The sequence below is a fragment of the Micromonospora sp. NPDC127501 genome (genome assembly GCF_040302185.1).
Lineage (GTDB): Bacteria > Actinomycetota > Actinomycetes > Mycobacteriales > Micromonosporaceae > Micromonospora.
In genome coordinates this window covers 453369-510322 of record NZ_JBEORJ010000004.1, presented here as the reverse complement: position 1 = coordinate 510322, position 56954 = coordinate 453369, and the positions used below count along the sequence as shown (strand labels likewise).

The window sequence follows — 56954 nt, the reverse complement described above, 5'->3', positions numbered from 1 at the left end:
GGCGCCGACCAGCGCGTTCTCCATGGCCAGCAGGGACGGGAACGCGGTCGGGTCCAACCCGTTGACGTGCGCGCTCTCCCGGTGGGCGGCGGCGGCCAGCTCGTCCAGCCCGGGCACCGCCGGGTCGTAGACGTACGCGAACAGCCGTCCCCCGTGGGTGGGCGCGTCACTCGCCCGCAGCTCCCGCACCTCCTCCAGAACCCGTTCCGCCGGAACCCCGGTAGCGGAAAGCGCTCCAGCCTCAACCCTGTTCTCGTCGATCATGGAGTTACGGTGCCCTTCTCGTGACGGTCAACGGCTTTCGTCCCCCACCACAACTCCATGATCGACCAGGTCGCTGTGGGCGGTGAGGGTGTACTGGCGGAGCAGGAGGATCGGAGGGGCGATCAGCAGGGCCGGGATCAGGGTGAAGCCGAGGAGCACGCCCAGCCTCGCCGTGTCGGACTGGGCCGCCGCCGAGCCGGTGTCGGAGGACACGTAGCCGGAGAGCTGGAGCACCAGTCCGTAGATGCCCGGGCCGAGCGCCAGGCCGAAGGTCTCCCCGGCGGTCCACAGCCCGGTGAAGACGCCCGCCTGCCGTCGACCGGTGCGCGCCGTCTCGTGCGCGATGCAGTCCGGCAACATCGCCAGCGCGAAGACCTGCTGCCCGGCGTACCCCACGCCGATCAGCGCGACCACGAGGTAGACGGCGACCGGCGGCAGCACCGGCGCGGCGAGCAGGGCGAACGCACCGACGGCGAGGATCAGCGAGGCGACCACCAGCGCGGTCCGCTTGCCCAGCCGGGCACCGATCCGGGTCCAGATCGGCATCACCAGCAGCGCCGGCCCGACGAAGCAGACGAAGAGCAGGGTCGGCCCGCTCTCCTCGTCGCGGAGGATCTGCCCGGCGAAGTAGTTGACCCCGGCCAGGATCGTCGCCACCCCGGCGGACTGCACCACGAAGCAGATCAGCAGTGCCCGGAACGGGCGGTTGGCACCGGCCACGGCGAGCTGGGCGCGCAGCGTCGGCTCGCTCTCGCCCACCGTGCCGGTCGGCGCGGACCGGGTGCCCAGGAACGCGCCGAGGGCGCCGAGGGCGATCAGCACCGCCACGAACAGGCCCATCCAGCGGTGCCCGGCCACGCCGTCACCACCGGCGCTCACCACCAGCGGGGCGACCGCGCCGGAGACCAGGATGGCCAGCGCCAGCACAGCGATCCGCCAGGTCATCAACCGGGTGCGCTCGGCGTAGTCGTCGGTCAGCTCCGCCGGCATCGCCACGTACGGCACCTGGAAGAAGGCGAACGCGGTGGCGGTGGCGAGGAACGCGAACGCCACGTACGCCGCGGCGCCCGGACCGTTACCGAAGGGCGCGGCGAAGATCGACGCGAACAGCACGGCGAGCGCGAGCCCGGCGACGATCAGGTACGGCCGGCGGGCGCCCCACCGCGAACGGGTCCGGTCGGAGATCCGCCCGGCGACCGGGTTGACCAGCACGTCCCAGGCCTTGGGCAGCAGCACCAGCAGGGCGGCCAGCCCGGCGGCCACGCCCAGGGTGTCGGTCAGGTACGGCAGCAGCAGCAGACCGGGCACGGTGCCGAACGCTCCGGTCGCCAGGGAACCGAGCGCGTAGCCGGCGTGCACCGATCGGGGCAGCGAGCCGGTGGCTGACGAGCCGGCGCCCGGCGGCGTTTTCATGGGCCCGAATGTTACTCACGTTTAGACGTCGGTCACATCCCCTCATCAGGCGACCAGCCCGCCGCCGTGATGTCCACTCCCTCGCCGCGCAGCGGCACTCCCTCGGCCCGCAGTCGGGCCCGGGCCTCCCGCTCGTGCCCCGGCGGCAGTCGCCCACTCGCGGTCACCACTCGATGCCAGGGCACCGAGCCGCCGTGCCGGGCCATGATGTTGCCGACCAACCGGGCCGAGGCACGCCCCGAGCGCTCGGACAGCGCGTCGGCCACCCCGCCGTACGACATGACCCGGCCCTCCGGGATCCGCTCGACCAGGTCGAGCACCGCCTCGACGTACTCGTCTGGAGTCACAATCCGCCACCATATGGGAACGCCGCCGGGCGGTGCGGCCGTGACCACGCAGAATGGTCGGGTGCGCGACGCAGTCACGACGGCCCGGCGGGTCGTCGTCAAGATCGGATCCTCCTCGTTGACCACCGCCACCGGCGGGTTGGCCGACGAGCGCGTCGACACGCTGGTCGACACCCTCGGTCGACTCACCGCCGAAGGGCGCGAGGTGGTGCTGGTCTCCTCCGGCGCCATCGCCGCCGGGCTCGCCCCGCTCGGGCTGTCCCGACGCCCGCGCGACCTGGCCACCCAGCAGGCCGCCGCCAGCGTCGGGCAGGGGCTGCTGATCGGCCGGTACGCGGCCAGCTTCGCCCGGCACGGCCGCACCGTCGGGCAGGTGCTGCTCACCGTCGACGACGTGACCCGGCGGGCGCACTACCGCAACGCGTACCGGACGCTGCGCAAGCTGCTCGACCTGGGGGCGGTGCCGATCGTCAACGAGAACGACACGGTGGCCACCCAGGAGATCCGGTTCGGCGACAACGATCGGCTGGCCGCCCTGGTGGCCGCGCTGGTGCACGCCGACCTGCTGGTGCTCCTCTCCGACGTGGACGCGCTCTGGACCGGTGACCCCACCAACCCGCGCTCGACCCGGATCGCCGAGGTGCGCGACGAGACGGACCTCGCCGGCATCACCATCGGCGGGGCCGGCCGGTCCGGCGTCGGCACCGGCGGCATGGTGACCAAGGTCGAGGCCGCCCGGATCGCCACCGGCTTCGGCATCCCGGTGGTGCTCACCGCCGCCGACCTGGCCACGCCGGCGCTGGCCGGCGAACCGGTCGGCACGCTCTTCCACCCGCAGCGGCGACGCCCGACGGCCCGGCTGTTCTGGCTGGCCCACGCCACCTCACCCCGGGGGCGGCTGCACCTCGACCCGGGCGCGGTGGCCGCCGTCGTCGGGCGGCGCAAGTCGCTGCTCCCGGCCGGCATCACCGCCGTGGACGGCACGTTCACGGCCGGCGACCCGGTGGACCTGGTGGACACCGCCGGCGCATCGGTCGCCCGCGGGCTGGTCAACTACGACGCGGTGGAGCTACCCGGGCTGCTCGGCCGCTCCACGTCCGAACTCGCCGCGGCGCTCGGCCCGGCGTACGAACGAGAGGTCGTCCACCGCGACGACCTGGTGCTGCTCTAAGGAGTCGACAATGAGTGAGCGTCAGCGAGCGAATCATCGAATCAGTGCGGTGGTGCCTCAGGGCGGCACGCAGCGTGGCGGAGTGCCGGCATGAGCGTGACCGAGCAGGCGCGACGGGCGAGGGACGCCGCCGCGGAGTTGGCCGTGGCCACGCGTACGGTCAAGGACGCCGCGCTGGTGGCGATGGCCGACGCGCTGGTGGCCCGTACCCCGGAGATCCTGACCGCGAACGAGACGGACCTGGCGGCCGGCCGTGAGGCCGGGCTGAGCGCGGCCGTGCTGGACCGGCTCGCGCTTGACGCTGGTCGGGTGGCCGGCATCGCCGACGCGCTGCGTGAGATGGCCGCGTTGCCCGACCCGGTCGGCGAGGTGGTCCGCGGGTCCACCCTGCCCAACGGCCTGGAGCTGCGCCAGATCCGGGTGCCGTTCGGGGTGGTCGGCATCATCTACGAGGCGCGACCCAACGTGACGGTGGACGCCGCCGGGATCTGCCTCAAGTCCGGCAACGCGGCGCTGCTGCGCGGGTCGTCGTCGGCCGCGCACTCGAACGCCGCGCTGGTAGCTGTGCTGCGCGACGCGGTCGCCGGGGCCGGTCTGCCCGCCGACGCGGTGCAGTTGCTCGACGCCAGCTCCCGTGACTCGGTCAAGGAGCTGATGCGCGCCCGCGGTCTGGTCGACGTGCTCATTCCGCGTGGTGGCGCGTCGCTGATCCGCACCGTGGTCGAGGAGTCGACAGTGCCGGTGATCGAGACCGGGGTGGGCAACTGCCACGTCTACGTCGACGCCGCCGCCGACCTGGCGAAGGCCGTCGCGGTGACCCTGAACGCCAAGACGCAACGCCTGTCCACCTGCAACACCGCCGAGTCGCTGCTGGTGCACGCGGGCATCGCCGACGCGTTCCTGCCGCCGGTGCTGGCCGCGTTCGCCGAGGCCGGGGTGACAGTGCACGGCTCACCCGAGGTGGCCGCCCACTCCGCCGCCGTGGTCCCGGCGACCGAGGAGGACTACGCCACCGAGTACCTGTCCGCCGACATCTCGGTGGCGGTGGTCGACTCGCTGGACGCGGCGGTCGCGCACATCCGCCGCTTCGGCACCGGGCACACCGAGGCGATCGTCACCGACTCGGCGAGCGCGGCCCGCGACTTCGTCGCGAGGGTGGACGCGGCGGCGGTCATGGTGAACGCGTCGACCCGGTTCACCGACGGGGGCGAGTTCGGCTTCGGTGCGGAGATCGGCATCTCCACCCAGAAGCTGCACGCCCGCGGCCCGATGGGCCTGCCCGAGCTGACCAGCACCAAGTACGTGGTCACCGGCGACGGGCACGTGCGCTAGCGACGGGGGCCGCTCAGCCGGGCGGGGTGGGGCGGGCGGCGCGGATCGCGGCCAGCGTGGCGTGCACGTCGAACTGGTGGCCGTCGTCGCTCTCCCAGCCGCCGTCGCTGCGCTGGGTCTCGGTCAGCCGGCGCAGCGCCCGCACCATGATCCAGTCCTGTGGGTCGACGCCGGCGCGGCGCAACGTGGCCGCCAGCCACGCCACGTCCCCGGGGGACATCTTCGGCATCCGCTCGGCGAGCACCACCTGGATCCGGGCGGACTCCTGGAACATCTCCTGCCGGTGCAGCACGGCCGCGCTCAGCCAGCCGGCGGCGAGGTACGACGGCCAGCTACCGTCCGGGCGCAGCCGCGCGGCGAGCGAGTGGGCCGCCGCCTGCACCACCCCGGCGTACGCCCCACCGACCCGATGGTCGAGCGGACCCGAGGCCCGGGCGTCCAGGCCCGCGACGGTGAGCCAGAAGCCGGCGTTGGCCGACACGAGGAACCCGGCCTCCGGGTCGCCGGGACGGGCCCACTCCGGTGCCGAGTCGGTCAGCGACGCGTCCTCTTCCCAACCGCCGTCGGCCTGCTGCCGGGATGCCAGCCAGTCCAGGGCACGGCGGGCGGCGGGACGGCCGAGCGCTCCCAGGTCGTCCAGCTCGACGAGCCGGAAGCAGGTGGCGTCGATCGAGGCGACCTCGCCGCCCCAGGTGGCCGGCCAACCGCCGTCCGGTGACTGGCCGACCTCGGCCGTCTCCAGCAACTCGGCGGGCACGGCGGTGCCGTTGCGGAGCCAGGAGAGGCGGGCGCGTTCCACCGCATCGCCGTGCGCCACGACGAACCCGATCGCAGCTTCCAAGTCGACCACGGCGGAGACGCTACCTGCGCAGACGCGATGCCGCCTCGGAGAATCGGCCAGCCCGGAATGGCTGCGTCGCTCCGGCCGGACGGCCGCTCGGCGTCATCTGCGTCGATTCGCCGGGGCGGCCGCGTGGGCCACCCCGGCTCGATCGGTCAGTACGCGGGCAGCGACGGGTCGATCTGCTTGATCCAGGAGAGCACGCCGCCCTGCACGTGCACGGCATCCTTGAACCCGGCCGCCTTGAGCGCGGCGAGCGCCTCCGCCGAGCGGACGCCGGACTTGCAGTGCAGCACGATCTGCCGGTCCTGCGGCAGCTTCGCGAGGGCCTCACCGGAGATGATGTCGCCCTTGGGGATGAGGGTGGCGCCGGGGATCTGGACGATCTCGTACTCGGCCGGCTCGCGTACGTCGACGAGGAAGATGTCCTTGCCGGCGTCCTGCCACTCCTTGAGCTCCAGGGCGGTGATGGTCGAGTCGAGCGTCGCCTCCTGGGCCTCCTCGGAGACCGCGCCGCAGAAGTCCTCGTAGTCTTCCAGCAGGTCGGTGACCGTCGGGTTGTCGCCGCAGAGCGCGCAGTTCGGGTCCTTGCGAACCTTGATCTTGCGGTATTCCATCTCCAGGGCGTCGTAGACCATCAGGCGGCCGACCAGCGGCTCACCGATGCCGGTGAGCAGCTTGATCGCCTCGTTCACCTGGATCGAACCGATCGACGCGCAGAGCACCCCGAGCACGCCACCCTCGGCGCAGGAGGGGACCATGCCGGGCGGCGGCGGCTCCGGGTAGAGGCAGCGGTAGCAGGGGCCGTGCTCGGCCCAGAACACCGACGCCTGGCCGTCGAAGCGGTAGATCGAGCCCCAGACGTACGGCTTACCCAGCAGCACCGCCGCGTCGTTCACCATGTAGCGGGTGGCGAAGTTGTCGGTGCCGTCGACGATCAGGTCGTACTGGGCGAAGATCTCGCGGACGTTCTCGCGGTCCAGCGCGGTGTTGTGGATCTCCACGTTGACCAGGGGGTTGATCTCGCGGATCGACGCGGCGGCGGACTCGGCCTTGGACCGGCCGATGTCGGAGACGCCGTGGATGACCTGGCGCTGGAGGTTCGACTCGTCGACGGTGTCGAAGTCGATGATCCCGAGCGTGCCGACCCCGGCCGCGGCGAGGTACAACAGGGCGGGCGACCCGAGGCCACCGGCGCCGACACAGAGCACCCGGGCGTTCTTCAGCCGCTTCTGGCCGGTCACCCCGACGTCCGGGATGATCAAGTGACGTGAGTAGCGGCGGATCTCGTCTACGGTCAGCTCGGCGGCGGGCTCGACGAGCGGGGGCAACGACACGGTGGACTCCCCGGGATCGGCGGTGTGAACCGCGCCATTGTTGCTCGCGGGAGCCCCCCTCGGCCATGAGGGACGACACGTGGTCCGGTATGCGGGAGCGGGAATAACCGACGAGCCGGCAGATCAGGGGACGATGTCCCCCGCGTAGCGACGACCGTCGAGGTACGGCCAGGCGTTGGCGACGCAGCCCTGCAGCCCGTACGTCTGCTGCTGCATCACCGGGGCGGGCTCCCCCGGGCCGGGGCACGCCTCGTGCTCCTCGCCGAACTCGTGGCCCACCTCGTGGTTGATGACATAGGTCCGGTAGGTGTCCAGCGAAGCGCCGTAGTCGGGGACCGCCTCCATCCAGCGGGCCAGGTTGATGATCACCTGACCGGGCAGGCGACAGGAGGTGTAGCCCTCGGTGGTCAACCCGCCCTCGGCGCACATCCGCTCCGACGTGACCGGGGTGGCCAGGTAGATGGTGAAGTCGGCCTCCCCGGCGTCGGCCACCCGTTGCACCCGCAGCTCATCGGACGCGATCCAACTGCGCGGGTCGGCCAGCACCTCGTCCACCCTGGCGGCGAACACGTCGGCGTCCTGGCCGGCACCGCGTTCGACGACGACCCGGTATCGGTGCAGCGGCCCGTCCGTGCCGTGCACGGCTGTCTCGCCGTCGGCTGCCGTGAAGCGTCCCGCTCCCACCGACGGATACCCGGTGGGCGCCGGGTGCGCGGCGACCCCGCCTCCGTGGCCCATTCCGCCCTGCGCGGTGGCCGGAGGATCGGCCGACGGCTCGCCGCTCCGACTCACCGTCACCCCGATGGCGGTCGCGAGCACCAGCAGGCCGAGCAGCATGCTGCGACGACGACGCCGATGCATTCGGACGAACGCGGGACGCACACCCCGCAACGCCGAACAGGGCTCGGGCGGCCGGGGCGGGCCGTAAGGGGACGACGGCGTCATACGATCAAGGCTGCCAGATTATTCGGGCATTTCTCCGTTTTTATCGCTATTGCCGCAAGACGCCTGATGGAGGGGTCACTGATCGGCGTGTCGGGCAGATCACCTCACAGGGCGGGACCGGTGTGTCGACGCCCGTTCAGGTACGGCCACGGGTTGACCCGGCAGCCGTTGAGGAACAGCGTCTGCTGCATCATCACCGGCGCCGGCCGGCCCGCACCGGGGCAGCGCTCGTGCCGATGCCCGAGCTGGTGACCCACCTCGTGGTTGACCACGTACGTCCGGTAGACCGCCAACGGCACGCCGGCCGAGACGAAGTGCGGCACTGACAACCGCCACCGATCCAGATTGATGATCACCTGGCCGGGTGCCCGACAGGACGTGTACGGGCGACCGCCGATCCGGATGTCCACCCCACCCTTCGCGCACATCCGACCCGCCGTCCGGGCGGTGGCCAGGTAGACGGTGAAGTCCCGAGGCGCAGCTCCCGGCACCTGCTGTAGCCGCAACCTGCCGCTGTCGACCCAACTGCCCGGCCCGGCGAGCGCCACCTCAACAGCCTGGGCGAACTCGGTGACGTCCTCGGCGCTGCCCGACTCCACAGCGACCCGGTAACGCCGCAGCTCACCCGCCCGACCCAGCACCGGGCCGGAACGGGCGTCGTAGCCGAACCCGCCAGTGCCGGCGCTCGGAACCGCGCCGGGCACCCGCAACACCGGTGGCGGGCTGGACGGAACCGCGGCAGAGGGCGAGGGGTCGGGCGGCAACGGCCCGGCCACCAGCGGCGGCGGCAGCGGCGCGCCGATCTCCTCGGCGGCCAACCGATCAGCGCCGGGATGCCCACCCGGCCCCTCGGCGATCACGGTCACCGCCGCACCGACGGCCACCACCACCGCCACCAGTTGGGCGAACAGCGCGAAACGTCGCCGACGGCGAGCAGGATGGCGGGCTGAGCTGGGCATCCAGGTCAGCCTGCCAGATCAGACCGCCCCGCGGCGTCCTCCGTTTCGGCGAGCAGGCCGACCACCGCGCGGGCAACCAGCCGGGGAACCTCCAACTGCGCCACATGGCCGACGCCCTTGAGCATCATCAATCGGCTGTCCGGAATGACGCGGGCGGTCTGCGGCGCGACCCGCACGTCGACCAGACGGTCCTGCAGACCGCCCACCACCAGGGTCGGTGCGCGTACCGCCTCGGCGAGGCGCCACAGCGACCCCGGCCCCGGCAGGTACGCCCGCAGGAAGCTGGAGACCAGCCCACGGAACGTCCGGACGTACGCGGCGGCGTAGTGCTCGGCCTCGTACCGCACCCGGATCTCCTCCAGCGCCTCGGCCCGACGCTGATCGCAGATCCGGCTGAGGTCGGCGACGCACGCCTCCAGTACCTGCTGGGCCATCACCTCGGGAGCAAGCTGGGTCAGGTGCCGGGCGACCAGCCGCTCACCTCGGGGAATGGCGAGCACCGGCAGCATCCGCCCCTGCAACGAGCGCCGGAAATCCAGGAACGGCAGCGCCGGGGAGATCAGGGTGAGGGTGCGGACCAGATCCGGCCGGAGCCCGGCGACCTGGACCGCGACCGCGCCACCCAGCGAGTTGCCGAACAGGTGCACCGGCCCTCGACCGGATTGCTCGATCCAGCGGACGACCAGATCCGCGAAGGCCGGAATCGTGTAGCTCGGGCCCGGCTCGCTACGGCCGAAGCCGGGCAGGTCGATGGCCTGACCGTCCAGCCGGTCGGCGAGCAGCCCGGCCAGGTCGGTCCAGTTCTGCGACGACCCGCCCAACCCGTGCACGTACAGCGCCGGCTCCGCCCCGGCGGCCGTGGCCGGGGTGTCCCGGACGTACGTGACCCGGCCGCCGAGGCGGACTTCCCGGCCCGGCCACGGCGGTGGAACGCGGTCGTCGGGGAGCAGGTGGTCCGGCCAGAGGGTGGCGCGTCTCATTGCTCCAGTCTGCCTCGAACCACTCAGGACAGCAGCGCCTCCAGCCGACGGTTGACCGCCGCCAGCGTCGCCCGGACCACCGCCTGACGCGGATCACCCGCGACCAGGGCCGACCCGGCGAGCTGCTCGACCCAGCCCTCGCAGACCAGCAGCGCCACCACGGTGGCCACCTCGCAATTGCCGAACGGCACCACGGCCGCGTGTTCGACGAAACAGCGCCCACGCTCGGCGTTCTCGGCACCGCGCAGCAACTCGTCCACAGCGGCCGCCGCCGCCACCGCGCAGAGCCGCAACACGTAGCCGTCCACCGCCGGCCCGGTGGCGTACCCGGAGGCGCTGTCGCCCCCGGCCAGCAGCCGGACCTCCACGTTCGCGTCCAGGCCGAAGGTGCTGACCTGCACGTGGTCGATCACCACTCGGGGCCCCGGCGTGCCGCCGGTCTCCAGCGGCCGGGACGGCGCCGACTCCGTCGTGGTCACCTGACCACCGGAGTACGACGTGCCCAGCGTCGCCGGGCTACCGGTCGCGGCGCCGGTCGGCGCGGACGAGACCGACCCGGGCTCCTCCACCGTGGCGCGCCCCCGGTGCGGAGCGTTCGATCGGCGGCGGCGCGTCGGGTCCGTGCCGGTCCGCTGCTCCGGGCCGGCCGGCGGGGGTTCGACCCGGCCGCCGGACGGGCGGGCGACCGTCGGCGACTCGGCCGACCGAACCTCGCCGGGATCGCGCGAAGCCGCGTTCCGGGTCTCCGGGGTACGCCGCTCGGCGGGCTCGGCCGCGCGACGGCGAACCGGTGGTGGTGGCGTGCTGGGCAGGCCGGGCACGTTCTGCGGGGCCGCGGCCAACCCCATCCGCTCCTGGAGCAGTCGGGCCACCTGCCGGCTCACCTCGGCCGGGTCGGCGCCGTCGGCAAGGTCCAGTCGCAGGCTGTGCGCTCCCGCCGGCGTACGGCGCAGGGCCGCGTCGCGGACCCCGGCCACCTCCCGGACGGCGTCCAGGATGGCGTTGACATCGAACCCCTCGGGGCGCTCGCGCAGGGGCGCTGGCTCGTCGTCCCGGCGCAGGTGAGTGGCGATGCGGGCGAGTTCCGGGGTTTCGGCGGGTGGCTCCACGGCTGGCGGCTCCGGCACGACGGGCACGTCCGGTTCCGCGGGGACGCGCTGCGGCAGCACCACCGCGCTCGCAGCCGACGGCCGACCATCGTCGGCCGGCGACGTCGGGTCGGGTGCGGATCGGCGCGCCGCGTAGGCGGAGGCGGACGCCGGTGCGGGCTGATCGCGGCGGCCGGAACCCTTGGTGGCGGTGGGCGGGACCGCTGCGGTGGAGGACGGGGTGGCGTCAGTCGATGGCAGGCCGTTGACCGGCGCGGCCGGTGGGGGCGGCTCGACGGGTGACGGGCCGGGCTCGGGTGTCGCCGGCCGGAGCCGGAAGGGTGCGGTCGGTCGGACGTCGGGCCGGGACCGGCCGGGCGTCTCGCCTCCATCGCCCCCGCCAGCGCTGGCCGACCGGCTGGCCGGCCACGACGGGCGCTCGACCGGGGTGGCCGGGAGCCGGCCCTCGGACCAGTCCGGCCGCTCGGCCCGGGAACTGCTCGCCGTCGGCGAACCGCCGGTCCACGACGAGCGTTCGGCGACCAGCGAGGGGCCTGCCGGAGCCGGAGGCGTGTCGGTCAGCGTGGGAGGTGGCCCGGCCGGAGCCGGAGGTGGGCCGGCGGGTGCCGGAGGTATCGCCTCGGCCGGTGCGGGGTCGGCCGGTGCCGGGCTGGAGGCCCAGGAGGGCCGCGTCGGCGCGGAGCTGGCCGGTGCCGGATCGGCACCGGCGGCCCAGGACGGTCGCGTCGACGCCGCGCTGGTCGCGGGCGGTTCGGACCCACCGGCCCAGGACGGTCGTACCGGGGGCACGCTGGTCGCCGCCTCGGACCCGCCGGCCCAGGACGGCCGTACCGGCGGCACGCTGGTCGGCGTCGGATCGGACCCCCCGGCCCAGGAGGGCCGTGCGGGCGACGCGCTGGTGGGGTCGGGATCGGCCCCGCCAGCCCAGGACGGACGGTCGGGCCGGGATCCGCCGGTCGTCCCGGACCCCGCCCAGGACGGACGGTCGGCCGGCGGACCACTGGTCGGCGCCGCGCCACCCGCCCACGACGGACGGTCGGCCGGCGGGCCACTGGTCGGCGCCGCGCCACCCGCCCACGACGGACGGTCAGCGGGCGGGCCACTGGTCGGCGTCGCGCCACCTGCCCACGACGGACGGTCAGCGGGTGGTGCACTGGTCGGTTTGGCGGGGCGTTCCGGGGTGGACTCGGATTCGCCCCGGCCGGGTTCGTACGCCCGGGGCGGATCGGCGCGCACCGGCTCGTACGGGCGGGGCACCTCGGCGCGCACCGGCTCGTACGGCTGGTGGGGTTCGCCGACCCAGTCCGGCGCCGACTCGTCCCGTGCTGTCGGGCCAGCCGGCTCGTCGTCCTGGCGGGACCAGGGCGGGGCCCACCCGCCACCCCAGCTCGGGCGGTTCCAGCTCGGCCCCGACCAGTCGGGCTCGATGGCCGACGACTCCCCGGCCCGGTGCGTTTCGCCGGGACGGTGCACGTCCCCGGTGCGATGCGCCTCTCCGGTGCGATGCGTCTCTGCCGGCCGGGAACCCTCGGAAGCGCGACCGGGCTCGCCCTCGCCGGCGGACGCGACCGGGCCCGGGGTGCGTCCCGAGGTCGCGGGCTCGGGTGCGAGCGGGTCCCTCCAGTCGCGTGGCGCGGTCGGACTCTCGTCGGCGGCCAGCCGCTCGCCGGTCGGCGCGTGGAAACCGGGCGGCACCTCGAAACCCGACGCCGCGGTGCCGACGGGCGGCACCTGGACGGCCGGCGGGGCCGAGGTGGGCAACCCGGGCTCGGCCCAACGGGCACGGTGCGCGGCAGCCGGATCGACCGTGGAGTGTGGGGCGGGGCCCGGGTCGGGCTCGACGGCACCCTGCTCCGCTGGCGGTGCGGGACGTTGGGCGGGCACCACGAGCCGGTCGCTGGCCGCCCCGGGGCGACCCTCGGCGGGCAGCCCGGGCGGGGCGCTCACCGGCGTGGCGCGTGCCGCGGGCGGTTCGAGACCGGGGTGGTGGACGCCGTTGACGTCGTCCGGGTGGTGCGCGCCGTTGACGTGGTGGCCGTTGGTGCGGGCCGGCGGCTCGGGGTCGCCCGACCGCCCGACCAGCGGCGATGGCAGATCGCCGTGCCGTGTCGAGGAGGTCCGCCAGCCCGACGCGGGGTCGGGCTGCCAGCGCGGCGCCTCATCCCGGGCGTCCTCGCGGTCGGCGGCTCGGGGCCACCCACCCGCCGGAGGTGCCCACCCACTGACGGAACGGTTCGGGTCGTCGTGCTGACCCGCTCCGTCACCGTGCTCTCCCGGGGTGGCGGCTCCGGGTTGCCCTGTTTCACTCACCGCGCGCTCCTTGGTCGCCCCCGCTGAGGCTACCGTGTGCCGAGAGTGGCGATAAGTTACAGCGGCGGGCCATTTCCACGACCGAGGTCACGGGCCTCGCCCGGTCTGGGGGGAAAATGCCGGCTCGTACGGAGAACTCGGAGGATCCCATGACCGCTGCGGGGAACGGTGCACAGACCGCTGGCCGGCCCACCCGCCTGCCCCGCTCCGCGCGTCGTAAGCAGCTTCTCGCTGCGGCGCAGGAGGTGTTCGTCGCGCAGGGCTACCACGCCGCCGCGATGGACGACATCGCCGAGCGGGCCGGGGTCTCGAAGCCCGTGCTCTACCAACACTTTCCCGGAAAGATGGATCTCTACCTGGCGCTGCTCGACACGCACTGTGACGCCATCGTCGCTCAGGTGCAGGACGCGATGCGCGGTACCAGCGACAACAAGGAACGGGTCAGCGCGTCGGTACGGGCGTACTTCGACTTCGTCGACCACGAGAGCGAAGCGTTCCGGCTCGTCTTCGAGTCGGATCTGCGCAACGACCCGGCCGTGCGGCAACGGGTGGAGCGGGTCGAGCAGGGCTGCATCGCGGCGATCACCGACACCATCATCTCCGACACCGGCGTGAGCCGGGCGCACGCCGAGCTGCTCGCCTCCGGGCTGGTCGGCGCGGCGGAGACTGCCGCGCAGTTCTGGCTCGCCGGCGGCCGGCAGGTGCCGAAGGCCGAGGCCGAGGCGTTGGTGGCCGCGCTGTCGTGGCGGGGCATCGCGAGCTTCCCGCTGCAAGGTGAGTCAGCCTGACCGCCGACCCCGTGATCGGATAGCCTTCGCAGGGCGGTTCTTTCGCCCCAGTTGAGGAGGCACAGTGGAGGTCAAGATCGGCGTGCAGTACGCGCCGCGCGAGCTGGTACTGGACAGCGCGCAGTCGCCGGCCGAGATCGAGCAGATCGTGACCGACGCCTTCGCCGGCAACGGCGGCACGCTCTCCCTGACCGACGAGAAGGGCCGGCGGGTCATCGTTCCGATCGAGAAGGTCGCCTACGTCGAGATCGCCGAGGCGTCGTCCCGGGCGGTCGGGTTCACCGTCCGCTGACCGGTCCGGCCATCGCGGCAGGTCGGCACTCGGCCCACCTGCCGCAGGCCGGCACCGGCCGACCCACCCGGGTGGTCAGTTGTTCAGCCCGGCGGCGGCCATCCGCGCGGTGTGCGCGGTGGTGAGCCTGCCGAACAGCCCCGGCACGTCGACCCGGCCGTCGCGTGCGATCAGCGCGGTGAGGGTGGCCCGCTCGGCGGCGACGCGGCCAGCCTGGGACAACGCCTCGCCGACCAGCCGCCGGGCCCACATCGAGAGCCGACCGGCCACCCGGGGGTCGTCGGCGACGGCCACCCGGATCTCCGCCGCGGCGAAGTCCGCGTACCGGGAGTCGTGCAGGACGTCCAGCACCAGCGCCCGGTCCGGTTCCTCCAGCGCATCGGCGATCTCGCGAACGAAGTCGTCGGTGATCGCGTCGCCCACGTACGCCTTAGTGACCACTTCCGCCCAGTCCCGTGGCTCGGTCGAATCGTGGTACGCCTGCAACGGCTCGACATAGGGCGCCATCGCATCCTCCGGCGGTACGCCCAGCGCGGTGAGCCGGTCGGCGAGGCGCCGGTAGTTGGCGATCTCGGCCGCGGCCATCTCGTTCAGTGCGGCTCGGCGGCGCAGGTCAGGAGCGAGCCGGGCATCGCCCGCCATCCGCTCGAAGGCGAGCAGCTCACCGAAGGCGACCAGACCCAGCAGGTCGGCGTACGCGGAACCGGAGGCGGACACGAGCGGCAGGCTATCGCGTACCGGCCCTCGCGCGTGTCCCGCGCACTTCGCACCCCAGCCCAACTCCACGGTCAAGGTCGACGGGGTGAACGGCGCAATAGTGTGGCGTAGGTCACATTTACTTGCCCCGCGTGGCGAGTGGCCGACCGGGAATCGGGACGGGGGCATGCCTGTTCAGGTAACATGGAGCAGTTGCCGTGGGCGCCGATCTGATCGAAGCTCAGCCCGCGGCGCGCGTGCGGCCCGGTCCGGCTCGGCAATCTGCCGCCGACCGTGTGGCCCGCGTCATACCGAACGCGCCCTGAGGACATGACGGGCGCACCCACGAGAGGGCACCCCCACATCCACATGAGCGACCTGACTCAAGATTTGCTGGACGGCCAGGAACTGGCCCCCACCGCCCCGGTTCGACCGGAGGCCCCCACGTTCGCCGCACTCGGCGCCCGCGCCGAGACCGTCGAGGCCCTGGCCTCGGCCGGCATCACCCGCGCCTTCGCCATCCAGGAGTACGCGATCCCGATCGCGCTGCGCGGCGTCGACCTGATCGGCCAGGCGCCCACCGGCACCGGCAAGACCCTCGGCTTCGGCGTACCGCTGCTCGACCGGGTCTTCGCCCCGGGCGAGGGCAGCGACGGCGTCCCCCAGGCGCTGGTCGTCGTCCCCACCCGTGAGCTGGGCATCCAGGTCGCCAAGGATCTGGCCGCCGCAGGCCGGACGCGTGGCGTCCGGGTGCTGCCGATCTACGGCGGCGTGGCGTACGAGCCGCAGATCGACGCGCTGCGCAAGGGCGTCGAGATCCTGGTGGGCACGCCCGGCCGACTGATGGACCTGCAGAAGCAGAAGCACCTCCGGCTCGACCGGGTGCACGCACTCGTCCTCGACGAGGCCGACCGGATGCTCGACCTGGGCTTCCTCGACGACGTCGAGAAGATCCTGGCGATGCTTCCGGAAGACCGGCAGACGATGCTCTTCTCGGCCACCATGCCGGACCCGATCGTCACCCTGTCGCGACGCTTCCTGCGCCAGCCGATGACGATCCACGCCGGGCACACCGCCGACACCGGCCCGTCGCCGCAGACGCAGCAGTTGGTCTACCGCACCCACTCGATGAACAAGGTCGAGGTGGTGGCGCGCATCCTCCAGGCGGAGGGGCGTGGGCTGACCATGATCTTCACGCGTACCAAGCGGGCCGCCGACCGGGTCGCCGAGGATCTCGACTTCCGCGGGTTCGCGGTCGCCGCGGTGCACGGTGACCTCGGCCAGGGCGCCCGTGAGCGGGCGCTGCGGGCCTTCCGGGCCGGCAAGATCGACATTCTGGTCGCCACCGACGTGGCGGCCCGTGGGCTGGACGTCACCGGCGTCACCCACGTCATCAACTACGACTGTCCGGAAGACCAGGACACCTACACCCACCGGATCGGTCGTACCGGCCGGGCCGGCGCGACGGGTGTCGCGGTGACCTTCGTCGACTGGGACGACATGCCGCGCTGGCGGATCATCGACAAGACCCTCGGTCTGGAGATGCCGGAGCCGCCGGAGACGTACCACACGTCGCCGCACCTCTACACTGACCTGCACATCTCCACCGAGGTCAGCGGCACGCTGCCCACGGCCGAGCGCACCCGGGCCGGGCTGTCCGCCGAGATCGAAGAGGATCTGGGTGGGACGACCCGCTCCCGCCGGGGCGACAGCGGTGGTCGGGGCCCCCGACGCGGCGAGAGCCGTGGGGAGGGTCGCGGCGAGCGCCGTGGTCGGGGCGATGGCCGCCGCGACCGCTCCGACGCCGGCACGCCGGCCGTCGCCGAGGCACCCGGGGCCGACGCCGCGGACGAAGGCACCCGTACCCCCCGCCGCCGGCGTCGTCGCCGGGCCGGCGAGGCGGTCGCGGCCGAGGCGACCGCGGTGATCTCCGCCGACGCCGGCCCCTCCGAGCCGGCCACCGCGTCCGAGGGTGAGGCGTCCAAGCCGCGCCGCCGACGCCGTCGCCGTGGTGGCGGTTCCGGTGCGGACACGCCGGCCGAGGCGACCGCGGACTGACCACCAGCCACACCTGACATCCCCCGCACCGCCTCGCGCGGCGCGGGGGATGTTCCCTTCTCCCACCCCACCTGCCGAAGATGGAACGATGCCGCAACCACTGGACGCCGCCCTGACCGAGGTTCGGGCGCTGCTGCTCGACCCCGCGCTGACCCGGGCGGTCGCCGCCGGACGTCGACGCGGTCGCCGCCCCACCGTTGAGCGGGCCGAGCTGCGGCCGGTGCGGCTCAAGGCCGGGCCCCGGATGCAGATCACCACGTCCGACGGTGCGCGCCCCTACACCCGCAATCTCGCCTCCGGTCCGGAGGCCGCTGCGGCGATCGACGAACTGCTCGCCGAGCCGTTCGGCAACTGGCACGTCGAGACGGCCGACGCGACCCTCCAACTGCGGGTGACCAAGTCCGGCGAGGCGCAGGTGCACCGGGCCGCGACGTCCCGTCCGGCGGCGACGCCCACCGGCAACGACCGGACGAAGGAATACCTGCTCGACCCCGGCGACCCGATCTTCGCCGAGATCGGCGGTTCGGCGGCCAAGCGCCGCCAGGTGGACGCGTTCCTGCGGGCCCTGGCCGCGACCCTGCCCGACGACCTGACCGGTCCGCTACGGGTGGTCGACCTGGGCTGCGGCAACGCCTACCTGACGTTCGCCGCGTACCGCTACCTGACGAGTCGGGGGCTCGACGTCCAGCTGGTCGGCGTGGACGTCCGGGAGGACCAGCGGCGACGCAACACCGAGCTGGCGCAGCGGCTGGGCTGGGCCGACCAGGTCAGCTTCGTGGCCGGGACGATCGCCGACGCCGTCGTCGACCCCGCCCCCGACCTGGTGCTGGCGCTGCACGCCTGCGACACCGCCACCGACGAGGCGCTGGCCCGGGCGGTGCGCTGGGAGGCCCGCTGGGTGCTGGCCGCGCCGTGCTGCCACCACGATCTGGCGAAGCAGCTCCGCGCCCATCCCGCCCCGGCCCCGTACGAGCTGCTGACCCGGCAGGGCATCCTGCGCGAGCGCTTCGCCGACGTGCTCACCGACGCGCTGCGCGCCGGGCTGCTGCGGGTGCACGGGTACCGGACCGAGGTGGTGGAGTTCGTGGATTCGCAGCACACCCCGCGCAACCTGCTGATCCGCGCCCGTCGTACCGGTGCCGAGGCGACCGAGCCACAGCGCGCGGAGTACCGCGAGCTGGTGGACCAGTGGCAGGTCACTCCCCGGCTGGAGACCCTGCTGGCCGTCGGAGAGACGCCCGTCTCCTAGCTCCTGGGCGGCTGGCGTCGGCGGTCCCGGCCACCGTTGCGCTCGCTGGCACCACGATCGACGACCGACACCCGGTCGGCGGCGGGCCGCTGGGCGGCCCACTCACCGTCGCCCGGTGCGGTCGGGAATGGTACGACCTTGCCCCCGGTCTCGGCGTTGCCGGCCGCCGCGAAGGCGTTCCAGGAGATGTCGACCAGCAGCTTCTTCACCTCGGCGTGCCGGATGGCGGCGTTGTGTTGCAACGCCATCCGGGCGCCGAGCAGGACCGCGACGAGCGTGGTGGTGATGGTGCCGGTGGCGGCCAGCACCTGGAGACCGGTCGCGGAGTCGGTGCGGAGCACCAGGACCAGTAACCAGATCCAGAACGCGGCGGCGAAGACGCCGGCCTTGGCGACGAAGAAGAGGCTCACCGCACCGGGCTGGTACGGCTGGGGGCGGCTCGATTCGGCCATGGTGCTCCTCGGCGATGGTCCGGTCGGAGGCGGCAGGCGACAGACCCGATGTCGGGACGGGCACCGAGCTTAGTGGAAGAATGATGAAGATCGCTCGATGCAATTTTCGTTCTGCACACACGCTTCCGGAGAAAGTCTCGTCCACGGGACAGTTTGTGCGGTCAGTCAATTGTTTCCGGCCCCTGGCGTACTACCCTCGGAAGGCGCATCGTCCCGGTGCTCCGGTGGGAGGGGAAGACACACAGGGATGGGATCCGCCGACGTATCACCGCAGATGGCCTTCGCCCGCTTCGTCAGGCGCGCCATCGATGACGCCCGCGACGAACGTGGCTGGACCGTGACTGATCTTGCCTCGCACACGGGCGTGGGTCGCTCCACCGTCTTCCGCTGGCTGGCCGGTGACTGGCAGGACTATCCCGAGTTGGCCAAGGTGCGCGGCTTCTGCGCCGCACTGGATCTGCCGGTCGCCGCCGCGTTCCGCGCGCTCGGGCTGCCCGACGCCGGCCCCGCGCCCCGCCGACGCCACGACGACGGCCCGGTCGAGGCCGACGTCCGGGCCATCCTGGACCGACTGGCCGACCCCACGGTCCCCGCCGAGGAGAAGCACCACATCCGCGACCTGCTCCGCTACCTGGCTCGCCGCCCCATCCGCCGAGCCGGCTAGGGCGTGTCCTGCCGATCTGGTAGCGGTTGACCGTTGACGAAAGGCGCCGGGAGCGTCATTCGCCCGATGCGCCGGTCACGCCGTACCGGGCGGCGATGGTCCTGACGGCCTCGTCCACCACCTGCGCGATGCGCACGGCGCTCACCCCCCAGCCGGGCACGAGGAGTTTCGGCCAGAAGACGTAGTTGGAGATCATGCCCAGGAACTGGGTGGCGGCGACGTCCACGTCCTCAATCCGCACCGTGCCCGCCTCGTGCTCCGCCAGGAGGTAGCCGCGTACGGATTCGAAGTAGGGCATCTTCCCGTGCGAGAACTGCGCGTGGGCGAGTTCGGGGAACCGTGGCAGCTCGGCGATGACGATCCGGAACAGGTCGGTCATCTGGGGTCGGCTCAACAGCTCGGCGTAACGGCGACCGATGGTGCCGAGCCCGTCAACGATGTTGCCGGCCGGCGGAGTCTCCCCCTCGTCAGCGGTTGACCAGGACTCGGTGACGATGGCGTCGAACAGGGCAGCCTTGCTCGGAAACTGCTTGAAGAGGGTGGCCCGCGAAACGCCCGAGCGCTCCGCTATCAGCGCCAGCGACGTCCGGTCGTAGCCCGACTCGAGGAACAGTGCGGTCGCGGCCGCCACGATCAGCGCACGCTTCTCCTGGGCGACGCGCTGGTGGTACGTCGTCACGACCCTGCTCATGGACCGAGCATACGAGGTGAGTGGCTTGACTCACCACTGCCGCCGGCGTAGCGTCGAGGCAATGGTGAGTCGCTCGGCTCACCATCGGCCGGCATTCATCGCCGATGATCCCGGTCGGACACCCCCCCGTGCCGAAGGAACATCTGATGAACCGCTTCGACAACCAGACCGTGCTCGTGACCGGTGGGACCGGCGGCCAGGGCTCGAGCCACGTACGGGCCTTTCACGCAGAGGGAGCGAACGTGGTGATCGGCGGCATCGACGCCGAACGCGGCGCCGCTCTCGCCGACGAACTCGGGCCCCGTGCTCGCTTCACCCGCCTCGACGTCACCGACGAGACCTCGTGGTCCGCCGCTGTGCTGGCCGCCGAAAGCGCCTTCGGCGCCCTGAACGTGCTTGTCAACAATGCGGGTGTCCAGAACCCGCCGGCGCCGATCGAGAACACGGAGCAGGCCACGTGGTCACGCATCCTCGACATCAACCTCACGGGGACCTTCCTCGGCATCAAGGTCGCCACCCCGGCTCTGCGCCGCGCCGCAGGGGGAGCCATCGTCAACATCGCCTCGACCATGGGCCTGGGCGGCACGGCTCACTACGCGCCCTACGTCGCCAGCAAGTGGGCCGTACGAGGACTCACCCGAACGGCAGCGCTCGAACTCGGCCGCGACCACATCCGTGTGAACACCATCCACCCCGGCGTGATCGCGACGTCCTTCATCCTTGAACCAGCGGCTGGCGCCACCACGGCAATCGCCGACTTCTACTCACCCGAGCCGTTCGCCATCCCCCGCCTCGGCGAGCCGACCGACGTCACCCGTCTTCTCCTCTTCCTCACGTCATCGGACGCGTCGTTCATCACCGGTTCGGAGTACGTCATCGACGGTGGGCTCCTCCTCGGCCCCGCTCTCCAGAACGAGACCGCATGAGCACCCCAGACGTCATGCCGTGCTGGCGGAAATCGTCGCGGATCTCAATCAGCCCCACGACCCCGGGACCATCCGGCCGACACGGCTCGAAGATTGGGCCGAAAGCCGGCTGATGCGCATCAGCTTCCGCCAGCGGCCGTAATCGCGGGGTCCCTCGACAGATGGACGACGCTCATCCCGGCGTTGACGCCTCCCGAGAGGCAACAACTTCATGATCACCGTGTCAGGGTCAGGGTGAGGGCCGCGGCCTAGGGGACGGTCAGGGTGAACTCGGCGGTTCGGACTTCGGCGTTCACCTGGAAGTCGAGGTAGAGGCGGTAGCGGCCCGGGCCGGGGGTGGTCAACCAGAACTTGATCTGACCGTCCACCAGCTCGGTCTCCGGGTGCACGTGCAGATAGCCGAGGTCGCCCTCACGCAACGCCACCAGGTGCCCGTACGCCCCGAGGTACCGCTCCAGCGGGGCTGCGCCGCCAGCACCGTCGACCCGGAAGGTCAGCGGCACTGTCGCCCCGGCCTGCGGAGTGCCCTGGTAGCCGACGGTGAAGCCGTCCACGGTCGTCGAGGTGGCCGGCGCCGGCAGTGGACGGGGCCGGTAGTCGCCGGGCGCCACCAGGTCCGTGCCGAGGGTCACCGCGGTCTGCGCGCCGTTGTCGGCGACCACTGTGAAATCGGCGTACGCGCGCCAGAGGCCGGGCTGCCCGAGGGTCAACGGCACCGACCAGGTGCCGTCCGCCGCCATGGTCGGGTGCAGATGCTGGTAACCGGTCAGGTCCCGCCGGACGACGATGAGGTGCATCGGCTTGTCGTGCACGATGGCGAACCGGGCCACCGGCCGACGTTGCGCGTCGCGCACCTGGAAGCGGAGCTGACCGGGGCGACCCGCCGCGAACTCGGTGGCCAGGGGCGCCAGGGTGAACCCGGCCGAGCTGACCGCCAGACCGCCCGGCTCGGTGGCCGCGCCCTGATCGGTGGCCGTGGCACTGCCGTGGTTGTGCGGCGCGACGCCCGGTGGGTCGGTGTGCTCGGCGGCCAACGACGGGCTGCCGGTGGCGGCGCCTGTGGTGTTCAGCCGGCCGAGGCCGAAGCCGAGCAGCACCGCCAGCACCAGCCCACCGACGACCAGCGCCAGCCGGAGAGTGCTCCGGTCCGGCTCGGCGGGGCCCTGGTCAGCCACGGCCGACGCCCCGCGCCCGGCCGGCCCCGCCGCCAGCGGTCCTGCCCGCAACGGTGCGCGCACGGGTGACGGGCTGCTGGTCGGTCATGCCGCCCACGGTACCGCCGCGCCCGGCCGGGCCAGGCCGACGCCCGGACAGCGTGGCGACTGTCGCACTCGGCACCGCCCGGGAACTTTCCCACCCGACCGGCGTAGACCGCGCCGCAGCGCCCGACAACGCGCCCGACCCCGGCACGGACCGCGCCGCAGCGCCCGACCCCGCCACGGACGCCGACGCAGACCGCGCCACAGCGCCCGATCCCGGCACGGACGGCGGCACGGACCCGAGCAGCGCCGAGGATCAGCGTGAGGGCAGCGGGTCAGCCGGCCACGGCGAGGGCGAGCGGGAGCACGTCGGTCGCGCCGGCCCGGCGTAGGGCCCGGGCTACCAGCGTCATCGTCCAGCCCGAGTCGATCAGGTCGTCGACGAGCAGCACCGGGCCGTCCAGCCCGGCCAGGGCGTCGGCCAGGTCGGTCGGCACGGTGAAGGTGTCGTGCAGCGCGCGTACCCGTTGGGCGCTGTTGCCGCGCGGCCCGGTCGGGCCGTCGGGGCCGGCCGTGGTGACCTCGCCGAGCAGCGGCAGCCGGCCCACGGTGGCGATCCGCTCGGCCAGGGAGCCGAGCAGCCGGGGCCGCCGTCGGGAACCGACCGCGACCACCGCCACCGGCCGACGGGGCCACGGGGAGTCGCCGTGCGCCCACGCCTTCAGCACCTCCACGACCGCGCCGGCGACGTCGTCGGGCACCGGCGCGTCCAGCGCTTCCGGGCCGACGAGAGCGCGCAGCCGGCCACCCCAGCCCAGGTCGGAGAGGCGCCCGACGGCCCGGCCCGGCAGCGCCTGCTCCGCGGGGGCGATCCGGCCCTTGAGGGGTACGCCCACCGCGTCGAGCCCGGTCGGCCAGAGCTTCTTCGGCGCGATCTCCACGCCGGGTCGCCCCAGGAAGGTCTGCGCGGCGGCGAGCGCGGCCGTCGACACGTCCGCGGCGAAGAGTGGGTCGGCGCACCTGTCGCATCGGCCGCAGTCGACCGCCTCGGTGTCGTCCAGGCGTTCCCGTAGATACCGCATCCGGCAGTCGGACGTCGTCGCGTACTCCCGCATGGCCTGTTGCTCGACGGTGCGCGCCTCGGCGACGCGGCGCAACCGGGCCTCGTCGTAGACCCACGGCTCGCCGGTGGCGAGCCAACCACCGCGCACCCGGCGGACCGCGCCGTCCACGTCGAGGACCTTGAGCATCAGCTCCAACCGGGCCCGGCGCAGGTCGACGAGGGGTTCGAGCGCCTGGGTGGAGAGCGGGCGGTCGGTGTGCAGGGCGGCCAGCACGGCCCGGACCTGCTGCTCCGGTGGGAACGCGAGCGAGGCGAAGTAACGCCAGATCGCGGCGTCCTCGACGCCGGGCAGCAGCAGCACCTCGGCGTGCTCGACGGCGCGGCCCGCGCGGCCGACCTGCTGGTAGTACGCGATCGGCGAGGGTGGCGCGCCGAGGTGGACGACGAAGCCCAGGTCGGGCTTGTCGAAGCCCATGCCGAGGGCGCTGGTGGCGACCAACGCCTTGATCTTGTTGTCGAGCAGGTCCTGTTCGGCGGCCCGCCGGTCGGCGTCGTCGGACTGCCCGCTGTACGAGGCGACCGGGTAGCCCCGGGAGCGCAGGAACTCGGCCGTCTCCCCCGCTGCCGCCACGGTCAGCGTGTAGACGATGCCCGAGCCAGGCAGCTGGTCCAGGTGGTCGGCGAGCCAGGCCAGCCGGTGCGCCGGGCTGGGCAAATCGAGCACCCCGAGGCGCAGCGACTCGCGGTCCAGGGTGCCGCGCAGGATGAGGGCGTCGCCCAGTTGCTCGGCGACGTCCTGGGTGACCCGGGCGTTGGCGGTGGCGGTGGTCGCCAGCACGGGGGTGCGCTCGGGCAGCTCGGCGAGGAACGTCCGCAGCCGCCGGTAGTCCGGTCGGAAGTCGTGCCCCCAGTCGGAGACGCAGTGCGCCTCGTCGACCACCAGCAGGCCGGTGGTCGCGGCCAACTTCGGCAGGACGCCGTCGCGGAAGTCCGGGTTGTTGAGGCGTTCCGGGCTGATCAGCAGCACGTCCACCGCGCCGGTCTGGATCTCGGCGGTGATCTCGTCCCACTCGTCGAGGTTCGCCGAGTTGATCGTGCGGGCCCGGATGCCGGCCCGCGCGGCGGCCTCGACCTGGTTGCGCATCAACGCCAGCAGCGGCGAGACGATGACGGTCGGCCCGGCCTGGTGGCCCTGCTCGCGGTCCCGGAGCAGGGCGGTGGCCACGAAGTAGACGGCCGACTTGCCCCAACCGGTGCGCTGGACGCAGAGCACCCGCCGCCGGTCGACGACCAGCGCCTCGATGGCGCGCCACTGATCCTCGCGCAGCCGGGCGTGGTCACCGGCCAGCCGGCGCAGCACCGCCTCGGCCCGTTCCCGTACCGCTGCCCGCTCTGCTGTCTCCACCCGGCATTTCTACCAGCGCCGGACGCTCACGCCCCGGTCCGCGCGAGAGGTTCCGGTCACGATCCGACCGGTGGCGGCGAAACGGGCACCGACGTCGGGGGCAGGAAGACCAGCAGCTCACGGAGAGGTTCGGTGGTGTTCGGGGGCAGCAGACAACGGCCCGCGAACTCTTCCATCGAGGCGTACGGGCCGCGCATCCAACGGTCCACCACGATCTGCCGGCACTGGTGCTCGGTCAGGCCGGGCAGCGTGGCGAGGACCTGCTCCGGAACGGCGTTGACATCGATCAGGCCGCCGTCGTCGAAGCTCCGGGCCAGGTCGGGTCGGCCGATGCTCAGCTCACCGCGCGCCGCCGGGTAGTGGTACAGCAGGTAGCGGGCGTGCTCCCGACGGACGCGCCGCTCGACGTCGACCCGATCGTCAGCGTTCACCCGCTGGCTGCCGGTGATCGCCGCCCAGAGGCCTCGACTGAGCAGGATCACGTGCACCGCCCCGACGACCCAGGTGATCAGCGCCAGGCCGAAGAACGAGAACGCGGTGACGCCCGGAACCTCGGCCTCCGGGTCCTCGACGTTGAGCAGGTTCACCTCGACGGTGATCAGGGCCAGGTAGCCGACGCCGGCGATGGCGAGGCGCCAGCTACGCCGCCAGACCGCATACGCGAGGATCACGACCCAGGTGAGGCAGCCGCCGGAGAGCAGGACGAGTGCCGTACCGACGATCGTGGCAGCCCGGCTCGCCCAGCGCGGCGGCGACGTCCTCGCGCGCTTTGCCCCGTCCAGGGGCGGCGGCGCGGTCACCAGGGTCGACAGGTCCGGCGGGGGGCCGTACACCGGGGACGGCTCCGGGGCGTGAGTCGACAGCGGCGGCGAGCTGACGGGTGGGGGGCCGGCCTGCGGCGGCACGGCCGCAGCTTCGGGCGGCGGCAGCCCCTTGGTCGACGGATCATCCGGTCGCGCTGGCGCTGTGGCCGGCGACCCGGAGGGTGGCCCGGCGGCGGGCGGTGTGGCGGGGGCCGGTGGCTCGGAGCTGGGCCTGGTTGCGTCGACGGCCGTCGACGGCAGTGACACGGCAGTGGGCGGCAGTAGCGCCGGATCGGCCCGTAGGACGCGGCGGTGCAGGTCCTGAAGAGCATCGCCAGGCTCGATGCCGTACTCGTCGGACAACAGGCCACGAAAGTCCCGGTACTCGGCCAGCGCCTCGGCCTGCCGCCCGCTGCGATGCAGCGCCAGCATCAACTGGTAACGCAGCCGCTCGCGCAGCGGGAACTCGGCGGTCAACTCGCGCAGCTCACCGACCATCTCCCCGTGCCCACCCAGGCGTAGCTCCAGGTCAGCCCAGCTCTCCAGCGCGGTGGCCCGCAGCTCCAGCCAACGCTGCCGGGCGGAGTCGAAGAACGGCCCGGCGAAGCCGCTGAACGGCTCGCCCTTCCACAACTCCAATGTGGCCTTCAGCTCGGTCACCGCCTCGGCCATCCGACCTTCGGCGCGGAGCCGCTCGGCCCGGCGGATCCCCCGCTCGAATCTGAGGGCGTCGACCGCGTCCGGCCCGAGCCGGAGCTGATAACCGGCGTCGGTGAGCGTCAGCACCTGACCGGGGCTACGCGGAGTGCGCTCGGGCTCCAGCACCCGACGCAGCCCAGCGACATATTTCTGCACCACGTTCGCACCGTTGGCCGGCGGCTCCTCGGGCCACACGGCGTCCACGATCTGCGTGGTGGTGACCGGACGGCCGCCGGAGAGCAGGAGCACGGCCAGGACGGCCCGTTGCTTGCCGGCCCCCAGGTCGAGATCCCGGTCGCCGTGCCAGGCCCGCTGGGGCCCGAGAATCTCGAAGCGCAGCTCACCTGACATGCGAGTTCCCGCTCCTGACGCCCCACTGCCGGCGCCCCGTCAGTGCACCGCCGTCGGACCGCAGCATATCGGCAGTGGTTCCGCCGTACCGCCCGGCAGCATCTGTCCCGGCAGAAGCCACGCACCGTCAAGGAAAGAGATTCGTGATGACGAACGGAACCGGCCCCACCGGCACCACCCGGCGGAAGTTCAGCACCCTGGTTGGCGTCATCGCCGCGACCACTCTGCTGGCCGGCTGCGGCCCGGATGCGTCCGGTCCCGCCGCTGGCGGCAGCCCGAGCCCGACCCCCACGCCGAAGGAGGCGCTGCTCGCCGCGGTGCCGGACGGCACCGAGGGCGCATTCCGGTTCACCGGGAAAGACTCCAGCTCGGACATCTCGGGTGTGGTGGACCCGGCCGCGAAGGGCATGGACCTCACCGCCGCGTACAAGGACCCGGAGCACGGCTTCACCACCCGGATGTCGTTCCTCCTGGTGAAGGAGCAGCTCTGGCTGAAGGTCAAGTTCACCGGCACCGAGGGGTTGACCGGGCTGCCGAAGCTGCCGAACCGCTGGATGGAACTGGACCGCGCCAAGCTGACCGATGGGGAAACCGCGCCGACGTACGAGGGCGCTGACGTCGGCAACGCCGGCCCGATCATCGAGGCCGCCACCTCGGTCGAGGCGAAGGGCGACCGGACGTACACCGGAGTCGTCGACCTGACCAAGGGCCAGGCCGGCGAGGCCGTCGGCGAGGAGGAGGTGGCGGCCCTGGGTGCGGCGGCCGGGCAGGTCCCGTTCACGGCCGTCGTCGGCCCCGACGGCAACCTCGCCTCGCTCACCCTGGCCATCCCCGCCGCCGGCAAGGCGAAGGCCTGGAATTACCTGGTGAAGTACACCGACTACGGCTCGGCGCCACAGCTCGCCGCGCCGACCGGGAGCGCGGCGCAGGAGGCGCCGAAGGCGGCCTACGAACTGCTCAACGGCTGACCACCAGGGGGTCGCGGCCACACGGGGAGCCGCGCCCCCCAACACCGTCGATCATGAAGTTGTCGCCGACCGGCACGACGTGTCGTGGCAACAACTACATGATCGACGGTGTGGTGGGTGGGGTCAGCGGCGTGGCGGGCGGAGGGCGCGGGTCAGGTGCGACAGCCGAGGGGCCAGGCTGGTCAGGCCTCCGGGGAAGAAGTAGACGGCCAGGATGAAGACCGTGCCCAGGACGAACAGCGGCTGGCTCAGCGGACGGCTGAGGACGGCCGGTAGGTTGTCCACCGCGTCGCTCGTGCCGAAGGCGGTGAGCCGGTGATCCAGGTACATGTAGAGGACGCCGCCGAGCACCGGCCCCCACCGGGTGCCCGGCCCGCCGAGCACCACCATGACCAGCAGCGACAGGGTCAGCTCGGAGGACGTGATGTGCGGCGACGCGCCGCCGACGATGAGGACGTAGACCACCCCGCCGGCCGACGCCAACCCGCCGGCCAGGGTGAACGCCACCAGCTTGTAGCGGTACGGGTCCAGCCCGAGCACGCCGATCCGCCGCTCGTCGTCACGCAGCCCGGCGAGCACCCGACCGGTCGGTGAGCCGCTCACCCGGTGCACCACGAAGACCACCAGGGTCAGGTACGCCAGCGCCAGCCAGTACAGGTTGACCGTGTTGGTCACCCCCACCAGCCCCGCGGGCAGCCCCGACACGTCCAGCGGCAGGCCCTCCTCGCCACCGGTGAGCCCGCCGAAGTCCCGGGCCACCAGGATCGCGCCCACCTGGGCGAAGGCCAACGTGACCATGGCGAACGCGATGCCCACCGTCCGCAACGCCACCGCGCCGAGCAGCGCGGCGAGGATGGTGCCGCCGGTGATGGTCAGCAGCGCCGCCTGCCACAGCGGCAGACCGGCCCGGGTGACCAGGATGTCGGTGCCGTAGACACCGGCGGCGAAGTACAGCGCGTGCCCGAAGGAGAGCATCCCGGTCCGGCCGAAGAGCAGGTCGTACCCGGCCGCCAGCCCACCGAAGATCAGGCAGATGGCGAGCAGTTGCAGGGTGCCGGGTGAGTTGACCGGCCCCTCGAAGATCCCCGGCAGGGAGATCGTCGAGTACGGCAGGATCGCCAGCACGACCAGTGCGACCAGCGGCAGGAACGGGCGGACCCGGTGCCACCGCCCTCGTTGCGGACTCAGTTCGTCGGGCACCTGTGCGCGAGGCGCGTCGATCACCGTCATGCCGTTGCCACCTTTCCGGCGATGCCCTGCGGGCGCAGCAGCAGCACCACGGCCAGCAGCCCGACCACGCAGATGTCGCCCAGCCCGGACGTGCCGTAGTAGTTGACGAACTGCTGCACCAGCCCGACCACGACCGCCGCGTACGCGGAGCCGACCACCGAGCCCATCCCGCCGATCACCACCACGATGAACGCGAAGATCAGCAGCGAGCCGCCCTGCCCGGGCGAGACGGTGCCGAAGTAGACCCCGCCGAGCGCGCCGGCGAGCGCGGCGGCCGCCCCACCGATCGCGAAGACCAGCGTGAACGCCTTGCGCACGTCGATGCCGAGCGCCGTCACCATCTCCCGGTTCTCCACCCCGGCCCGGATCACCAGGCCGTACCGGGTCCACCGCAGGAACGCCAGGATCGCGCCGAGCACCAGCACCGCCGCGATGATCAGCAGCAGGCCACCGTTGGGCACCTGGGCGCCGAAGATCCCGGTCACCTGCCGGGTCCAGTCCGGACGCGGGAACGGCCGGGCGTCCGCACCCCAGGTGGCCTGGAGCAACGCCACCCCGGCCAGCGACAGGCCGACGGTGACCAGCACCTGCTCGATGGTGCGGGAGTACAGCGGGCGGATCAGCACCAGCTCGACCAGGATCGCGACCAGCGTGCCGGCGGCCACCCCGAAGGCGACCGCGAGCACGAAGCCGAACCCGTCCGGGCCGGCGCCCGGCAGGTTGCCCGCCGCCCACCAGGTGCCGTACGCGCCGACACCGAGGAACAGCCCGTGCGCGAAGTTGAGCACGTCGGCCAGGCCGAAGACCAGGGACAGGCCGGAGGCGACCAGGAAGTACAGCGCCGCCAGACCGAGCCCGGTCAACGCCAACAGGATCACGGTGCCCATCAGTGAGACACCTCCGCCGAGCCGACACCGAGCAGCGACTTCGTCAACGCGGTCTCCAACAGCAACTCGTGGGCGTCGCCGGTCCAGGCCACCTTGCCGGCGGCCAGCACGACCGCGTCGCGGGCCAGTCGGCGTACGACGGCCAGGTTCTGCTCGACCAGCAGCACCGGCACCGACTCGGCGACCCGTTCCAACACCTCGGCCACCTCGGTCACCACCTTCGGCGCCAACCCCTTGGTCGGCTCGTCGACGAGCAGCAGCCGGTTGTCGTTGAGCAGCACCCGACCGATGGCGAGCATCTGCTGCTGCCCGCCGGAGAGCGAACCGGCCCGTTGCCGTCCGCGCCGGTCCAGCTCCGGAAAGAGCGCGAAGACCTTGTCGTACGCCGGGGTGGTGCCGCGCCGCTCGGCGAGCCGCAGGTTCTCCGCGACGGTGAGCCCGGCGAACACGCAGCGGTCCTCGGGCACGTAGCCGAGCCCACCGCGGACCAGCCGGTGCGTCGGCCGAGCCAGCAGGCTCTGCGCGCCCATCCGGATGGTGCCGCGAACCTCCCCGGCGGGCGGCGTGAGGCCGACGATCGCGCGCAGCGTGGTGGTCTTGCCGACGCCGTTGCGACCGAGCAGGACGGTCACGCCGGTCGGGGCGACCGTGAAGGACACCCCCTGGAGGATGTGCAGCCCGGAGATCCGGACCGACAACTCCTCCACACTGAGGACCGGTTCCATCAGAGCCGCCTCCGTTCGCGACTGCGGGGCTCGCGAACCCGGCTCATTCCTCGCGCTCACAGCGACTCCCCCAGGTATGCCTCTTGCACTGTGGGGTTGGCCATCACCGTCTCCGGGGTGTCGCAGGCCAGCAGCGCGCCGTGGTGCATGACGGCGATGCGGTCGGCGAGTTCCAGGATGACGTCCATGTGGTGTTCGACCATCAGCACCGCCCGGCCACTGTCGCCGGTCAACGACTTGATGACGGCGACCAGCTCCGGTACGTCCTCGGCGCTGACCCCGGCCATCGGCTCGTCCAGCAGCATCACCCGCGGTTCACCGGCGAGCAGCAGGGCGATCTCCAGCTTGCGCTTCTCGCCGTGGGCCAGGGTGCCGGCGAGGGCCGTACCCCGGTGGGCGAGGCCGACCCGGTCGAGCGCCGCGTCGGCGGCGGCGGCGACCTCCCGGTCGGCCGCCGCCCGCCGCCACAGCGCCATCGAGCCCCCGCGGTGCGCCTGTACGGCGAGCCGGACGTTCTCCCGCACGCTCAGCGATCCAAAGACCGAGGACGCCTGGAAGGTACGGCCCAGACCGAGGCGGGCCCGCCGATGCGGCGGAAGTGCCCCGATGTCCTGCCCGTCCAGAACGATCCGGCCCTCGGTGGCCCGGCGCAGACCGGTGATCAGGTTGAACAGTGAGGTCTTACCGGCGCCGTTCGGCCCGATGACGCCCAGGAACTCCCCGGGCGCCAGGTCGAGGTAGACGCTGTCGACGATGGCGACCTCACCGATCCGCCAGGTCAGACCGCGGGTGGCGAGCATGGTCAGCCCTTCATGGCCACGGCCGGCGGCGCGGTCTCGTCACCGGTGAGGCTCTTCTGCGCGGTAGCGGTGAACGCGGTGCCGCTGCCGGTCAGCTTGGCCTGGAACATCGGCTGGAGCAGCGCGTGGTCGGCGGCCCGGATGGTCATCTTGCCCTTGACCCCGTCGAAGCTCCAGCCCTCCAGGGCGGTGACCATCTTGTCGACGTCGTCCCCACCCTCCTGGGCGGCCCGGACCACCATCTGCGCGGCGGCGAAGCCGTCCGGGTGGAACAGGTCGATGGTGTTGACAGTGGCCTTCAGCGCCTTGCTGGCCTCGGTGTCGCTGGCACCGTCGAAGTAGTGCGACAGGAAGGAGATCTTCGCTCCGGCAGCACCGAAGGTCGGCCACGAGGCGCGGATGTCCAGGCCGGTGACGACAGTGGTGGACGAGAGGACGCCCTGCTGGTCGAGGGTCTGCCACATGGCCGGGGCGGTCGTGCCCGCCCACGCCACGAAGAGCAGGTCCGGCTTGGCGGCCTTGATCTGGCTGGCGAACGGGGTGAACTCGGTGGCACTGGCCGGGGCCCGGACGCTGCTCACGGTCGCCCCCGCACTGCCGATGACGGCCTTGACGGCAGCCTCGTTGGCGTCACCGAACGCGCCGTCCTGGGCGAAGACCACGACCTTCTTGCCGGTGGGGTCCCCGATGAACGACTTCGCGGTCACCACATCCTGGTAGGACTGCCGACCGGAACGGAAGGTGTACTTGTTCGCGCCGGTCACCGCGTCCGTGGCGGCCGGGCCGGAGATGAACAGCACCTTGTTCTGCGCCGCGATCGGGGCCACCTGGAGCGCCACACCTGAGGCGGTGGAGCCAGCGATGATCTTCGTGCCCTTGCCGATCAGGTCCTTCGCCGCGGAGACCGCCTTGGCCGGGTCGCCCGCGTCGTCGACCTCGGTCAGCTCGATCTTCCGGTCACCGACCTTGCCGGTGCCCTTGGTGGCGAAGTCCAGCCCCGCCTTGAACCCCTCGACGTACTGCTTTCCATAGCTGGCCAGGGCTCCCGACTGGGAGTACACCAGGCCGACCTTGACCGGCGCGGCACTGTCGCCGCCGCCGGTGGCGGTGTCCTGCGGGCTGCCACAGGCCGTGGCGGCCAGCGCCGCGGCCATCATCGTGGCGGCGGAGAGGAACGCCCGCCGCGTCGTCCGGACCGTCATTGCGACTCCACATGAGGACTCAGAGGGAGAGAACTTCTTCGTGACGGCTCACGCTAGAAGTGACGTCACCCACGAGCTATGTGGCAGAAACACACAAGTAACAGGAATGAGGTGGCCGGAGGTTACAACGGGCCGCACTACCAGCCGGAAGCCCACGCCCTCGATGGCCCGAACCCCCACGGACCGCCCGAGCCGTGTGTCGCCCCGCACCATTCGCCCGGTTCGGTCGGGGCCACCCCTTCAAGATCGTGCTCGATCCTGGTTGTAGTGGCCTCGAACGGCCACGACACCACTACTTCCTGGATCGAGTGCGATCTTGCGGGGGACCCGCCCGGACGTACCACTGGCCCGTCGTCCGGGTGGCGGACGACGGGCCAGCGTGTGGGCCGGGCGTGGTCGGCCCGGTGGCCGGCTCGGAGCGGATCAGCTCCGGGCCGAGATTTGGTCAGCGGCCGGCGAGGGCGGCGACGGCAGTGTCCGGGTGGTCGCTGAAGACACCGTCGAGGCCCAGGCCGAGGAAGAGTTCGTACTCGGCGGTGATGTCGCCGCGCGCGTTCGGGTCGGCGCCGATCCGGAAGTCCGCCGGAAGGAACTGGTTCTCGGCGCGGAACGTCCAGGAGTGCACGAGCAGGTGCTCCCGGTGCGCGTCGCGTACCACGTTGGTCGGGGCGAGCAGGGCGCCGGCGGCGTTCCGGGGGACGATCAGGTTCTTGTTCGCGCCGATGCCGTCGGCGTACCCGGCGATCCACTTCAGGCCGGCCGGCGTGACCAGATCCTGGTAGGTGCGGGCGTCACCGGCGACGGTGAAGTCGTACGGGCGGCCGGTCGCGTCGAGCAGTTGGACCAGCTTCACGTCGGTGAGCCGGCTCAGACGGCGCAGGTTGGCCGTCTCGAACGACTGGATGAAGACCGGCGAGTTCTTCCGGTCCAGCTTGTTCTGCCGCAGCACCCGCAGCAGCGGCTCCTCCAACGGCAGGTTGATCGAGGCGAAGTAGCTCGGATGCTTGGTCTCCGGGTAGATACCGATGGTGCGGCCCCGTGCCCGCCCCTCGGTCCGGGCCAGGTCGATGACCTCCTGGAGCGTGGGCACCTCGAAGCGGCCGTCGAAGGCGGTGTTCGCCACGCGTACCAGCGGCAGCCGCTCCTTGGCCCGCAGCGTCTTCAGCTCGGCGAGGGTGAAGTCCTCGGTGAACCACCCGGTCACCGCGACACCGTCGATGGTCTTCGTCGCCTTGCGGGCCGCGAACTCCGGGCGGGCCGCCACGTCGGTGGTGCCCGAGATCTCGTTCTCGTGCCGGGCGACCAGCACCCCGTCGGAGGTGGAGACCAGGTCCGGCTCGATGTAGTCGGCACCCATCCGGATCGCCAACCGGTACGCCTCCAGCGTGTGCTCCGGCCGGTAGCCGCTGGCGCCACGGTGACCGATCACGATTGGTCGGTCGTTGGCCCGGGAGCGGTCCGCGTTCGTGGCCGGTTCGGCGGCCGCGATGGTCGGCAGGGCCACGGCGGCAGCGAGCAGAACGCCGGCCACGCCGAGGGTCGAGAGGGTACGTCGCAACGCCGTCTCCTGTCATCGATGGTCCGGGTAAGCAGACCGCCCGTGATTTGCCAGGAGTTGGTCGATGGCTGGCCGGCAGATGAATCTCCGGAATGCCCGTTCCCACTCCAGGGCCGCGGGCGGACAGGAAGATTGTCTGGTGCGCCGGTTTTTCCGCAATCCCGTGCGGCTGGTGCCGTTCGCGTTCCTGGTGCCGATCCTGCTCGGTACCGGGTTGCTCATGACGCGCTGGGCGACCATCGAACACGTACGCCCACCCGTGGTCACCGCGCTCTTCACCTCCACCTCGGCCGTGTCGGTCACCGGCATGGCGATCACCGACACGCCGAACTACTGGTCCGGCTGGGGACTGCTGGTGATCACCCTGCTCACCCAGCTCGGCGGCCTCGGCATCCTGACCGTCGCGGCGTTGGTCATCCTGGTGGTCTCCAGCCAGCTCGGGTTGCGCAACCGGTTGCTGGTGCAGGCCGAGACGGGCGAGTTCGGCATCGGCGACGTGGGCCGGCTGCTCCGCCGGATCGCGCTGACCGTCTTCGCCTGCGAGGCGGTGATGACCGTGCTGGTCGCCGGTCGGCTCTGGCTGGCCTACGACTATCCCTTCGGGCAGGCCCTCTGGTCGGGCGTCTTCCACGCCGTGCAGGCGTTCAACAACGGTGGCTTCGCGCTCTACACCGAGGGCCTGCTGGCCTTCAGCCGTGACCCGTGGGTGTCGCTGCCCCTGGCGATCGGCGCGATCATCGGCGGCCTCGGGTTTCCCGCGCTCTTCGAGGCGGTCCGAGAGTGGCGGCAGCCCACCCGCTGGGCGGTGGCGACGAAGTTGACCATCTGGGGCAGCGCGGTGCTGCTGCTGGTCGGCTTCGCCGGCCTGCTCGCCGCCGAGTGGACCAACGCCAACACGATCGGCCAGTACGACGTACCCGGCAAGGTCCTCGCGTCGTTCACCCAGATCGCGCTGAGCCGCACCGGCGGATTCAGTGTCCTGAACATCGCCGACCTCCAGGAGGAGAGCTATCCCCTGCTGATCGTGCTGATGTTCATCGGCGGCGGCAGCGCCAGCACGGCCGGTGGCATCAAGGTCTCCACGTTCTTCCTGCTGGCGTTCACCATCTGGGCGGAGTTGCGGGGCGAGCCCGACGTGACGATCGGGCACCGGCGGGTAGCCACCGCGAGCCAGCGACAGGCCCTCACCGTGGCGCTGCTCAGCGTCGCATTGGTGACGGCCGGGACCATGCTGTTGCTGCTGCTCACCGAGGGCGTCCGCTTCGTCGCGGCCCTGTTCGAGATCACCTCGGCGTTCAGCACCACCGGTCTGACCATCGGTCTGGCCGCCGAACTGCCTGCCGGCGGCCAACTGGTGCTGACCGTGCTGATGTTCATCGGTCGGGTCGGGACGCTCACCCTGGGGTCGGCGATCGCCCTGAACACCCGACGCCGGCTCTACCGCTATCCCCAGGAGCAACCCATTGTCGGCTAGGGCGTGTTTCGGAAGTGTCGGCCGACCCGCACGTCGGAGACACGCCAGTGGAAGCAGGGAGGGCCGAGGTGTCGGCTAGACGCGCGGACAGCGGCGGCATCGTGGTGATCGGGCTGGGTCGATTCGGTTGCCACCTGGCCGGGTCGCTGACCCGGATGGGCCGGGAGGTGTTGGCCATCGACCGCAGCCCGGCGAAGGTGCAGCGCTGGTCGGCGCAGCTCGACCGGGTGGTTCAGGCCGACGCGACCGAGGAGGGGGCACTGCGGCAGCTCGGCATCACCAGTTTCGGGCGGGCGGTGGTGGCCATCGGGGCCTCGGTGGAGGCGAGTGTGCTCACCGTGTTGGCGCTGGTCGAGCTGGGTGTGCCCCAGATCTGGGCGCGGGCCACCTCGCAGAAGCACGCCAAGATCCTGGCGTCGGTGGGCGCGCACCACGTGATCTTTCCGGAGGCGGAGACCGGGGACCGGGTCGCGCACCTGATCGTCAGCCGGTTGCTCGACTTCATCGAGTTCGACGACGACTTCGCCATCGCCGCCGTCCGGGTGCCGGAGTCCCTGGTCGGGCGGACCCTGCTCGACCTGAAACCGGAGGAGCGCTTCGGGGTACGCGTGGTCGGCGCGAAGCTGCCGGGCGAACGCTTCCGGTACACCTCCGACGACACGGCGCTCCCCCAGGGCGGGGTGCTCATCGTCGAGGGTGGGATCGACCAGGTGCAGCAATTCGCGGGGATGCGCTGACCTGCTCCGCAGGGCGAGACCAATCGTGGCCGTCGGACCAACTGGTTCAACGGCCCCGAAGTGTGGCGACACGGTGTGGCCTGCTCACTTCCGGTGACCACGCGGCCCCTTGGTCACCTTCCCGCTTTTCCCGGACCACCACCGGCGGCCTTCGCGGGCTTCGGTGGGGCCTTCGCGGGCTTCGGCGGCTTGGCCTTCGACGCGCCGCCGCCCGAACCGGAACCGCTGGGCACCTTCGCTGCCTTCGGCGGAGCCTTCGTCGTGGCGGCCTTGCTCGGCGGGGCCGTGGACGGCGCACTGCCGGCGACGCCGGACACCCGAACCCCGCAGGTCGCCTCGCCGAGCCGGAACTCCACCGGCAACGGGTTCGCCCCGCTGTACTTACCCGTGAGGGTCACCTTCTCGGCCGCACCGGGGGCCAGCGTGGTGCGCTGGGCCGCCGGTCGGATCAGCACCGTGCTCCCCTGCTGGTGAACCGGCGCGGGCTCCGCCTTCGTCACCTTCTGCTGCCCCGGGAAGGTGAAGCTCATCGCCCAGTCCCGCAGCTCACGGCCACCGGTGTTGGTCAGGGTCAGTTCGGCGGCGAACTCGGTCCCGGAGTCGGTGCGCAAGGCGTACGCCACCTCGCAGGGCGCCGCCGCCGGCAGACCCATCCGAGCCTCGGTCGTCGGCCGGTCCCCGCCACTGGCCGGGCTGCGCGAGGTGAACCCCCACATGGCCCCGGTGACCGCGATCAGCCCGACGGCGGCCACTCCGGCCTCCACCCGCCGGCGCCGGGTCACCCGCTGCTGCGTCCGACGGTTGCGGGTCCGCGACAGCGGCAACGCGTCGGTCGCCGCCGACCAGGGCAGGATCGTGGTACGCGCACTGCCGAGCATGGCCGCGTCCAGCGGCCCGGCGGCCGGGGAGACCGGCACCGCCGCGAGCATGCCGGCCGCCTCGGCGAGCGTCCGGGTCAGCTCGGCGGTGGCGGGCCGGTCGGCGGGCCGCTTGGCCAGGCAGCGTCCGACCAGGTCGGCCACCCCGTCGGGCAGCCCCGGGACGGTGGGCATCGGCTCCGGGTCGTTGTACATGTGGGCGCGCAGCATCTGGGTGGTCGTGCTGGCCAGCCACGGAAGTCGGCCGGTGAGCATCCGGTAGAGCAGCAGCCCTACGGCGTACACGTCGGTGGCCGGGGAGACCTGGCCGTTGTCCAGCCGCTCCGGGGCAAGGTACGCGGGAGTGCCCAACAGCGCGCCGTCCGGGCCCTTCTCGCTCTCCCCGACGAGCGCGGAGATGCCGAAGTCGACCACCTTGACCCCGGTCGAGGTGAGCATGACGTTGCCCGGGGTGACGTCGCGGTGCACCACCCCGCGAGCGTGCGCGGTGGCCAGCGCTGAGCTGACCTCGGCACCGATGGTCACCGCCTCCCGCCACGGCAGTTGGCTCTCCCGACCCAACCGGCTGGCCAGCGAAGCGCCGTCGACCAGCTCCATCACCACGTACGGCACGGTCAGACCGACCTGCTCGGACTCGCCGTAGTCGTACACGTTGGTGATGTTGGGGTGGCAGAGCCGCGCGGCGGCCTGCGCCTCGATCCGGATGCGGTGACGGAAGGCCCGGTCGCTGGCCAGCCGGGAGGCCAGCACCTTCACCGCGACCTGGCGGCCGAGCACCTCGTCGTAGCCACGCCAGACCACCGACATGCCGCCCGCGCCGAGTTGCTCGATGAGCCGGTACCGCTCATCGAGCAGTTGCGCGCCGTTTCGGTCCCCACCACCCATGGTGAGCGATGTTGCCCAGGATCGGCCGGCCTACACCTGGGGTATCGGAATCGGTCAGAATTGTCACCCGATCAGGCAGTGGCCAGCAGTTGGTCCACCGGGGCGTAGTCGTCGGTCAACACCATCGCCTGACCGACGAAATCCGTCAGCGCCGCACCGGACAGCAGGCTGACCTTCGGGTCCACCTGGGCCAGCCGGGCCCGGACGGCTTCCAGCGGCAACGGCGCGTCGGAGCCGACGATGAGGAAGTTGGAGCCCTGCTCCTCGGCGAGCGCTTCCGGCGGCGCGATCAACGCGACGTGCCCGAACTCGGCGGCCACCGTGGCCAACTCGGCGCGGATGAACCGCAGCGGCGGGTAGTCGATGACGTTCTGCACGTACACGCCGCCGGGGCGGGTCACCCGCCGGACGTCGGCGGCCATCTCCCGGGTGGCCAGGTGCCAGGGCACCACCAGGTGCCCGAACGCGTCGCCGACCACCAGGTCACGGCTGTCGGTCGGCTCGCCGGCAACCAGCATCCGGGCGTCCCCCACCACCGCCCGCAGCTCCGGCCCCGTCCGTACGCCCAGCTCCTGCTCACCCAGCTCGACCAGCCCGCCGTCGATCTCGAACACCAGGTTGTCGGTGCCCGGCCGGGTCGCGGTCAGGTAGCGCGGCACGGTGAAGCCACCGCCGCCCAGGTGCAGCGCGTCCAGGCGCTGACCGGCCGGCGCGGCGACGTCGGCGACCGCGCCGATCCACTTCGTGTACGCGTACTCCAGGTGTTTCGGGTCGGTGAGGTCCACGTACGAGTGCTGGGCGGAGTTGAGCAGCAGCGTCCGTCCGCTGGGCCGGGCGGGGTCCGCGGTGACCCGGGCGCAGTGGTACGCCGTCTCGATGTCGCACGGGTTGGGCGCCACGGTGGTCAGTCCCGCCCCGGCCAGGCCGAGCACGGCCAGCGCGGCCCGGGCCCGGGCCGGACCGGGCAGCTCGGTGGGCTCCTGCCGGCGCAGGTACCAGCCGAGGCCGATGCCGACCAGCCCGAGCGCGAGCGCCAGGGCCAGCAGGATGACGGTGCTGCGCAGCGCGGCGACCAGCACGAACCCGGTGAGCAGGGTTGCGGTGATGCCGCCCAGGGTGCCGATCCCGGAGAGTCGACCGACCACCTGGCCGGTGCGGCGCAGGTCGGCGAGCTGGAGTTTCACGACCAACGGGGTGACCGCGGCCAGCAGCGCGGCCGGCACGAACACCGCCAACGCGACCAGCAGCAGGATGCCGCTGGCCGCACCACCGCGCAGCACCTCACCGGCGTACCGGACGACGGGCAGGGTGATCGCGGTGGCGATGCCGGCCAGCACCAACGCCGGTGCCAGCAGACCCCGCGGGTTGCGCCGGTCGGCCAGCCAACCACCGGACCACGCCCCGTACGCGATCGCGGCCAGCGCGATGCCGATCACCGAGCTGGTCACCTGAAGGGTCACCCCGACGTACGGGCCGACCAGGCGCAGGGCGACGGTCTCCAGCACCAGCACGGCGCCGCTGGAGAAGAAGACCAGGAAGGCGGCCAGGCCGTTGGGCAGCGCCCGGCCGGTGACCGGCACGGGCGGGGCCGGGGGTGCCGGCACGGCCGCTACGTCGGACGGTGGGGAGCTCATCGTCGCGATGGTACGCAGCGAAGCTGGTGCTTCGGGTCAGTACATCGAGAGATGAACATGGTTCGTGTGGGACGCCGCCGGAGAGCCGCTTCCACTGTACGAGCGCCAACCGGTGCCGGGATGCCAGATCTGCCGGTACCAGATCACGTAGAGCACGCCCAGCCGGTCGGCGTTGCGCACGTGCCAGGCGGCCAGGCTGTCCCCGTACGCCTTGTCGCCGCCGGTCGCGTTCTTGTCCTCGAAGCCGTTCGTGGCGGCCGAGAAGTCGCAGGCCCGGCCCTTCGGATGCTCGCCGCTGCCACCGCTGCGCTTGCAGGAGACGTGCCGCTTGTAGCCAGCGGCCTGGGTCTGCTTGAGCGCGTTGAGGGTGCGCGGAGTGATGCACCCGGAGGTGGTCGGGTCCTTCACCGAGCAGGATTCCGACGGCCACGACCCGTCGGAGTTACGCGGCGCCGGCTTCGCCGAGCTGGAGCTGCCACCGCTGAAACCGTTGCTGCCGCCGGAGCTGACCTCGGCCAACGCCTCCTCGGCTTCCTTCTTCTTCTTCGCCATCACGGCGAGTTGCTTCTGCTGCTCGCGGACCTCGGCGTCGATGGCGACCTTGGCCTGCTGCGCCTGCTGCCGGGCTTCGGTGAGGTCACGCAGCCGCTTGCTGTCCCGCTGGGCCATCAGGTCGAGGTCGCCCGCGCGTTGCAGGAACGCCTCCGGCGTGGCGGTGTTGAGCAGCATCGAGACGGCGCTCAGCCGACCCACCCGGTACGACTGGGCGGCCACCTCGCCCACCTGGCTGCTGAGCCCGACCAGCCGACCCTCCAGCGTCGTCAGCTCGCCGGTCAGCGCCGTCTGGCGACGCTTGGAGTTGTCCAGCTTGGCCTTGGCCTCGATGTGGCCCTTGGCGGTCAACTCCAGCGCGTCCTGCAACTTCTTGCTGCCGCCCTCGCCAGGCTCCGCGTACGCGGGCACGCCGGCACCGCCGAGCACCAGCGCGACGGCGGCGAGCACTGCGAACAGAGCGCGGCGACCGAGCCGCGGGCTGAGCCTGGTCCTGGGCACGAAAGCGTCCTTCCGTCGACCGCCGGCCCCCGATGAACACTGCACGGCGGCGCCGGTCGGCGGCCTGCTGGCGGAGACCGCCGGTCACGATACCGGATCGTGGGCCGGTGACCAGCCCGCTGACCCTCGGGCCGCCTGGATGTCGACGGAGCGTCCCAACGTGGTCGCGCAGCGCGCGGATCAGGTGCTCAGGAGCGCGTCGCGCACCTCGGCCCAGACCTGCTCGTTGGCCGCGACGAGCAGACCGCGGCCGTCGTCGGCGGGGTGGTAGTCGACGCCGTCGAACCGGCGGGCGACACCCCCGGCGGCGCGGACCAGCACGGTGCCCGGGGCGTGGTCCCAGGGCAGGGTGCGCCAGAAGAGGACGAACTGCTGCTCGCCGGTGAGGATGTCCAGGTACTCCCGACCGGCGCAGTGCTGGCCGGGCAGCAGCTCACCGAGTTGCCGACCGCCGGCGCGGACCCGGTCGCGGGTCTCCGGCGGCAGGAACTTGGTCATCGCCGCGCCGCGCAGCTCGCCGAGCGGCGGCACCGAACCCGAGCCGTCCACCGGCCGACCGTCGAGCAGGGTGCCCTCGTCCGCCGAGCCAACGGCGAGAGTGCCGGCGAGCGGGTCCAGGATCCAGCCGGCGGTCGGCCGCCCGTCGGTCAGCAGCGACACCATCAGGGCGAACGGCCGGCGGCCGGCAGCGAAGTTGGCCGTCCCGTCGACCGGGTCGACCAGCCAGACGTCCCCGCCGTCGCGGAGGTGCCGCAGCAACCCCGGATCGTCGGCGACACCCTCCTCGCCGACCACCATCGAGCCCGGCCGCAGCCGGCGCAGCCCCGCCGAGAGCAGCTCCTCGGCCCGGCGGTCAGCGACCGTGACCACCTCGCCGGGCGCCTTCTCCGACACGTCATCGTCGTCGAGCTTGCGGAACAGTGGCAGCACGACCTGGTCGGCGGCCTCCCAGAGCAGGCCACCGACGTCGTCCAGCAGGGTGTCAGCCACGCGGCGGCAGCTTGACCACGCTGACGAAGAACTCGTCGATCTGACGGACCACCGAGATGAAGCGCTCGAAGTCCACCGGCTTGGTCACGTAGGCGTTGGCGTGCAGCTGGTAGCTGCGCAGGATGTCCTCGTCGGCCTGCGAGGTGGTGAGCACCACCACCGGGATCCGGCGCAGGTCCTGGTCCTTCTTGATCTCTTCCAGCACCTCCCGGCCGTCGCGCCGGGGCAGGTTGAGGTCGAGGAGGATCAGATCGGGCGCCACCGCGTCGGCGTACTGGCCTTCCCGGCGCAGGTAGGCGAGCGCCTCGGCCCCGTCGGAGACGACGGTCAGCCGGTTACGCAGCTTGTGCTCCTCGAACGCCTCCTGGGTCATCAGCACGTCACCCGGGTCGTCCTCGACGAGCAGGACCTCGATCGGGCTCTTGCCATCCGCCGGCGCGGTCATCCCACCGTCTCCCTCATGTCACCCGTTCTACCGCTTTCCAGCGTCCCGTCGGCCCGGTCCGGCTGGTCCGGTCCGTCGCCCTGCTCCGTCTGCGCTGCCGGAGCCTCGGTCGAGGGCGTCGCGTCGCCCACGCTCGGACCGTCCGGCTCCCCTGCGGAATCGGCGGCGGCAGCCGCCGCGACGTCCTCGGGAAGTGCCGGCAGCGTGAACCGGATCGCGGTGCCCTCCGGCACGTCGGTGTCCACCCAGACGCGGCCGCCGTGGTACTCGACGATCTTCTTGACGATCGCCAACCCGATGCCGGTGCCCGGGTACGCGTCCTTCGAGTGCAGCCGCTGGAAGATCACAAAGATCTTGTCGGCGAACTCCGGCTCGATCCCGATGCCGTTGTCCTGGCAGGTGATCTCCCACTCGGCGCCCACCAACCGGGCCGAGACGTGCACCTTCGACGGCACATCCGGACGACGGAACTTGATCGAGTTGCTGACCAGGTTGGCCAGCAGATTGGTGAGCAGCGGTTCCTCACCCGAGATCACCGGCAGCTCGTCCCAGGTCAACTCGGCGTCCGCGTACTGCCTGGCGGCCTCGGTCTGGCCGGCCACGTCGCCCATCACCTTGTTGAGGTCGACCTCGACGAAGCCGGTGGTGAGCCGCCCGATCCGGGAGAACGCGAGCAGGTCGTTGATCAGGCGCTGCATCCGTTGCGCGCCGTCCACCGCGAACGCGATGTACTGGTCGGCCCGCTCGTCGAGCTGCCCGGCGTAACGGCGCTGGAGCAGCTGGCAGAAGCTGGCGACCTTACGCAGCGGCTCCTGCAGGTCGTGCGAGGCCACGTACGCGAACTGCTCCAGGTCGCGGTTGGACCGGGTCAGCTCCTCGGCCTGCTTCTGAAGCTGGCTGTTGACCCACTCGATGCGCTCGCGGGCGGCCCGGACCTCGGCCAGGTCGGCCGCGATCTTCTGCCGCATCGCGTCCACGTCCTCGCCGAGCTGGATGAACTCCGGCGGGCCGACGGTGGCGATGCGGTGCTGGTAGTCGCCCTCGGCGACCTCGCGGACCTGGGTGGCGAGGCCGGTCAGCGGCCGGACCACCATCCGGTCCAGCGACAGCAGCAGCACCGCACCGGCCACGACCACCACCAGGGCGGCGACGATCAGCAGGACGACCAGCACGTTGCTGCTGGTACGCACGTTGGTGGCGGTCTGCTCCCGGGCGGCCAGGACCTCCGCCTGGAGGTCGTTCACCGCCGAGCGCACCTCGTCGAACTGTTGCCGGGCCGCTTCGGTGACCAACGCCTGGCCGGCGGTGGTGCCGCTCTGCTCGGTGGTGGCGATCACCGGCTCCGCGACCGACCGTCGCCACTGCGTGACACGCTCCTCGACAGTCCGCAGCTCCTGGCTGATCTCTGGATAGTCGTCGAGCAGCGTCCGCATCGAGGCGATGACGCTCTGCTCCTGGGCGAGCCCTTCCCGGTAGGGGTTCAGGTCGTCCTGATCACCGCTGACCGCGTACCCGCGGATCGCCGTCTCCTGGTCGAGCAGCGCGTTGAGCAGTTCCTGGGACTGCACCCGCAACGGGCCGGTCTCGTTCAGGACCGCGTCGATCTGGGTGCGGTTGCGGGCCGCCATCGCCGCTTCCGCACTGGCCAGCCCGATCAACAGGAAGCCCACGACGGTGAGCAGGGTGATCACCCGGCGGCGGAGACTCCAGCCGCCGACCATCGGCCTCACCGGCCACCGCCCCGGCTGACCAGCAGCATGGCCACGTCGTCGGAGAGCGGGCCACCGTTGAGCCGCTCGGCCCGCCCGACCAGCCAGGCCGGCAGCTCCGGCAGCGACACCGAACGGTTGTCCGGCTCGTCCAGCAACCCGCTGAGGCCCGGCACGTCGAGCCGTTCGTCGCCGGCACCCACCCGCCCCTCGATCAGGCCGTCGGTGTACATCAGCAGGGACCAGTCATCAGTGTCGAACTCCAGGTCGTAGGCGATCGGCCGGCGAGGTCGTACGCCCAGCAGCCGGCCGCCGGGCGCGGGCACCGGGGAGACCCGGCCGCCGGAGAGCAGCAACGGTGGTGGATGCCCGGCCAGTCGGACGGTGGCCCGGTTGGCGTCCAGGTCCAGTCTGACGGTGGCCACCGTCGCGAAGATTTCCTGGAGGCGGCGCTCACTCATCAGCACCTGCTCCAGCGCGGGCAGCACCTCGTCGTCCGGCACTCCGGCGAGCACCAGGGCGCGCCAGGCCACCCGCAGCTCGACCCCCAGCGCGGCTTCGTCCACCCCGTGCCCGCAGACGTCGCCGACGATCAGGTTGAGGCAGTCCGGATCGGTCTGCACCACGTCGAAGAAGTCTCCGCCGATCAACGCGGCGTGCCGGCCCGGCCGGTAGAAGGTGTGCACCGCGACCTGGTCGGTCGTCATCAGCGGTTGGGGCAGCAGACCGCGTTCCAGTCGAGCCGACTCGGCCTGGCGCAGCTCGACCTCGCGCAACCGGCGGGCGTTCTCGTCGGCGCGCTTACGCTCCACGGCGTAGCGCAGCGCCCGGGTCAGCAGCACCCCGTCGACCTGGCCCTTGACCAGGTAGTCCTGGGCACCCTCGGCGACCGCCACGACGCCCAGGTGCTCGTCCGTGCGGCCGGTCAGCACACAGACCGCGGCGCCGCTGGACATCTCCAACACCTGGCGCAGCCCGTCCAGCCCCTGCGCGTCGGGCAGGCCCAGGTCGAGAAGGACGCAGTCGACGTCGCTGATCCGCTGTCGCGCCTCGCGGAGGCTGGTGGCGACCAGCAGGTCGATCATCGAGTTCGTCTCGGCAAGCAGCTCACCGACCAGGAAGGCGTCGCCCTCGTCGTCCTCCACCAGCAGCACCCGCAGCCGCTCACCCGGCGGCAGGTTGGCGTGCCGCGCCAGGCCACCGTGCGGGTACGGCACAACTGGGGAACCGGCCGAGCCGGCCCCCCGGTGCGGCCGGGTCACCGCCGCGAGACGCGGGAGTTCGCTGGTGATGTCGGGCTCCTTCCGAGTGCCCTGCTGATCCTGTATTAGACAACGGTCGCACACAACACGATGCCTCCGGCGCGGGCGGGGATGGGGCGCATCACTGCTCGGCCGTGGACAAACCGGGCGGCTGATGGACGCGGGACGTACCGGCCATCCCATCCGCAGCCCCCGACGGGCAGGATGATCCCACCCCAGGCCCCACCACCCCCCGAGGAGTTCCCGTGGGCGCACCCACCACCCCGGCCACGATGGGCACGCCGCCCCGTCCGACTCCGGGCGTACACCCTGCCAGCCGCGCGCTGGCCCGGCCGCGTCGGCGGCTCGTGGCCGCCGCCGCGGCACTGGTCGCGCTGGCCGCGGTCGGCGCCGGCAGTCTGCTCGACCTGCGCACCCCGGCCCCGAAGTCGACCGACGCGCCAGCCGGCGCGTTCAGCGCCGGCCGCGCGTACGAGGACGTCCAGGTGATCGCCGCCCGGTCGCACGTCGCCGGCAGCCCGGCCAACGATCAGGTCCGCGCGCACCTGGAGCAGCAGTTGCGGGGGCTGGGCCTGGAGACCGAGGTGCAGGACACGGTGGCACCGGAGGCCGGTCAGCTCAGCGGGGCGGCGGGCGGCGCGACACTGGCCCGGGTCCGCAACGTGGTGGCCCGGCTGCCCGGCACCGACTCGACGGGTCGGGTCTTCCTGGTCTCCCACTACGACTCGGTACAGACCGGGCCGGGCGGCAACGACGACGCGGCCGGCACGTCGACCATCCTGGAGGTGGCCCGCGCGCTGACCACCGGCCCCCGGCCGCGCAACGACATCGTCTTCGTGCTGACCGACGCGGAGGAGGCGTGCCTCTGCGGCGCGGCCGCGTTCGCCGCCAGCCATCCGCTGGCCGCCGACGGCGGTGTGGTGCTCAACCTGGAGGCGCGGGGCTCCACCGGGCCGGTGATCATGTTCGAGACGTCCCGGAACAACGCGAAGCTGGTGGACATCTTCGGCCGGGCCGCCCCACACCCGGTCGGCACCTCGTTCGCGGTGGAGATCTACCGCGCGCTGCCCAACGACACCGATTTCACCGCCTTCCTCGATCAGAAGTTCGTCGGGCTGAACTCGGCGTACATCGACGGGGGCGCGATCTACCACACGCCGTTGGACACGCCGGCCGCCATGGACCGGGGCAGCCTCCAGCAACACGGGGACAACGCGTTGGGCCTGGCCCGGGAGTTCGGTGCCACCGACCTGACCGACCTGCGCTCCGGACACGACGCCACCTACTTCCCCGTCCCCGGCGGGCTGGTCCGCTACCCGGGCTGGCTCACACTGCCGCTGGCAGCGCTCGCGGTGGCCCTGGTCGCCGCCCTGGGCTGGTTGACCCGCCGGAGCGGCCGGGCCAGCACCGGCCGGCTGGTCGCCGGCTTCGCGCTGGCCCTGGTGCCCATCGTCGCCGCGCCGGTCGCCGCCCAACTGCTCTGGCTGGCCATCACCACGATCCGACCGGGGTACGCGGAACTGCTCGACCCGTACCGGCCGATCTGGTACCGGCTGGCCGTCCTGGCGCTCGCCGCCGCCATCCTGTTCACCTGGTACGCGCTGACCCGCCGCCGGATCGGCCCGGCCGCGCTCGCCGTCGGCGGGCTGGCCTGGCTGGCAGTGCTCGGGGTGCTGCTCGCCGTGGCGGTGCCGGGTGGGGCGTACCTCACCACAGTGCCGGCGCTGGCCGGCGCCCTCGGCGGGCTGGTCGCGCTGCGTACCCGGCAGACCGGACCGTGGCCGGTGGTGGCCGTGACGGCCGCCGCGGCCGTGGGTGTGGTCATCCTGCTGCCCACCGTGGTTCTGCTCTTCCCCGCGCTGGGAATGGCCATGGGCGGGGTGGCCGCGCTGGTCGCGGTGCTGCTCGGCCTGGTCGCCCTGCCGGTGGTCGACCTGCTGCACCCGCAGGCCGGCGGCCAGCGTGGCCTGCTCGCGCTGCGGGCCCGACGACTCGCGGTGCTGCCGGCCGGCGCCGCCGCCGTGGCGGCGGTCGTGCTCGCCGGGGTCGGCCTGGGTGTCGACCGCTTCGACGCCGCCCACCCCGCTCCCACCCACCTGATGTACGCCATGGACGCCGGCACCGGCCAGGCCCGTTGGCTCAGCCACGAGACGGACCCACAGCCGTGGACGGACGGCTACGTGGACGGGGTCACCGACGTGGGCGACGACTTCCCCGGCCTCGGCGACGGTGAGCTGCGGGCCGGCCCGGCGCAGCCGGCGAACCTGCCGGCACCGAAGCTGGAGGTGCTGGCCGACGCCACTGCGGGCGGCGAGCGCACGCTGCGGCTGCGGCTCACCCCGCAGCGGGCCGCCCGCCTCGCCACCCTGCACGTCGACACGTCGACCGCCACCGTGCTGCGCGCCGAGGTGGCGGGACGGTCGGTGCCGGTGGAGCCCCGCGCCGGGAAGTGGGGCTTCGGGCTGGTGTTCCACGCCCCGCCAGCGGAGGGCGTCGAGGTCACGTTGACTCTGCGCCCGGTCGCCGGGCAGGTGGCGCTGCGGGCCATGGACGCCAGTGACGGGCTGGACGCGCTGCCGGGCTTCCGCCCCCGGCCGCCGGCTGTCGGCATCGTCGGGTCGCACAGCTCGGAGATGTTGGCGGTCGCCCGCACCTATCCCCTCTGACGGACGTTTGGGTGGTCCGGCGGAGCGACTCATCCGCCGGGCCACCGCCTTTCCTCTCGGACCGGCTTTCCTCTCGGACCGGAAAATGCCACCTGGCGTCGATTCGGTCAGCTCACCGGTTCGGGTTGGCCGGCACCGACCCGGTGCCAGCGGTTACCGTCGTGGTCGGTGAACGTGAGGTCCACCAGAACGGTGTCGGCCGGGCGGAGACGATGCTCCGCCGCGACGGTGACGAAGAGGTCGTGCACGTCACGGCCGGGGATCCGACGGACCTGTTTCGCCGAGGCCAGCCCGACGGGCGGGGCGTCCGGATCGTCGGGCGGGACGAGTCGAGCCAGCACCACCACGTCCAGCACCGGGGCGTCGCTCTCGTTGGCCACTGCGACCCGCAGCACCGAGGTGCCACGAATCTCGGCCACCGCCGAGACCAGCCGAGCCTGGGTGGCCCGGACCCGCAGATCGTCGGTGCGACGGGCACGGATCTCCCGCCGCAGGCCGAGGTAGACGAAGAGCACGCTGGCGATGGAGCCGACCGCGCCGAACCAGTCCGGCACGGAACCCCAGTCGACGACGTCCTGGATCGGTGACCAGTTCATAAAGTCCATCGTGGATGCCCGTGTCGAGTACCGCGCACGGCGGATCGGCCGGAATCAGCAGCGAATTGGGAATTCCGGCGCTGATTTTGGTCAGCCGGGCGGCCTAAACGGAGAGTGTGCAACCCAGTACGGGGATGGATACGCTTGCGGTCGACATGGTGCGCGTGGCAATCCCTCCGACTGTCCACCATGGGCAGGATTTTTCGCCGCCGCCCCATTGTGAATTCGCCACCGAAGGGGGACCGCATTGACTGCGGACGTTCCACCCGAGGATGCCGGCGTGCCTCGGCCTGCGTACGACCGGCCGAGTCGGGTCTCCGTCGATCCACCGCTCGGGCGACTGGACAGCCCACTGCACGGGCGCGACGATCTGATCGACGAAATCGTCCAGCCGGGGGAAACCGACCAGGGCCGGCCCGCTGTGCACATCCTGTGCGGCATGGGCGGCTCCGGCAAGAGCCACGTCGCGCTGGAGATCGCCCGGCGGGCCCGCGCGGGCGGCCGGACGGTCTGGTGGGTGCAGGCGGGACGGCTCAACTCGGGGATGCGGGAGGTGGTCAGCCAACTCGGCGCGTCGGAGACCCAGGTCGACCAGGCCTGGGCGGGGATGATCAGCGCCACCGACCTGGTGTGGCGCTACCTCAACCAGGCCGCGCAGCCCTGGTTGTTGATCTTCGATAGTGCCGACGAGCCCTCCAGCCTGGGCCCCACCGACGGAGTGCTCGCCGACGGCACCGGCTGGCTGCGCAGCCCGGAGGCCGACGACGGCATGGTCATCGTGACCAGCCGGGACGGCAACCGGGCCACCTGGGGCACCTGGTCGGTGCTGCACCAGGTGCGCCCGCTCGACGCCGACGCCGGCGCGAAGGTGCTCATCGACCGGGCCGGCGCCCAGGCCGGCGGCCTGGCCGACGCCCGGGAACTTGCCCGCGAGCTGGGCGGGTTGCCTCTCGCCCTGCGCGCCGCCGGCAACTACCTGCGGTCGGTCAACGCCAGCCCGGTCTGGCGTGGCTCATCCACGATCACCACCTTCGCCGACTACCGCACCGCCGTGCAGCGGCGGTTCCGCTCACCGCGCGACGCCGCCGACGTCGACCTCGACGAGTCCCTCGGTCTGGAGATCGTCCGCGAGGTTGACGACATCTCACTGGACCTGCTGGCCCGCCGCCAGCTCCAACAGAGCCGACCACTGCTCAACGTGCTGGCCTGCCTGAGCATCTCCCCGGTGCCCTACGAGGTGGTGCTCAAGCCGGCCATCCTGGCCGAGTCGCCGCTCTTCAAGGGGCTCACCGGCCGGCAGCGGGTGAAGGTGCTGGAGGGCATCGGCAACCTGGCACTTGTCGACTTCGACGTGCAGGAGGAGGTCACCGACCCGGCGTTCGCGCACGTGCTCTCGCTGCACCCACTGGTGCACGCGATGTTCCGCGACCGCGACGAGGTGCGCGAGCAGATCGCCGAATACCACGGGCTGGTCATGAAGCTGCTGCTCGCCGCCACCGAGGGGCAGAACCCGGACGACTCGGCGGCCTGGACCAACTGGGACGTGCTGGTGCCGCACCTGGTCGAGGCCGTGCGGGAATACCTCGTGCCGCAGAAACACAAGCACGACCCCGAGACGGTACGCCGCGCGCTGGAGCTGACCCGACTCACCGCCCGCTACCTCATCGCGGTCGGCCTACCCGGCTCGGCGTTCGACATCCTCGACCCGATCGTGCGCGGTTGCGCCGCGTACGACCACGACCTGGACCGGCCGCAGGTGCTGGCGCTGCGCCACGAGCTGGGGCGCACCTGGCTGGAGCGCAACCAGCCGGAAATGGCCGACCGGGTGCTCCGCGAGGTGATCGCGGACCGCACCAGGGTGCTGGGCAGCGACGACGCCGACACCCTCGCCAGCCGGCACAAGCTCACCAAAGCGATCATGGCGCAGCGCCAGTGGCCGGAGGCCGAGCTGGAACTGCGGCAGATCGTCGCCGCCGAAGACCAGGTACGCGGCCCGGAGCACTGGGACACCATGATCGTGCGGCACAGCCTGGCGCTGGCGGTGCTGGCCCAGCAACGGGCGCCCGAGGCCGAGGAGATGCTGCACGCCATCCTGGAGGTCCGCTACCGGTTGTGGCCGCTCAACCAACCGGAGACCTGGCAGGCCCGGCACACGCTGGCCCGCTGCATGCAGGCGCAGGACCGGCTCGCCGAGGCGGAGGCCGAGCTGCGGGCCACCCTGGCCACAGTGGAACCCCGGCACGCCGACCGCAGCGAGGTGCTCGCCATCCGGTCCACCCTGGCCCTGGTGCTGCTGTTGGACGAGCAGGTCGACGCGGCGATCGAGGTGTACGAGCAGTTGCTGGCCGACCGTCGCCGACTCCTCGGCGACACCCACCTGGACACCCTCCAGGTGGAGCACGCGCTACGCCGGCTGCGCAACGGCGACTGACCGCTCAGTGCGGCGCGGCCGGTCAGTGCGGCGCGGCCGGTCAGTGCGGCGCGGCCGGTCAGTGCGGCGCGGCCGGGCCCAGGTCACTCGGGTCGGTGTTGCCACCACAAATGATCACTGCCACCCGCTCTCCCGGCTGCGGCACGTACGCGCCGCCGACCAGCGCGGCCAGCGCGGCGGCACCACCCAACTCGGCCGCGACCCGCAGCTCCGACCAGAGCAACCGGCGCGCCCGCACCAGGTCCTCGTCGCGGACCAGCACGGACACCACCTCGGTTCGGCGGGCGGTGTCGAAGGCGATCTCGCCGATCCGCCGGGCACCCAGCGAGTCGGTGGCGATGCCACCCACCTCGATGTCGACCGGCCGGCCCGCCTTGAGGGCCGAGTGCAGGGTGGGGATCTGCTCCGGCTCGACCGCCACGACACGTACCGAGCCACCGAACCAACTGGCGATACCGGACACCAACCCGCCGCCACCGACCGCCACCAGCACGGTGTCGATCCCGTCCACCTGCCGCTCCAGCTCACGGCCGACGGTGCCCTGACCGGCCACCACCTCCGGTTGGTCGTACGCGTGCACGACCAGCGCGCCGGTCTCCCCGGCCCGCTGGGTGCTCGCGGCCAGGGCCTCGGCGTAGTGCTGGCCCACCTGGCGCACCTGTGCGCCCAATCCGGCCAACCGCTGCACCTTCACCGGCGAGGCGGTGACCGGCACGAAGACCTCCGCCGGCACGCCCAACGACCGGGCCGCGTACGCGACGGCGAGGCCGTGGTTGCCACCCGATGCGGCGATCACCCCGGCCGAGGGCAACGACCCCTGGAGCATCCGGTTGAACGCGCCACGCGGCTTGAACGAGCCGGTGTGCTGGTGCAACTCCAACTTGAGGCTGAGCTGCCCGGGCACACCCAGATCGGCGCCGTCGACGGCGATGACCGGGGTTTCCCGGACCCGCCCCTCGACGAGGGCCGCGGCCGCCTCGACGTCGCTTCTGTCCACCATGGGGAAACGCCCTTCACTACGACCAGAGGGCCAGTCGACCATCGTCGGTGAGCCCGACGAAACATCCTATGGAGATCCGTCGGCCATCCGACGCCTGACGCACCGTGTGGTAGTGCCGCGGATCAAACAGGAAGCCCTCCCCGAGCGTGGGGCGCAACGTCAACGACTGCGTGTCGGCGGCCACCGCCTCCTGGAAGCCGTATCCGCCGGGGATCCGCAGCGGCTCGTCGTCCGGCTGCCAGCGCCGCCGCCACAGCACGGTCTCACCACCGGCCGGTGGCACCCGGATGTAGATGTTGAACGCCAACTGGGCCACCACCTCGCCGTCGAGCAGCCGGCCCGCGTACTCCCGTACCGCGTCGTCGAAGTGCACCTGGAGCCCCGCGTTGATCTCGCGGACGATGCCGACGTGCATCTCCCGACCCTGCCGCCGCCCGGGTGCAACATCCGGCCACGCACCGCGGAATGCGGCCAGGCACAGGTCCCGGGGCGAGTCCGACAGGCCCAGCGTCGACCAGCTCTTCTCGGCCGCGCGGGCCGCCTCCCAGTAGTCCTCGCGGAGTTCACCGGCGGCCCGGTGGTCGTTGATGGCCGGGCCGAACTTGGCGACGAGGGGAAAGACCCGGCTCTCGTCGTAGCGGTCCATCGGCGCGTTGGCGAGGGCGGCGGTGATCGCCTGGCAGCGGGCCGCGGAGAGCAACCCCGGCACCCGAACGGCGGCCACCCGCCCCGCGATGAGCCCGGCGACATCCGCTCGGGTGATCGATTCTGATTCGACGGCGACGAACAAGGGATCGGTAGTGCTCGAATGCTGCACGGCGGTCCTCTCGTAACGAAGATCCCTCACCGGACTTGTCGCGCCCCCCGACCCGCGCACCGTGCAATGTACAAACCGCAGGCAAGACGCGGTAACCGCAGTTCCGGGCCGCGTGGCGCGGTCACCGCTACCATCGGCGCAACCGGGGTACGCGACACCAAACCGTCCGGCGGAAGCTTTCCACCGATCGGGGAATGGTGACGATTCTCGGCGTGACGCATGATGCGACTAGTTCGAACGCTGACAAGGAGTTCGAGATGGCAGGCGCCGGCCCGACGGATCTTGACTTGCACATCGACCGCCTGGAAATGGCGCGTCGAATAGCCCGGGAAATGATCGAGTCCGACCATCAGGCTCTGGAGCTCGCCGTCCGGCAGCGCCCACAGTGCTGGTCCCGACGCCCGGCCGGCCACGGCGCCCGCGCCGACACCCTCGCGGGCTGACGCTCCCTCGCGCAACAGCGGATACTCCGGCGATGACCCTGTCACCGCCGCAACTAGCCGGGCTTAGCCAAGGACAGACGTTGCGTCCATCCCGCGCCGATCTTGCAGTTTCTGTCGCCGAAAGGCGTGGGAATGCCCTTTAAGCCGGGACAGAAAGTGCAAGATCGCGGCATTGGAGGGACCAGGGCGACCAACGTCGAGGGAGCAGTCGATCTACTCGTCGCCGTCGATCCGCACTGATCAGTGCCGGTTCAGTCGTCGAAGCGTCCTTCCCAGATCGGTGCCTGAATGTCGTAGCTGCGCACCGGTCCTCCACGTGTCGCCAGCGTCTGCTCCGCAGCGCCCAGCCAGTCGAGGTAGAAGTCAGTGAAGGTGACGTGCCTGCCGTCCTGGTGGCGCAGAGGCACGATCACGTCGCTGGAGGCGCGCCGATCGAACCAGACGTTGCCTCGTTCGGTGCCGGAGACGACAAGCAGCGTGTAGAAGCCGCATCCGTTGTCGCTGAGATATACCACCCCAGTGGTCTGTGCCCGCTCGACGTCGTTGCTGCGCCGGTTCCAGGCTGCCCAGCCGGCCTCGTCTGCGAGCTGCGGCTTCACAGCTTCGAGCTCGTCCCACTGACCTTCGTACGAGTCCTGGTCGGGAAACGGCGTCGTCAGAGCCCCATGGTCCGTCTCCTGGTCGTCCTCCCATGCCCAGCGGCTGGACCCGCGCGATAACCGGCGCAGGTTCACCGGCCCGATCCCGCCCGAGTCGACATGCAGCAGGAACTCCCGGTATCCGTCGGGCAAGGTGACACCGAACTGCTGCTCCGCCTCGGTGAGTTCGCTGTCGGTCAGAGGAGCCAGCGGGCGATGACCGGGCAAGAGGCGGGCACCCGATCGGCCCGTCAGGGCACTACGCACCCGAAGTGTGCGGCTTCGTACCGCACCCCAGTCTGTCTCCACGTCTGGTCCGCTCAGCTCTGCCTAGAGGCCAAGCGCCACGGGTTTGGTTGGTACTCCGCCAGCGATCAGTGCGGCCAACGGCGTGGCGAGGTCGCGGGGTGAGAACAGTTCCGGGCCGAGGTGTTCCCTGATCTCCGACAGCGACCACCAACGCCAGCCGACGACGTGCTCGGCTGCGAGCTCTTCATCGCTCATCGAACCGCGCGGCCTGAACGACGCGGTACGAACGAGGAAGTAGTCGTTCACGACGCCATCGTGACCGGGTGCGCGCCCGGAGGCGACTATTTCCTGCCGCCAGACCTGAGGCGGGTCGGCGTCGAGAGCAAGGCCGATTTCTTCGCGCAGCTCTCGCCGAAGGGCGGCCAGCGGTGTCTCGCCGTCTTCGACGCCACCCCCGGGAGTGATCCAAACGGCGATCGTGCCAGCCGGATCGGGTATGGCGAGTCGGAGCAGCAGGACGTGGTCGTCCTCGTCGAGGACGATCGCACGGACCGATCGCCGCAGGTTCACCGTCGACATCAGGACACCCTACGGGTCAACGATCACCGTCGACGCCCGCCACGGCGCCGACAGCGTGTGACAGTGATAAGGTCGAATGCCCAATGCGCCCTGTCCTGAATCAGGCCGGCCGGAAGCGCGTCTGGTGTGAGAGGAAGCCGTGGGCTACAAGGAACGACGGGCCAAGATGATCGCCACGCGGGCGGCACCGTATTTGGAGCCCGGCGAGCAGATCCAGACGGGCTTCGTCACGCTAGCCGGTTCGGGGATCTTCACGGTGCCGGCGGAGACCTTCGTGGTCACCAACCGCGCGATTCTCGTTCTGGGCAGCAGCGAGGTACAGCGTCTCTCGCGCGATTTCTGGTTCGGCAAGCCGACCGGGCTTTACTACAAGTTCGAGCTCGACCACACGTACAAGGTGCACCGGCAGTGGTACCCGGAAGTCATCGCCGCCGACGAGGCGCTGCGCGAAATGCAAGCCCAAGACGATCCGGCGGTCGGCGAGCACTGAATCAGGAACCGCCAGGCTTCGTACACGGTCAGTGGTTCCCGGAAGCGCCCGGAAACGCAGGTGAGAGGCCGTAACGCTGCTACTTCCAGCGGAACTGTACGAACCAAAGCAGACCAGCGCGTTGACCTGCGGCGCAATGCCAACCGGAGATTGCGGGAACAGATCGGGCACAGCTCGGGCCATCACCGGCCCACCGCCAGCCGAGCACCAGATAGGGCCGCGTCGACCAGGTTCCGCGTCCGATCGATCGCCTCCGGCCACTCCCCCGCGTACGTGTTCAGGGTGATGATCGGCGTCGCATGCCCCAGCGCCATCTGAACCGTCTTCACGCTCGCCCCGCCGTGGATCAAAAGGGTGGCGAAGTAGTGGCGCAGACCGTGATACCCGAACCCCTCCGGTACCCCGTCGACCGCTTCCACGGCCTTCTTCCATGGGTACGCCCACCCGGTTCGCTGGATCGGGTTGCCACGGCCGCTGGTGAACAACAGCCTCACCGTGCGAGTCACCGGCTTGCGCGGGTTCGTCTCGTCGAGAAGCCCCACGTCGATCGGCGGGAAGAGTTCGATGTGCCGGGCGAGCGCATCAGCGACCACCTGGCCCATCTCGACGGTTCGCCGACTGGTCGCAGTCTTCAGCGGTGCGAGCCGTGGCGACTTGCCCGGCGGGGTGACAATCTGCTGAACAATGCGGATTTCCCGGCGCAGGAAGTCGACGTGCTCCAGCTCCAGGCCCCAAGCTTCGCCCTGACGCAGACCAGCGCCGGCAGCCAGGTACACCAGCGCCCGATATCGCTCCCGGCTCGGCTTGCCAGGTTCCGGCTTGACGCTGAACGCGTCAGCAAGTGCATGCACCTGTTCGGGCGTGGGAATGAACCGTTCCGCGCGCTCGATCTCCGGTAGCCGAATGCCGACACACGGGCTGCGGCCGATTACCCGGTCACGTGTCGCCGCCTCAAACATTCCGGCCAGCACGTGGTAAACGACTCGAAGTGAGGACGGCGCGAGCACCCTCGCCCGGTCCTTCACCCACGCTTGAAGGTGCGACGGGCGGACCTGCGCGAGCTGCATCCGACCAAGGATCGGTTCGACATGCACGCGCAGCGTCATCTCGATGCGCGCCGCAGTCGCATCGCGGTGCAACTGGTGCTTGCGCCACTGCTCGCCGTAGGCCGTCACCGTGACCTTGCCGGCGGCCGGGTCGACGTACTGGCCTCGGGAGACGTCGGCCCGCGTGTTCACGTCGAACTGGTCCGCGTCAACCCTACGCTCGAACAGCTTCTGCTTAGGGTGGCCGGCGTCGTCGACGTACCGGACCCGCCAGCGCTTCCCCCGGCCATGCCGCTTGGACGGTAGCCGCTTGCCGTCCGAACCACGCTTGCCCAAGTACCAGAGGTCATCGACCGGCATCTCAGGACGCCTGCCTCTCGACAAGCCAGGCCCGTACGTCGGCCGCGTCGTAGCGCAGGTGGCGACCAACGCGTGATGCGGGCGGGCCGACGCGACGGTGACGCCACTGATACAGCGTGGCGACGGGTACGCCGAGGTAGGCGGATACCTCCTCGACGGTCCAGAGCGGTTCGATTGTGCGCCTAGTCATTAATCTTGTGCTCCTCACTAGCTGACGGGTTACGCGGCTACCGGCGCAGCGCCGGCCGGGGTGGTGGCGAGTTCGTGGGCGAGTTCTTCGCGGCCGGTGTTTCGTCGTTCGCGGGCGAGGGCGGCGGCGGTGTTGGCGAGGAGTGCGTCTCCGGTGGTGTGCCAGCCGACGCCGGCGAAGGTGAGGGTGCCGACGATGAGCGTGGTGTCGTCCTGGTCGAGGTGGTCGACGGCGCGGAGGGCGCCGGGTTGCCCGTCGGCCTGGTGCTCGTGCTCGTGGCGTCGGTAGGTGACGCGGATGTCGCGCAAGAGTTGGAAGGTCACCGAGTAGCGGCGGGCTTTGGTGAGGAAGTGGCCGCCGAAGCCGAGCATGTGCGCCCACCGCCGCAGCCGGGTGTACGGGTTGCCGGTCGCTGGTTTGGCCGATTTGGCGTCAAGGGCGGCTTGACGGTGGGCGACGCAGACGGGGCAGGCGGCGTAGCGGGTGTGGGTGCCGCAGTCAGGGCACTCCCAGCGCTTCACGAAGCCGGGTGTGGGCCGGTGGTCCCGGGACCGTTCCGAGAGGGGGACGGGTGTTCCGGTGGGTCGGCCGGTGTGCCAGCAGGCGTCGATGAGGCGGGCGGTGTGGTCGCCGTCGGGGTCGGCGTAGTCGCCGATGGAGTCGGCGTC

50 protein-coding genes and 1 pseudogene (2 of these 51 cut by a window edge) are annotated in these 56954 nt (G+C 71.7%); 15 read left to right on the top strand and 36 right to left on the bottom strand.

Annotated features, from left to right (window positions below):
• The 3 genes in view from ABTW72_RS12490 to ABTW72_RS12480 are tightly spaced (at most 32 nt apart) and all read right to left on the bottom strand, a layout consistent with a single transcriptional unit that may run on beyond the window.
• On the bottom strand, window positions 1-264 hold the 5' portion of the coding sequence (locus tag ABTW72_RS12490; protein ID WP_350857801.1) for a pyridoxal phosphate-dependent decarboxylase family protein. 1230 nt of this gene lie to the left of the window's left edge; 264 of the gene's 1494 nt are visible here — the first part of the coding sequence; it begins with the start codon at window positions 262-264; its stop codon lies off the left edge, out of view.
• A gap of 27 nt (window positions 265-291) precedes the next feature.
• Window positions 292-1677 carry an MFS transporter gene (locus tag ABTW72_RS12485; RefSeq protein ID WP_350857798.1) on the bottom strand — a complete coding sequence of 462 codons (1386 nt, stop codon included), beginning with the start codon at window positions 1675-1677 and terminating at the stop codon, window positions 292-294.
• 32 nt (window positions 1678-1709) lie between these two features.
• A complete protein-coding gene (locus ABTW72_RS12480; RefSeq protein ID WP_238657423.1) occupies window positions 1710-2024 on the bottom strand; it encodes an MGMT family protein in 315 nt (104 codons plus the stop codon).
• A gap of 13 nt (window positions 2025-2037) precedes the next feature.
• Here ABTW72_RS12480 and proB point away from each other — a divergent pair, with 13 nt between their 5' ends.
• Window positions 2038-3195 (top strand): glutamate 5-kinase, encoded by a 1158-nt coding sequence (proB, locus tag ABTW72_RS12475; protein ID WP_350857795.1) that lies wholly within the window; start codon window positions 2038-2040, stop codon window positions 3193-3195.
• A 90-nt stretch (window positions 3196-3285) separates the two neighbouring features.
• A complete protein-coding gene (locus ABTW72_RS12470) occupies window positions 3286-4527 on the top strand; it encodes a glutamate-5-semialdehyde dehydrogenase (RefSeq protein WP_091402551.1) in 1242 nt (413 codons plus the stop codon).
• A gap of 13 nt (window positions 4528-4540) precedes the next feature.
• Here the strand turns inward: ABTW72_RS12470 and ABTW72_RS12465 are convergent, their stop codons facing one another.
• The 6 genes and pseudogenes from ABTW72_RS12465 to ABTW72_RS12440 all read right to left on the bottom strand — a co-directional run.
• Window positions 4541-5428 (bottom strand): prenyltransferase/squalene oxidase repeat-containing protein, encoded by an 888-nt coding sequence (locus ABTW72_RS12465; RefSeq protein ID WP_350857910.1) that lies wholly within the window; start codon window positions 5426-5428, stop codon window positions 4541-4543.
• 95 nt (window positions 5429-5523) lie between these two features.
• Entirely contained in the window at window positions 5524-6705 is a 1182-nt protein-coding gene (gene moeZ / locus ABTW72_RS12460; RefSeq protein WP_112584748.1) for an adenylyltransferase/sulfurtransferase MoeZ, read from the bottom strand.
• Between the two features lie 123 nt (window positions 6706-6828).
• A complete protein-coding gene (locus tag ABTW72_RS12455; RefSeq protein ID WP_350857792.1) occupies window positions 6829-7566 on the bottom strand; it encodes a DUF3152 domain-containing protein in 738 nt (245 codons plus the stop codon).
• Between the two features lie 188 nt (window positions 7567-7754).
• Window positions 7755-8609, bottom strand: coding sequence for a DUF3152 domain-containing protein (locus ABTW72_RS12450; protein ID WP_350857789.1), 855 nt, complete (start codon window positions 8607-8609; stop codon window positions 7755-7757).
• Between the two features lie 5 nt (window positions 8610-8614).
• A complete protein-coding gene (locus ABTW72_RS12445) occupies window positions 8615-9589 on the bottom strand; it encodes an alpha/beta fold hydrolase (protein WP_350857786.1) in 975 nt (324 codons plus the stop codon).
• 23 nt (window positions 9590-9612) lie between these two features.
• Window positions 9613-11325 (bottom strand): annotated as a pseudogene (locus tag ABTW72_RS12440) (hypothetical protein); the annotation flags it as partial.
• A gap of 1832 nt (window positions 11326-13157) precedes the next feature.
• Here ABTW72_RS12440 and ABTW72_RS12435 point away from each other — a divergent pair.
• Together ABTW72_RS12435 and ABTW72_RS12430 are read left to right on the top strand one after the other, a co-directional pair.
• Entirely contained in the window at window positions 13158-13796 is a 639-nt protein-coding gene (locus tag ABTW72_RS12435) for a TetR/AcrR family transcriptional regulator (protein ID WP_030489514.1), read from the top strand.
• Window positions 13797-13860: 64 nt separating this feature from the next.
• Entirely contained in the window at window positions 13861-14088 is a 228-nt protein-coding gene (locus ABTW72_RS12430) for a DUF3107 domain-containing protein (protein WP_196919870.1), read from the top strand.
• Between the two features lie 75 nt (window positions 14089-14163).
• Here the strand turns inward: ABTW72_RS12430 and ABTW72_RS12425 are convergent, their stop codons facing one another.
• A complete protein-coding gene (locus ABTW72_RS12425) occupies window positions 14164-14805 on the bottom strand; it encodes a ferritin-like fold-containing protein (RefSeq protein ID WP_238689107.1) in 642 nt (213 codons plus the stop codon).
• A 348-nt stretch (window positions 14806-15153) separates the two neighbouring features.
• Here ABTW72_RS12425 and ABTW72_RS12420 point away from each other — a divergent pair, with 348 nt between their 5' ends.
• Both ABTW72_RS12420 and ABTW72_RS12415 read left to right on the top strand, forming a co-directional pair.
• On the top strand, window positions 15154-16842 hold the full coding sequence (locus ABTW72_RS12420) for a DEAD/DEAH box helicase (protein WP_350857782.1): 1689 nt from the start codon (window positions 15154-15156) through the stop codon (window positions 16840-16842).
• Between the two features lie 88 nt (window positions 16843-16930).
• Window positions 16931-18091 carry a class I SAM-dependent methyltransferase gene (locus tag ABTW72_RS12415; RefSeq protein ID WP_350857779.1) on the top strand — a complete coding sequence of 387 codons (1161 nt, stop codon included), beginning with the start codon at window positions 16931-16933 and terminating at the stop codon, window positions 18089-18091.
• Here ABTW72_RS12415 and ABTW72_RS12410 read toward each other — a convergent pair.
• Window positions 18088-18543 carry a hypothetical protein gene (locus ABTW72_RS12410; RefSeq protein ID WP_350857776.1) on the bottom strand — a complete coding sequence of 152 codons (456 nt, stop codon included), beginning with the start codon at window positions 18541-18543 and terminating at the stop codon, window positions 18088-18090. The two genes, ABTW72_RS12415 and ABTW72_RS12410, sit on opposite strands and share 4 nt — an antisense overlap.
• Before the next feature lie 247 nt (window positions 18544-18790).
• Here ABTW72_RS12410 and ABTW72_RS12405 point away from each other — a divergent pair, with 247 nt between their 5' ends.
• Window positions 18791-19207 (top strand): helix-turn-helix domain-containing protein, encoded by a 417-nt coding sequence (locus ABTW72_RS12405; RefSeq protein WP_091402568.1) that lies wholly within the window; start codon window positions 18791-18793, stop codon window positions 19205-19207.
• 55 nt (window positions 19208-19262) lie between these two features.
• Here ABTW72_RS12405 and ABTW72_RS12400 read toward each other — a convergent pair whose 3' ends face one another.
• Entirely contained in the window at window positions 19263-19898 is a 636-nt protein-coding gene (locus tag ABTW72_RS12400; RefSeq protein ID WP_350857773.1) for a TetR/AcrR family transcriptional regulator, read from the bottom strand.
• A gap of 104 nt (window positions 19899-20002) precedes the next feature.
• Between ABTW72_RS12400 and ABTW72_RS12395 the strand changes: the two genes are divergently transcribed.
• Window positions 20003-20824 (top strand): SDR family oxidoreductase, encoded by an 822-nt coding sequence (locus ABTW72_RS12395; protein ID WP_350857770.1) that lies wholly within the window; start codon window positions 20003-20005, stop codon window positions 20822-20824.
• A 248-nt stretch (window positions 20825-21072) separates the two neighbouring features.
• On the opposite strand, the gene ABTW72_RS12390 is transcribed toward ABTW72_RS12395, so the two are convergent.
• The 3 genes from ABTW72_RS12390 to ABTW72_RS12380 all read right to left on the bottom strand — a co-directional run bounded on the left by ABTW72_RS12390 (window position 21073) and on the right by ABTW72_RS12380 (window position 26344).
• On the bottom strand, window positions 21073-21999 hold the full coding sequence (locus ABTW72_RS12390; protein ID WP_350857767.1) for a DUF8832 domain-containing protein: 927 nt from the start codon (window positions 21997-21999) through the stop codon (window positions 21073-21075).
• Between the two features lie 359 nt (window positions 22000-22358).
• On the bottom strand, window positions 22359-24491 hold the full coding sequence (locus ABTW72_RS12385; protein WP_350857764.1) for a RecQ family ATP-dependent DNA helicase: 2133 nt from the start codon (window positions 24489-24491) through the stop codon (window positions 22359-22361).
• Window positions 24492-24547: 56 nt separating this feature from the next.
• Window positions 24548-26344, bottom strand: coding sequence for an AfsR/SARP family transcriptional regulator (locus ABTW72_RS12380; RefSeq protein ID WP_350857761.1), 1797 nt, complete (start codon window positions 26342-26344; stop codon window positions 24548-24550).
• Between the two features lie 146 nt (window positions 26345-26490).
• On the opposite strand from ABTW72_RS12380, the gene ABTW72_RS12375 reads away from it, so the two are divergent.
• Window positions 26491-27312, top strand: a complete 822-nt coding sequence (locus tag ABTW72_RS12375; RefSeq protein WP_350857758.1) for a hypothetical protein — start codon at window positions 26491-26493, stop codon at window positions 27310-27312.
• A gap of 123 nt (window positions 27313-27435) precedes the next feature.
• On the opposite strand, the gene ABTW72_RS12370 is transcribed toward ABTW72_RS12375, so the two are convergent.
• From ABTW72_RS12370 to ABTW72_RS12345, 6 genes are all read right to left on the bottom strand, one after another.
• Window positions 27436-28542 carry a branched-chain amino acid ABC transporter permease gene (locus tag ABTW72_RS12370; protein ID WP_350857755.1) on the bottom strand — a complete coding sequence of 369 codons (1107 nt, stop codon included), beginning with the start codon at window positions 28540-28542 and terminating at the stop codon, window positions 27436-27438.
• On the bottom strand, window positions 28539-29429 hold the full coding sequence (locus tag ABTW72_RS12365) for a branched-chain amino acid ABC transporter permease (protein ID WP_112584735.1): 891 nt from the start codon (window positions 29427-29429) through the stop codon (window positions 28539-28541). The genes ABTW72_RS12370 and ABTW72_RS12365 overlap by 4 nt, the downstream gene beginning before the upstream one ends.
• Window positions 29429-30154: an ABC transporter ATP-binding protein gene (locus ABTW72_RS12360; RefSeq protein WP_350857752.1), complete on the bottom strand. Its 726-nt coding sequence runs from the start codon at window positions 30152-30154 to the stop codon at window positions 29429-29431. The genes ABTW72_RS12365 and ABTW72_RS12360 overlap by 1 nt, the downstream gene beginning before the upstream one ends.
• Window positions 30155-30210: 56 nt before the next feature.
• Window positions 30211-30954, bottom strand: coding sequence for an ABC transporter ATP-binding protein (locus ABTW72_RS12355; RefSeq protein ID WP_112584733.1), 744 nt, complete (start codon window positions 30952-30954; stop codon window positions 30211-30213).
• A 2-nt stretch (window positions 30955-30956) separates the two neighbouring features.
• Window positions 30957-32156, bottom strand: coding sequence for a substrate-binding domain-containing protein (locus tag ABTW72_RS12350; RefSeq protein WP_350857749.1), 1200 nt, complete (start codon window positions 32154-32156; stop codon window positions 30957-30959).
• Window positions 32157-32601: 445 nt separating this feature from the next.
• Window positions 32602-33714 (bottom strand): glycerophosphodiester phosphodiesterase, encoded by a 1113-nt coding sequence (locus ABTW72_RS12345; protein WP_350857746.1) that lies wholly within the window; start codon window positions 33712-33714, stop codon window positions 32602-32604.
• Between the two features lie 139 nt (window positions 33715-33853).
• Here ABTW72_RS12345 and ABTW72_RS12340 point away from each other — a divergent pair, with 139 nt between their 5' ends.
• Both ABTW72_RS12340 and ABTW72_RS12335 read left to right on the top strand, forming a co-directional pair.
• Entirely contained in the window at window positions 33854-35188 is a 1335-nt protein-coding gene (locus ABTW72_RS12340) for a TrkH family potassium uptake protein (protein WP_350857743.1), read from the top strand.
• Window positions 35189-35256: 68 nt separating this feature from the next.
• Window positions 35257-35925 carry a potassium channel family protein gene (locus tag ABTW72_RS12335; protein ID WP_350857740.1) on the top strand — a complete coding sequence of 223 codons (669 nt, stop codon included), beginning with the start codon at window positions 35257-35259 and terminating at the stop codon, window positions 35923-35925.
• 113 nt (window positions 35926-36038) lie between these two features.
• On the opposite strand, the gene ABTW72_RS12330 is transcribed toward ABTW72_RS12335, so the two are convergent.
• The 7 genes from ABTW72_RS12330 to ABTW72_RS12300 all read right to left on the bottom strand — a co-directional run bounded on the left by ABTW72_RS12330 (window position 36039) and on the right by ABTW72_RS12300 (window position 44736).
• Window positions 36039-37688: a protein kinase domain-containing protein gene (locus tag ABTW72_RS12330; protein ID WP_350857737.1), complete on the bottom strand. Its 1650-nt coding sequence runs from the start codon at window positions 37686-37688 to the stop codon at window positions 36039-36041.
• Between the two features lie 71 nt (window positions 37689-37759).
• Window positions 37760-39322: a fused MFS/spermidine synthase gene (locus ABTW72_RS12325; protein WP_350857734.1), complete on the bottom strand. Its 1563-nt coding sequence runs from the start codon at window positions 39320-39322 to the stop codon at window positions 37760-37762.
• 36 nt (window positions 39323-39358) lie between these two features.
• Window positions 39359-40375, bottom strand: coding sequence for a coiled-coil domain-containing protein (locus ABTW72_RS12320; protein ID WP_350857731.1), 1017 nt, complete (start codon window positions 40373-40375; stop codon window positions 39359-39361).
• Between the two features lie 180 nt (window positions 40376-40555).
• Window positions 40556-41365, bottom strand: a complete 810-nt coding sequence (locus ABTW72_RS12315) for an inositol monophosphatase family protein (RefSeq protein WP_350857728.1) — start codon at window positions 41363-41365, stop codon at window positions 40556-40558.
• Window positions 41358-41810 (bottom strand): response regulator, encoded by a 453-nt coding sequence (locus ABTW72_RS12310; RefSeq protein ID WP_030491688.1) that lies wholly within the window; start codon window positions 41808-41810, stop codon window positions 41358-41360. Before ABTW72_RS12310 ends, ABTW72_RS12315 begins: the two co-directional genes overlap by 8 nt.
• Window positions 41807-43540: a sensor histidine kinase gene (locus ABTW72_RS12305; protein WP_502892187.1), complete on the bottom strand. Its 1734-nt coding sequence runs from the start codon at window positions 43538-43540 to the stop codon at window positions 41807-41809. The genes ABTW72_RS12310 and ABTW72_RS12305 overlap by 4 nt, the downstream gene beginning before the upstream one ends.
• Window positions 43537-44736: a PP2C family protein-serine/threonine phosphatase gene (locus tag ABTW72_RS12300; RefSeq protein WP_350857725.1), complete on the bottom strand. Its 1200-nt coding sequence runs from the start codon at window positions 44734-44736 to the stop codon at window positions 43537-43539. The genes ABTW72_RS12305 and ABTW72_RS12300 overlap by 4 nt, the downstream gene beginning before the upstream one ends.
• A 317-nt stretch (window positions 44737-45053) precedes the next feature.
• Between ABTW72_RS12300 and ABTW72_RS12295 the strand changes: the two genes are divergently transcribed.
• Window positions 45054-47447: a M28 family peptidase gene (locus ABTW72_RS12295; protein ID WP_350857904.1), complete on the top strand. Its 2394-nt coding sequence runs from the start codon at window positions 45054-45056 to the stop codon at window positions 47445-47447.
• A gap of 107 nt (window positions 47448-47554) precedes the next feature.
• On the opposite strand, the gene ABTW72_RS12290 is transcribed toward ABTW72_RS12295, so the two are convergent.
• Entirely contained in the window at window positions 47555-48043 is a 489-nt protein-coding gene (locus ABTW72_RS12290) for a hypothetical protein (protein WP_350857722.1), read from the bottom strand.
• 280 nt (window positions 48044-48323) lie between these two features.
• Here ABTW72_RS12290 and ABTW72_RS12285 point away from each other — a divergent pair, with 280 nt between their 5' ends.
• On the top strand, window positions 48324-50474 hold the full coding sequence (locus ABTW72_RS12285; protein ID WP_350857719.1) for a tetratricopeptide repeat protein: 2151 nt from the start codon (window positions 48324-48326) through the stop codon (window positions 50472-50474).
• A gap of 58 nt (window positions 50475-50532) precedes the next feature.
• On the opposite strand, the gene ABTW72_RS12280 is transcribed toward ABTW72_RS12285, so the two are convergent.
• Together ABTW72_RS12280 and ABTW72_RS12275 are read right to left on the bottom strand one after the other, a co-directional pair.
• Entirely contained in the window at window positions 50533-51474 is a 942-nt protein-coding gene (locus tag ABTW72_RS12280) for a threonine/serine dehydratase (protein WP_196919894.1), read from the bottom strand.
• 16 nt (window positions 51475-51490) lie between these two features.
• Window positions 51491-52291 carry a 2OG-Fe(II)-dependent halogenase WelO5 family protein gene (locus ABTW72_RS12275; RefSeq protein WP_350857716.1) on the bottom strand — a complete coding sequence of 267 codons (801 nt, stop codon included), beginning with the start codon at window positions 52289-52291 and terminating at the stop codon, window positions 51491-51493.
• A 194-nt stretch (window positions 52292-52485) separates the two neighbouring features.
• Here ABTW72_RS12275 and ABTW72_RS12270 point away from each other — a divergent pair, with 194 nt between their 5' ends.
• Complete coding sequence (locus ABTW72_RS12270) at window positions 52486-52734, top strand: hypothetical protein (RefSeq protein ID WP_350857713.1); 249 nt, start codon at window positions 52486-52488, stop codon at window positions 52732-52734.
• A gap of 251 nt (window positions 52735-52985) precedes the next feature.
• Here ABTW72_RS12270 and ABTW72_RS12265 read toward each other — a convergent pair whose 3' ends face one another.
• Window positions 52986-53639, bottom strand: coding sequence for an SMI1/KNR4 family protein (locus ABTW72_RS12265; protein WP_350857710.1), 654 nt, complete (start codon window positions 53637-53639; stop codon window positions 52986-52988).
• A 63-nt stretch (window positions 53640-53702) separates the two neighbouring features.
• The gene (locus ABTW72_RS12260) at window positions 53703-54200 is read right to left on the bottom strand and encodes an NUDIX hydrolase (RefSeq protein WP_350857707.1); all 498 of its coding nucleotides are present in this window, start codon (window positions 54198-54200) and stop codon (window positions 53703-53705) included.
• Window positions 54201-54339: 139 nt separating this feature from the next.
• On the opposite strand from ABTW72_RS12260, the gene ABTW72_RS12255 reads away from it, so the two are divergent.
• The gene (locus ABTW72_RS12255) at window positions 54340-54690 is read left to right on the top strand and encodes a hypothetical protein (RefSeq protein WP_350857705.1); all 351 of its coding nucleotides are present in this window, start codon (window positions 54340-54342) and stop codon (window positions 54688-54690) included.
• A gap of 182 nt (window positions 54691-54872) precedes the next feature.
• Here the strand turns inward: ABTW72_RS12255 and ABTW72_RS12250 are convergent, their stop codons facing one another.
• The 3 genes in view from ABTW72_RS12250 to ABTW72_RS12240 are tightly spaced (at most 29 nt apart) and all read right to left on the bottom strand, a layout consistent with a single transcriptional unit that may run on beyond the window.
• Entirely contained in the window at window positions 54873-56096 is a 1224-nt protein-coding gene (locus ABTW72_RS12250) for a tyrosine-type recombinase/integrase (protein WP_350857702.1), read from the bottom strand.
• A gap of 1 nt (window position 56097) precedes the next feature.
• Complete coding sequence (locus ABTW72_RS12245; protein WP_350857699.1) at window positions 56098-56286, bottom strand: helix-turn-helix transcriptional regulator; 189 nt, start codon at window positions 56284-56286, stop codon at window positions 56098-56100.
• Window positions 56287-56315: 29 nt separating this feature from the next.
• A protein-coding gene (locus tag ABTW72_RS12240) for a replication initiator (RefSeq protein ID WP_350857696.1) crosses the window boundary here: on the bottom strand, window positions 56316-56954 show its 3' end. Its footprint extends 1161 nt past the window's final position; the window shows 639 of its 1800 coding nt (coding positions 1162-1800); the start codon falls outside the window, past its right edge; the stop codon is at window positions 56316-56318.

Bases quoted from the DNA above. Each gene is read 5' to 3' on its own strand.
- ABTW72_RS12485 (WP_350857798.1), bottom strand. From the start codon at position 1,677: ATGAAAACGCCGCCGGGCGCCGGCTCGTCAGCCACCGGCTCGCTGCCC.
- proB (WP_350857795.1), top strand. From the start codon at position 2,038: ATGGGAACGCCGCCGGGCGGTGCGGCCGTGACCACGCAGAATGGTCGG.
- ABTW72_RS12470 (WP_091402551.1), top strand. From the start codon at position 3,286: ATGAGCGTGACCGAGCAGGCGCGACGGGCGAGGGACGCCGCCGCGGAG.
- ABTW72_RS12455 (WP_350857792.1), bottom strand. From the start codon at position 7,566: ATGCATCGGCGTCGTCGTCGCAGCATGCTGCTCGGCCTGCTGGTGCTC.
- ABTW72_RS12450 (WP_350857789.1), bottom strand. From the start codon at position 8,609: ATGCCCAGCTCAGCCCGCCATCCTGCTCGCCGTCGGCGACGTTTCGCG.
- ABTW72_RS12445 (WP_350857786.1), bottom strand. From the start codon at position 9,589: ATGAGACGCGCCACCCTCTGGCCGGACCACCTGCTCCCCGACGACCGC.
- ABTW72_RS12435 (WP_030489514.1), top strand. From the start codon at position 13,158: ATGACCGCTGCGGGGAACGGTGCACAGACCGCTGGCCGGCCCACCCGC.
- ABTW72_RS12420 (WP_350857782.1), top strand. From the start codon at position 15,154: ATGAGCGACCTGACTCAAGATTTGCTGGACGGCCAGGAACTGGCCCCC.
- ABTW72_RS12415 (WP_350857779.1), top strand. From the start codon at position 16,931: ATGCCGCAACCACTGGACGCCGCCCTGACCGAGGTTCGGGCGCTGCTG.
- ABTW72_RS12410 (WP_350857776.1), bottom strand. From the start codon at position 18,543: ATGGCCGAATCGAGCCGCCCCCAGCCGTACCAGCCCGGTGCGGTGAGC.
- ABTW72_RS12405 (WP_091402568.1), top strand. From the start codon at position 18,791: ATGGGATCCGCCGACGTATCACCGCAGATGGCCTTCGCCCGCTTCGTC.
- ABTW72_RS12400 (WP_350857773.1), bottom strand. From the start codon at position 19,898: ATGAGCAGGGTCGTGACGACGTACCACCAGCGCGTCGCCCAGGAGAAG.
- ABTW72_RS12395 (WP_350857770.1), top strand. From the start codon at position 20,003: ATGATCCCGGTCGGACACCCCCCCGTGCCGAAGGAACATCTGATGAAC.
- ABTW72_RS12380 (WP_350857761.1), bottom strand. From the start codon at position 26,344: ATGTCAGGTGAGCTGCGCTTCGAGATTCTCGGGCCCCAGCGGGCCTGG.
- ABTW72_RS12375 (WP_350857758.1), top strand. From the start codon at position 26,491: ATGACGAACGGAACCGGCCCCACCGGCACCACCCGGCGGAAGTTCAGC.
- ABTW72_RS12370 (WP_350857755.1), bottom strand. From the start codon at position 28,542: ATGACGGTGATCGACGCGCCTCGCGCACAGGTGCCCGACGAACTGAGT.
- ABTW72_RS12365 (WP_112584735.1), bottom strand. From the start codon at position 29,429: ATGGGCACCGTGATCCTGTTGGCGTTGACCGGGCTCGGTCTGGCGGCG.
- ABTW72_RS12360 (WP_350857752.1), bottom strand. From the start codon at position 30,154: ATGGAACCGGTCCTCAGTGTGGAGGAGTTGTCGGTCCGGATCTCCGGG.
- ABTW72_RS12355 (WP_112584733.1), bottom strand. From the start codon at position 30,954: ATGCTCGCCACCCGCGGTCTGACCTGGCGGATCGGTGAGGTCGCCATC.
- ABTW72_RS12350 (WP_350857749.1), bottom strand. From the start codon at position 32,156: ATGACGGTCCGGACGACGCGGCGGGCGTTCCTCTCCGCCGCCACGATG.
- ABTW72_RS12330 (WP_350857737.1), bottom strand. From the start codon at position 37,688: ATGGGTGGTGGGGACCGAAACGGCGCGCAACTGCTCGATGAGCGGTAC.
- ABTW72_RS12325 (WP_350857734.1), bottom strand. From the start codon at position 39,322: ATGAGCTCCCCACCGTCCGACGTAGCGGCCGTGCCGGCACCCCCGGCC.
- ABTW72_RS12310 (WP_030491688.1), bottom strand. From the start codon at position 41,810: ATGACCGCGCCGGCGGATGGCAAGAGCCCGATCGAGGTCCTGCTCGTC.
- ABTW72_RS12295 (WP_350857904.1), top strand. From the start codon at position 45,054: ATGGGCACGCCGCCCCGTCCGACTCCGGGCGTACACCCTGCCAGCCGC.
- ABTW72_RS12290 (WP_350857722.1), bottom strand. From the start codon at position 48,043: ATGAACTGGTCACCGATCCAGGACGTCGTCGACTGGGGTTCCGTGCCG.
- ABTW72_RS12280 (WP_196919894.1), bottom strand. From the start codon at position 51,474: ATGGTGGACAGAAGCGACGTCGAGGCGGCCGCGGCCCTCGTCGAGGGG.
- ABTW72_RS12270 (WP_350857713.1), top strand. From the start codon at position 52,486: ATGGTGACGATTCTCGGCGTGACGCATGATGCGACTAGTTCGAACGCT.
- ABTW72_RS12260 (WP_350857707.1), bottom strand. From the start codon at position 54,200: ATGTCGACGGTGAACCTGCGGCGATCGGTCCGTGCGATCGTCCTCGAC.
- ABTW72_RS12250 (WP_350857702.1), bottom strand. From the start codon at position 56,096: ATGCCGGTCGATGACCTCTGGTACTTGGGCAAGCGTGGTTCGGACGGC.
- ABTW72_RS12245 (WP_350857699.1), bottom strand. From the start codon at position 56,286: ATGACTAGGCGCACAATCGAACCGCTCTGGACCGTCGAGGAGGTATCC.